46 protein-coding genes and 1 tRNA gene (1 of these 47 running past the window's edge) are annotated in these 57,671 nt (G+C 62.4%); 39 read left to right on the top strand and 8 right to left on the bottom strand.

Annotated features, from left to right (window positions below; genetic code table 11):
- On the bottom strand, nucleotides 1-424 hold the start of the coding sequence (locus AC1RRC_RS22390) for an MBL fold metallo-hydrolase (RefSeq protein WP_493057744.1). Its footprint begins 440 nt before the window's first position; only the first 424 of its 864 coding nucleotides appear in the window; its start codon is at nucleotides 422-424; the stop codon falls past the left edge of the window.
- 104 nt (nucleotides 425-528) lie between these two features.
- On the opposite strand from AC1RRC_RS22390, the gene AC1RRC_RS22385 reads away from it, so the two are divergent.
- The 6 genes from AC1RRC_RS22385 (at nucleotide 529) to AC1RRC_RS22360 (ending at nucleotide 9,432) form a co-directional block, all read left to right on the top strand.
- Nucleotides 529-1,452: a LysR family transcriptional regulator gene (locus AC1RRC_RS22385; protein ID WP_493057743.1), complete on the top strand. Its 924-nt coding sequence runs from the start codon at nucleotides 529-531 to the stop codon at nucleotides 1,450-1,452.
- Between the two features lie 226 nt (nucleotides 1,453-1,678).
- The gene (locus AC1RRC_RS22380; RefSeq protein WP_493057742.1) at nucleotides 1,679-4,534 is read left to right on the top strand and encodes a 2-oxoglutarate dehydrogenase E1 component; all 2,856 of its coding nucleotides are present in this window, start codon (nucleotides 1,679-1,681) and stop codon (nucleotides 4,532-4,534) included.
- A gap of 89 nt (nucleotides 4,535-4,623) precedes the next feature.
- Nucleotides 4,624-5,868: a 2-oxoglutarate dehydrogenase complex dihydrolipoyllysine-residue succinyltransferase gene (odhB, locus tag AC1RRC_RS22375; RefSeq protein WP_493057741.1), complete on the top strand. Its 1,245-nt coding sequence runs from the start codon at nucleotides 4,624-4,626 to the stop codon at nucleotides 5,866-5,868.
- A gap of 80 nt (nucleotides 5,869-5,948) precedes the next feature.
- A complete protein-coding gene (gene lpdA / locus AC1RRC_RS22370; RefSeq protein WP_493057740.1) occupies nucleotides 5,949-7,382 on the top strand; it encodes a dihydrolipoyl dehydrogenase in 1,434 nt (477 codons plus the stop codon).
- 224 nt (nucleotides 7,383-7,606) lie between these two features.
- A complete protein-coding gene (zapE, locus tag AC1RRC_RS22365; protein WP_493057739.1) occupies nucleotides 7,607-8,704 on the top strand; it encodes a cell division protein ZapE in 1,098 nt (365 codons plus the stop codon).
- A 47-nt stretch (nucleotides 8,705-8,751) separates the two neighbouring features.
- Nucleotides 8,752-9,432 carry a hypothetical protein gene (locus AC1RRC_RS22360; protein WP_493057738.1) on the top strand — a complete coding sequence of 227 codons (681 nt, stop codon included), beginning with the start codon at nucleotides 8,752-8,754 and terminating at the stop codon, nucleotides 9,430-9,432.
- Here AC1RRC_RS22360 and AC1RRC_RS22355 read toward each other — a convergent pair whose 3' ends face one another.
- Nucleotides 9,433-10,233, bottom strand: coding sequence for a PP2C family protein-serine/threonine phosphatase (locus AC1RRC_RS22355; protein ID WP_493057737.1), 801 nt, complete (start codon nucleotides 10,231-10,233; stop codon nucleotides 9,433-9,435).
- A 138-nt stretch (nucleotides 10,234-10,371) separates the two neighbouring features.
- Here AC1RRC_RS22355 and AC1RRC_RS22350 point away from each other — a divergent pair, with 138 nt between their 5' ends.
- From AC1RRC_RS22350 to AC1RRC_RS22340, 3 genes are all read left to right on the top strand, one after another.
- The gene (locus tag AC1RRC_RS22350) at nucleotides 10,372-10,572 is read left to right on the top strand and encodes a YdcH family protein (RefSeq protein ID WP_155441717.1); all 201 of its coding nucleotides are present in this window, start codon (nucleotides 10,372-10,374) and stop codon (nucleotides 10,570-10,572) included.
- 37 nt (nucleotides 10,573-10,609) lie between these two features.
- The gene (gene yoaA, locus AC1RRC_RS22345) at nucleotides 10,610-12,652 is read left to right on the top strand and encodes a DNA repair helicase YoaA (protein ID WP_493057736.1); all 2,043 of its coding nucleotides are present in this window, start codon (nucleotides 10,610-10,612) and stop codon (nucleotides 12,650-12,652) included.
- 79 nt (nucleotides 12,653-12,731) lie between these two features.
- Entirely contained in the window at nucleotides 12,732-13,406 is a 675-nt protein-coding gene (locus AC1RRC_RS22340) for a DUF6683 family protein (RefSeq protein WP_493057735.1), read from the top strand.
- A 49-nt stretch (nucleotides 13,407-13,455) separates the two neighbouring features.
- On the opposite strand, the gene AC1RRC_RS22335 is transcribed toward AC1RRC_RS22340, so the two are convergent.
- Entirely contained in the window at nucleotides 13,456-14,436 is a 981-nt protein-coding gene (locus AC1RRC_RS22335) for an NADPH:quinone oxidoreductase family protein (protein WP_493057734.1), read from the bottom strand.
- Between the two features lie 152 nt (nucleotides 14,437-14,588).
- On the opposite strand from AC1RRC_RS22335, the gene AC1RRC_RS22330 reads away from it, so the two are divergent.
- From AC1RRC_RS22330 to rlmD, 7 genes are all read left to right on the top strand, one after another.
- Nucleotides 14,589-15,194 carry a toll/interleukin-1 receptor domain-containing protein gene (locus AC1RRC_RS22330; protein WP_493057733.1) on the top strand — a complete coding sequence of 202 codons (606 nt, stop codon included), beginning with the start codon at nucleotides 14,589-14,591 and terminating at the stop codon, nucleotides 15,192-15,194.
- Between the two features lie 12 nt (nucleotides 15,195-15,206).
- Nucleotides 15,207-16,952: a tetratricopeptide repeat protein gene (locus AC1RRC_RS22325; RefSeq protein WP_493057732.1), complete on the top strand. Its 1,746-nt coding sequence runs from the start codon at nucleotides 15,207-15,209 to the stop codon at nucleotides 16,950-16,952.
- Between the two features lie 78 nt (nucleotides 16,953-17,030).
- On the top strand, nucleotides 17,031-17,768 hold the full coding sequence (gene surE / locus AC1RRC_RS22320) for a 5'/3'-nucleotidase SurE (protein WP_493057731.1): 738 nt from the start codon (nucleotides 17,031-17,033) through the stop codon (nucleotides 17,766-17,768).
- A complete protein-coding gene (locus AC1RRC_RS22315) occupies nucleotides 17,765-18,643 on the top strand; it encodes a protein-L-isoaspartate(D-aspartate) O-methyltransferase (protein WP_493057730.1) in 879 nt (292 codons plus the stop codon). Before surE ends, AC1RRC_RS22315 begins: the two co-directional genes overlap by 4 nt.
- 34 nt (nucleotides 18,644-18,677) lie before the next feature.
- Nucleotides 18,678-19,616, top strand: a complete 939-nt coding sequence (locus AC1RRC_RS22310; RefSeq protein WP_493058013.1) for a peptidoglycan DD-metalloendopeptidase family protein — start codon at nucleotides 18,678-18,680, stop codon at nucleotides 19,614-19,616.
- A 9-nt stretch (nucleotides 19,617-19,625) separates the two neighbouring features.
- Nucleotides 19,626-20,657: an RNA polymerase sigma factor RpoS gene (gene rpoS, locus AC1RRC_RS22305; RefSeq protein ID WP_493057729.1), complete on the top strand. Its 1,032-nt coding sequence runs from the start codon at nucleotides 19,626-19,628 to the stop codon at nucleotides 20,655-20,657.
- A 223-nt stretch (nucleotides 20,658-20,880) separates the two neighbouring features.
- Nucleotides 20,881-22,278, top strand: coding sequence for a 23S rRNA (uracil(1939)-C(5))-methyltransferase RlmD (gene rlmD / locus AC1RRC_RS22300; RefSeq protein WP_493057728.1), 1,398 nt, complete (start codon nucleotides 20,881-20,883; stop codon nucleotides 22,276-22,278).
- Between the two features lie 218 nt (nucleotides 22,279-22,496).
- On the opposite strand, the gene AC1RRC_RS22295 is transcribed toward rlmD, so the two are convergent.
- Entirely contained in the window at nucleotides 22,497-25,208 is a 2,712-nt protein-coding gene (locus tag AC1RRC_RS22295; protein WP_493057727.1) for a TonB-dependent receptor plug domain-containing protein, read from the bottom strand.
- Between the two features lie 149 nt (nucleotides 25,209-25,357).
- Nucleotides 25,358-26,038 carry a Bax inhibitor-1/YccA family protein gene (locus tag AC1RRC_RS22290; RefSeq protein ID WP_493057726.1) on the bottom strand — a complete coding sequence of 227 codons (681 nt, stop codon included), beginning with the start codon at nucleotides 26,036-26,038 and terminating at the stop codon, nucleotides 25,358-25,360.
- 250 nt (nucleotides 26,039-26,288) lie between these two features.
- Here AC1RRC_RS22290 and ndk point away from each other — a divergent pair, with 250 nt between their 5' ends.
- The 21 genes from ndk (at nucleotide 26,289) to AC1RRC_RS22185 (ending at nucleotide 47,617) form a co-directional block, all read left to right on the top strand.
- Complete coding sequence (gene ndk, locus AC1RRC_RS22285) at nucleotides 26,289-26,714, top strand: nucleoside-diphosphate kinase (RefSeq protein WP_493057725.1); 426 nt, start codon at nucleotides 26,289-26,291, stop codon at nucleotides 26,712-26,714.
- Nucleotides 26,715-26,843: 129 nt separating this feature from the next.
- The gene (rlmN, locus tag AC1RRC_RS22280) at nucleotides 26,844-28,016 is read left to right on the top strand and encodes a dual-specificity RNA methyltransferase RlmN (RefSeq protein ID WP_493057724.1); all 1,173 of its coding nucleotides are present in this window, start codon (nucleotides 26,844-26,846) and stop codon (nucleotides 28,014-28,016) included.
- A gap of 29 nt (nucleotides 28,017-28,045) precedes the next feature.
- Nucleotides 28,046-28,837, top strand: a complete 792-nt coding sequence (pilW, locus tag AC1RRC_RS22275; RefSeq protein ID WP_493057723.1) for a type IV pilus biogenesis/stability protein PilW — start codon at nucleotides 28,046-28,048, stop codon at nucleotides 28,835-28,837.
- A 13-nt stretch (nucleotides 28,838-28,850) separates the two neighbouring features.
- Complete coding sequence (locus AC1RRC_RS22270) at nucleotides 28,851-29,879, top strand: helix-turn-helix domain-containing protein (RefSeq protein WP_493057722.1); 1,029 nt, start codon at nucleotides 28,851-28,853, stop codon at nucleotides 29,877-29,879.
- Nucleotides 29,880-29,910: 31 nt separating this feature from the next.
- Complete coding sequence (ispG, locus tag AC1RRC_RS22265) at nucleotides 29,911-31,179, top strand: flavodoxin-dependent (E)-4-hydroxy-3-methylbut-2-enyl-diphosphate synthase (RefSeq protein WP_493057721.1); 1,269 nt, start codon at nucleotides 29,911-29,913, stop codon at nucleotides 31,177-31,179.
- Nucleotides 31,172-32,530, top strand: a complete 1,359-nt coding sequence (hisS, locus tag AC1RRC_RS22260; RefSeq protein WP_493057720.1) for a histidine--tRNA ligase — start codon at nucleotides 31,172-31,174, stop codon at nucleotides 32,528-32,530. The genes ispG and hisS overlap by 8 nt, the downstream gene beginning before the upstream one ends.
- 48 nt (nucleotides 32,531-32,578) lie before the next feature.
- Nucleotides 32,579-33,235 (top strand): YfgM family protein, encoded by a 657-nt coding sequence (locus tag AC1RRC_RS22255; RefSeq protein WP_493057719.1) that lies wholly within the window; start codon nucleotides 32,579-32,581, stop codon nucleotides 33,233-33,235.
- Nucleotides 33,236-33,410: 175 nt separating this feature from the next.
- Entirely contained in the window at nucleotides 33,411-34,580 is a 1,170-nt protein-coding gene (gene bamB, locus AC1RRC_RS22250) for an outer membrane protein assembly factor BamB (protein WP_493057718.1), read from the top strand.
- 7 nt (nucleotides 34,581-34,587) lie between these two features.
- The gene (gene der / locus AC1RRC_RS22245) at nucleotides 34,588-35,931 is read left to right on the top strand and encodes a ribosome biogenesis GTPase Der (protein ID WP_493057717.1); all 1,344 of its coding nucleotides are present in this window, start codon (nucleotides 34,588-34,590) and stop codon (nucleotides 35,929-35,931) included.
- A gap of 163 nt (nucleotides 35,932-36,094) precedes the next feature.
- A complete protein-coding gene (gene hfq, locus AC1RRC_RS22240; protein WP_154381312.1) occupies nucleotides 36,095-36,331 on the top strand; it encodes an RNA chaperone Hfq in 237 nt (78 codons plus the stop codon).
- A gap of 44 nt (nucleotides 36,332-36,375) precedes the next feature.
- The gene (gene hflX, locus AC1RRC_RS22235) at nucleotides 36,376-37,551 is read left to right on the top strand and encodes a GTPase HflX (protein WP_493057716.1); all 1,176 of its coding nucleotides are present in this window, start codon (nucleotides 36,376-36,378) and stop codon (nucleotides 37,549-37,551) included.
- A 1-nt stretch (nucleotide 37,552) separates the two neighbouring features.
- Complete coding sequence (gene hflK / locus AC1RRC_RS22230) at nucleotides 37,553-38,848, top strand: FtsH protease activity modulator HflK (protein WP_493057715.1); 1,296 nt, start codon at nucleotides 37,553-37,555, stop codon at nucleotides 38,846-38,848.
- Nucleotides 38,848-39,726: a protease modulator HflC gene (hflC, locus tag AC1RRC_RS22225; RefSeq protein WP_493057714.1), complete on the top strand. Its 879-nt coding sequence runs from the start codon at nucleotides 38,848-38,850 to the stop codon at nucleotides 39,724-39,726. Before hflK ends, hflC begins: the two co-directional genes overlap by 1 nt.
- A 170-nt stretch (nucleotides 39,727-39,896) precedes the next feature.
- On the top strand, nucleotides 39,897-41,057 hold the full coding sequence (locus AC1RRC_RS22220; protein ID WP_493057713.1) for an ATP phosphoribosyltransferase regulatory subunit: 1,161 nt from the start codon (nucleotides 39,897-39,899) through the stop codon (nucleotides 41,055-41,057).
- Nucleotides 41,058-41,061: 4 nt separating this feature from the next.
- Nucleotides 41,062-42,375, top strand: coding sequence for an adenylosuccinate synthase (locus tag AC1RRC_RS22215; RefSeq protein ID WP_493057712.1), 1,314 nt, complete (start codon nucleotides 41,062-41,064; stop codon nucleotides 42,373-42,375).
- Nucleotides 42,376-42,388: 13 nt separating this feature from the next.
- Entirely contained in the window at nucleotides 42,389-42,934 is a 546-nt protein-coding gene (locus tag AC1RRC_RS22210) for a phosphoribosyltransferase (RefSeq protein WP_493057711.1), read from the top strand.
- Nucleotides 42,935-43,067: 133 nt separating this feature from the next.
- Entirely contained in the window at nucleotides 43,068-44,141 is a 1,074-nt protein-coding gene (locus AC1RRC_RS22205; protein ID WP_493057710.1) for a DUF4034 domain-containing protein, read from the top strand.
- Between the two features lie 119 nt (nucleotides 44,142-44,260).
- Nucleotides 44,261-44,857: a MarC family protein gene (locus tag AC1RRC_RS22200; RefSeq protein ID WP_493057709.1), complete on the top strand. Its 597-nt coding sequence runs from the start codon at nucleotides 44,261-44,263 to the stop codon at nucleotides 44,855-44,857.
- A gap of 3 nt (nucleotides 44,858-44,860) precedes the next feature.
- Complete coding sequence (locus tag AC1RRC_RS22195) at nucleotides 44,861-45,214, top strand: hypothetical protein (RefSeq protein WP_493057708.1); 354 nt, start codon at nucleotides 44,861-44,863, stop codon at nucleotides 45,212-45,214.
- 89 nt (nucleotides 45,215-45,303) lie between these two features.
- Entirely contained in the window at nucleotides 45,304-45,858 is a 555-nt protein-coding gene (locus AC1RRC_RS22190) for a hypothetical protein (protein WP_493057707.1), read from the top strand.
- Nucleotides 45,859-45,946: 88 nt separating this feature from the next.
- Complete coding sequence (locus AC1RRC_RS22185; protein WP_493057706.1) at nucleotides 45,947-47,617, top strand: rhamnogalacturonan lyase B N-terminal domain-containing protein; 1,671 nt, start codon at nucleotides 45,947-45,949, stop codon at nucleotides 47,615-47,617.
- A 9-nt stretch (nucleotides 47,618-47,626) separates the two neighbouring features.
- Here the strand turns inward: AC1RRC_RS22185 and AC1RRC_RS22180 are convergent, their stop codons facing one another.
- The 3 genes from AC1RRC_RS22180 to uvrB all read right to left on the bottom strand — a co-directional run bounded on the left by AC1RRC_RS22180 (nucleotide 47,627) and on the right by uvrB (nucleotide 56,248).
- A complete protein-coding gene (locus tag AC1RRC_RS22180; protein WP_493057705.1) occupies nucleotides 47,627-49,030 on the bottom strand; it encodes a methyl-accepting chemotaxis protein in 1,404 nt (467 codons plus the stop codon).
- Between the two features lie 162 nt (nucleotides 49,031-49,192).
- A complete protein-coding gene (locus AC1RRC_RS22175; RefSeq protein WP_493057704.1) occupies nucleotides 49,193-54,067 on the bottom strand; it encodes a two-component regulator propeller domain-containing protein in 4,875 nt (1,624 codons plus the stop codon).
- A gap of 108 nt (nucleotides 54,068-54,175) precedes the next feature.
- The gene (uvrB, locus tag AC1RRC_RS22170; RefSeq protein WP_493057703.1) at nucleotides 54,176-56,248 is read right to left on the bottom strand and encodes an excinuclease ABC subunit UvrB; all 2,073 of its coding nucleotides are present in this window, start codon (nucleotides 56,246-56,248) and stop codon (nucleotides 54,176-54,178) included.
- A gap of 115 nt (nucleotides 56,249-56,363) precedes the next feature.
- Between uvrB and AC1RRC_RS22165 the strand changes: the two genes are divergently transcribed.
- Both AC1RRC_RS22165 and AC1RRC_RS22160 read left to right on the top strand, forming a co-directional pair.
- Nucleotides 56,364-57,566 (top strand): amino acid aminotransferase, encoded by a 1,203-nt coding sequence (locus AC1RRC_RS22165; RefSeq protein ID WP_493057702.1) that lies wholly within the window; start codon nucleotides 56,364-56,366, stop codon nucleotides 57,564-57,566.
- Between the two features lie 32 nt (nucleotides 57,567-57,598).
- Nucleotides 57,599-57,671, top strand: a tRNA-Asn gene (locus tag AC1RRC_RS22160).

The raw sequence follows: 57,671 nt of genomic DNA, 5'->3' as shown, positions 1-57,671 counted from the left end.
GGGTTTCCGGCATCACGATGCCCTGCGGCGCGTTGTCTTTCAGGATCGGCCCCCAGTACGCGACCTTGGCCGCCGCCTTTTTCTGCATGGCCGCCACGGTGCCCGGGGTGGCGACGATGCGGGCGGCGGGGAAGGCCGCCTTGATGACGTCCAGGCCAAAGTAGAAATCCGGGTCGCCATGGCTGACGTACACGGTGGTCAGGCGCTTGCCGCTGGCGCGGATCTGTTCCACCAGTTTTAACGCTTCGCCGCGCGAGAATTGCGCATCGATCAGCACGGCGTCTTTCTCCCCCTTCACCAGCACCGAGGCCACGGGGAAGATCGCCGCTTCACCGGGATTGAAGACTTCCAGGGTCAGCGGGGCGGCGGAGGCCAAAGCGGAGGCGGAAACAGCGGCGGCGGCAACAACGGATTTCAGCAACATGATGACTGTCCTTCATAACGTGATTGGAATGACGCCATTGTGCCGCTCAGCATTCGAACGAAAAACAGTGTAAATTGCAATGGTTAATTGCATGGATCGATCCAATGGACAGGCTCACCGCCGCGCGCGTGTTTGTGGAAATCGCCGACCGGGGCAGCATGATTGCCGCCGCCGACGCGCTCGACATGTCGCGCGCCATGGTCACGCGCTACCTGGCCGAGATGGAAGAGTGGTGCGCCGTGCGCCTGCTGCACCGGACCACGCGCCGCATCAGCCTGACGGCGGCCGGTGAAGTCACGTTGAACCGCTGCCGCGAAATGCTGGCCGTGGCCGACGACATGGTGGCGGCGGGACAGAGCGACCCCGATGCGCCGCACGGTTTGTTGCGGCTGGCCAGTTCCCATTTCCTGGCCCAGACCGCACTGGCCGCCGCCGTGGCGGCGTATTTGCTGAAATACCCGAAGGTCAGCGTGGATTTGCAGGTCGACAACCGCGCCGTCAACCTGGTCGAGCAGCGCATCGATCTCGCCATCCGCATCACCAATGAACTCGATCCGGGCCTGATCGCCCGCCGCCTTGGCGATTGCGATTCCGTCATCGTGGCGTCGCCCGCCTATATAAAACGCCGCGGCATGCCAGGCGCCCCGGAAGAGCTGACCCGGCACAACTGCCTGACGTATTCGTATTTTGGCAAGAGCTTCTGGCGCTTCGACCACCAGGGCGACGGTGTGCAAGCCGCGGTCGGCGGCAATTTATCGTCGAATGAATCGATGGCGCTGCTGGCGGCGGCGGTGGAAGGGGCGGGGATCAGTATGCAGCCGCGTTTCGCGGCCGCGCCGCTGATCGGCGCCGGCAAGTTAATCCAGCTACTCCCGGGATATCGGCCCCAACAGCTGGGAATATATGGCGTATACAGCTCGCGCGACCATATGCCGCCAGCCCTGCGCGCGATGCTCGACCACTTGCTGGACTGGTTTGCCAGCGACCCGGAATGGCAAGTGGCGGGCATACCACTTATTGAAAAATAGACATTGACATCGCCCGCAGGCCGCAATCTTTCTACTGGTTTTGCTACTTTTCTGGTTGTTTTGTCTCAAGACAGCATGCTATTCTACGGGACCGTTTTATAGCATTACTGAAATACCGGTCCTTCCCCCACAACTTGATATGCAATCCGCCAAACGGTCAGGCCGTGTCGCGGAAGGTTAGATTAACCCGCTAATTCCTCGCGAAGCGCGAAGAAAGGTGAGCAAGATGATGCAACAAAGCCAGTCCAACTCCTATCTGTTCGGTGGGAATGCACCGTACGTCGAAGAACTGTACGAAGCGTACCTCGATAACCCCGGTTCCGTGCCAGACAATTGGCGCGCCTATTTCGACGCCATGCAGCACGTGCCTGCCGTCGACGGTTCCAACAAGCCTGACGTGGTTCACTCGTCCGTGATCGCCTCCTTCGCCGAACGCGCGAAAGCCGGCCCGATCCGCACCGTGATCGCCTCGACCGACCCGGACATGGGCCGCAAGCGCGTGGCAGCCACCCAGCTGATCGCCGCTTACCGCTACCTGGGTTCGCGCTGGGCCAACCTGGACCCGCTGCAGCGCCAGGAACGTCCGAACATCCCGGAACTGGAACCATCCTTCTACGGCTTCACCGACGCGGACCAGGATACGGTTTTCAACATCTCCAACACCTACTTTGGCCCGGAAACCGCTTCGCTGCGCGACCTGACCCAATTCCTGCGTGACACCTATACCCGCTCGATCGGCGCGGAATACATGTACATTTCCGATCCGGCGGAAAAGCGCTGGCTGCAGGAACGCCTGGAATCGATCCGCTCGACCCCGAATTTCACGGCTGAAAAGAAAAAGCATATCCTGGAACGCCTGACGGCCGCCGAAGGCCTCGAGCGCTACCTGCATACCAAGTACGTCGGCCAGAAGCGCTTCTCGCTGGAAGGCGGCGAAACCTTCATCGCGTCGATCGATGAAATCATCCAGCGCGCCGGCGAAAAAGGCGTGCAGGAAATCGTGATCGGCATGGCCCACCGTGGCCGCCTGAACGTGCTGGTCAATACCCTGGGCAAAGCCCCGAAAGACCTGTTCGAAGAATTCGAAGGCAAGCACGCCGAAGACTTGCCTGCCGGCGACGTGAAATACCACCAGGGCTTCTCGTCCGACATCTCCACCGCGGGCGGCCCGGTCCACCTGTCGCTGGCGTTCAACCCGTCGCACCTGGAAATCGTCAATCCAGTGGTGGAAGGTTCCGTGAAGGCCCGTATGGACCGCCGCGGCGATGCGCAAGGCGCGCAAGTGCTGCCGATCCTGGTGCACGGCGACGCGGCATTCGCCGGCCAGGGCGTTGTGATGGAAACCCTGAACCTGGCGCAGACCCGCGGCTACGGCACGGGCGGCACGGTGCACATCGTCATCAACAACCAGATCGGTTTCACCACGTCCGACCCGCGCGACGCGCGTTCGACCATCTATTGCTCCGACGTCGTGAAAATGATCGAGGCGCCGGTGCTGCACGTGAACGCCGATGATCCGGAAGCGTGCGTGCTGGCCTCGCAAATCGCGCTGGACTACCGCCTGGAATTCAAGAAAGACATCGTTGTCGACATCATTTGCTACCGCAAACTGGGCCACAACGAGCAAGATACCCCGGCACTGACCCAGCCGCTGATGTACAAGCGCATCGCGACCCATCCAGGCACCCGCAAGCTGTTCGCGGACAAGCTGGCAACCCAGGGCGTGATCGCTGCCGACGGCGGCGACACCATGGTGGCCGCCTACCGCGCCGCGATGGATGCCGGCAAGCACACCGTGGATCCAGTGATCTCGAACTTCAAGAACAAGTACGCCGTTGACTGGCTGCCGTTCCTGAACCGCAAATGGACCGATTCCGCCGACACCGCCGTGCCGATGACGGAACTGAAACGCCTGGCCGGCCGCATCACCACCGTGCCGGAAGGTTTCAAAGTCCACTCGCTGGTGGAAAAAGTGCTGGCAGACCGCGCCAACATGGGCAAGGGCGACATGAACCTGGACTGGGGCATGGGCGAACACCTGGCGTTTGCAACGCTGGTCTCGTCCGGCTACGCCGTGCGCCTGACCGGCCAGGACGCCGGCCGTGGCACCTTCACCCACCGTCACGCCGTGCTGCACGACCAGAACCGCGAGCGTTGGGATGCCGGTTCGTACGTGCCGCTGCAAAACATCGCTGACGGCCAGGCGCCATTCACCGTGATCGACTCCGTGCTGTCCGAAGAAGCCGTGCTGGCCTTCGAATACGGCTACTCGACCGCTGAACCGAACACCCTGACGATCTGGGAAGCCCAGTTCGGCGACTTCGTCAACGGCGCGCAAGTGGTGATCGACCAGTTCATCAGCTCCGGCGAAGTGAAGTGGGGCCGCGCTTCCGGCCTGGTCATGATGCTGCCGCACGGTTACGAAGGCCAGGGTCCTGAGCACTCGTCGTGCCGTCCAGAGCGTTTCCTGCAACTGTGCGCTGACAACAACATGCAAGTGGTGCAGCCAACCACCGCATCGCAGATCTTCCATGTGCTGCGCCGCCAGATGGTGCGCCAGTTCCGTAAGCCACTGGTGATCCTGACGCCGAAATCGCTGCTGCGTAACAAGGATGCGGGTTCGCCGCTGACCGAACTGGCCAAGGGCGCGTTCCAGACCGTGATCGGTGAAGTGGACGACAAGATCGACGCCAAGAAAGTCAAGCGCGTGGTGGCCTGCTCGGGCAAGGTGTACTACGACATCGTCAATGCGCGCAAGGCACGCGGCCAGGCTGACACCGCCATTATCCGTGTTGAACAACTGTATCCGTTCCCGCACAAGTCGTTCGCAGCGGAACTGAAGAAGTTCCCGAACGCGACCGAAGTGGTGTGGACCCAGGATGAGCCGCAAAACCAGGGCCCATGGTTCCAGATCCAGCACAACATCTTTGAGAGCCTGGAACCTGGCCAGCGCCTGGCGTATGCCGGCCGCCCAGCATCGGCCTCGCCGGCTGTCGGCTACTACGACAAGCACTACGCCCAGCAAAAAGAGCTGCTGGAAACGGCGTTCTCGAAGCTGAAGGGCTTCATCCTGACCAAGTAATGTAATACGTGCCGCGCCGCGCCTGACAAAAGGCCGCGGCGCGCCGCTGCACATAACAATAGATACGAAAAGAATACGGAGTTTTTCAAATGGCACAAATCGAAGTTAAAGTTCCCCAGCTGTCCGAGTCCGTCGCTGAAGCGACCCTGCTGTCCTGGCACAAGAAAGTCGGCGAAGCCGTTGCGCGCGACGAAAACATGATCGACATCGAAACCGACAAAGTCGTGCTGGAACTGCCAGCACCGAACGCCGGTGTGATCGTGCAGCTGCTGAAGGACAACGGCGCGACCGTGGTCGCTGGTGAAGTGATCGCCATTATTGATACCGAAGCAACCGCCGGCGCCACTGCGCCTGCCGCCGCCGCGCCTGCTGCTGCCGCTGCTCCAGCCGCCGTAGCACCAGCCGCCAACAAAGGCGACGTGGCCATGCCGGCCGCCGCCAAGATCCTGTCCGAAGCCGGCCTGTCCGCTTCCAGCGTGGCTGGCACCGGCAAAGACGGCCGCGTGACCAAGGGCGACGCCCTGGCCGCCGCTTCCGCGCCAAAAGCCGCGCCAGCCCCGGCCGCCGCGCCAGCCGCCGCCAAGCCTGCGCTGCAAAAAGTCGCCGCGCCAATCGGCAACCTGAACCTGGGCGACCGTCCTGAAGAGCGCGTGCCGATGTCGCGCCTGCGCGCACGTATCGCCGAGCGCCTGGTGGAATCGCAATCGACCAACGCCATCCTGACCACCTTCAATGAAGTCAACATGAAGCCGGTCATGGATCTGCGTAACAAGTACAAAGACAAGTTCGAGAAAGAGCACGGCGTCAAGCTGGGCTTCATGTCGTTCTTCGTCAAAGCCGCTGTTGCCGCGCTGAAGAAATACCCGATCCTGAACGCATCGGTTGATGCCAACGACATCGTCTACCACGGCTACTTCGACATCGGTATCGCGGTGGGTTCGCCACGCGGCCTGGTGGTGCCGATCCTGCGCAACGCCGACCAGATGTCGATCGCCGACATCGAAAAGAAAATCGGTGAATTCGGCCAGAAAGCCAAGGACGGCAAGCTGACCCTGGACGACCTGACCGGCGGCACCTTCTCGATCTCGAACGGCGGCACCTTCGGCTCCATGCTGTCGACCCCGATCATCAACCCGCCACAATCGGCGATCCTGGGCGTGCACGCGACCAAGGACCGCGCCGTGGTGGAAAACGGTGAAATCGTCATCCGTCCAATGAACTACCTGGCCATGTCGTATGACCACCGCATCATCGACGGCCGCGAAGCAGTGCTGGGCCTGGTGGCAATGAAAGACGCGCTGGAAGATCCATCGCGCCTGCTGCTGGACCTGTAATTCACGCTAGCGCGCAGCACCCTGTCTCTGCAGAGAGGCGGGTTGCTGCCTGTCGTTCAAACTGATTGGGAATTTAAGACATGAGCAACAAACAATTTGACGTCGTCGTGATCGGCGCAGGTCCTGGCGGTTACATCGCCGCCATCCGCGCAGCGCAGCTGGGTTTCCAGGTGGCCTGTATCGATGAATGGACCAACGAAAAAGGCGGTCCCGCGCCAGGCGGCACTTGCACCAACGTCGGCTGCATTCCATCGAAAGCGCTGTTGCAATCGTCGGAACACTACGAGCACGCCGGCCATGCGTTCAAGGAGCACGGCATCGATGTCGCCGGCCTGTCGCTGAACCTGGGCCAGATGGTCAAGCGCAAGGACAACGTCGTCAAGCAAAACAATGACGGCATCCTGTACCTGTTCAAGAAAAACAAGGTGACCTTCTTCCACGGCCGCGGCGCGTTCGCCGGCGCCGCTGGCGCGGAAGGCTATCCGATCGCCATCACCGGCAAGACCGAAGAAACCATCACCGCCAAGCAAGTCATCGTGGCAACCGGTTCCAACGCCCGTGCACTGCCGGGCGCCGAGTTCGATGAGCAACTGATCCTGTCGAACACGGGCGCGCTGGCGATTAATGAAGTGCCGGCCAATCTGGGCGTGATCGGCGCCGGTGTGATCGGCCTGGAAATGGGTTCCGTATGGCGCCGCCTGGGCTCGAAAGTCACCGTGCTGGAAGGCCTGCCGACCTTCCTGGGCGCCGTGGACGAGCAAATCGCCAAGGAAGCGCACAAGCTGTTCACCAAGCAGGGCCTGGCCATCTCCCTGGGCTGCAAGATCAACAGCGTCACCAAGGGCGACAACAACGTCACCGTGCAGTATGACGACGCCAAAGGCGAAGCCGTGACCGCCGTGTTCGACAAGCTGATCGTGTCGATCGGCCGTACGCCGAACACGAACGGCCTGGGCTTTGAGAAGGCCGGCCTGGCGCTGGACGAGCGCGGCTTCATCGCCGTCGATGGCGACTGCAAGACCAACCTGCCGAACGTCTGGGCGGTGGGCGACGTGGTGCGCGGCCCGATGCTGGCGCACAAGGCCGAGGAAGAAGGCGTTGCCGTGGCCGAGCGTATCGCCGGCCAGCATGGCCACACCAACTTCGACACGATTCCTTGGGTGATCTACACCTCGCCGGAAATCGCGTGGGTCGGCAAGACCGAGCAGCAGCTGAAAGCCGAAGGCATCCAGTACAAGGCCGGCACCTTCCCGTTCCTGGCCAACGGCCGCGCACGCGCGCTGGGCGACACCTCGGGCATGGTGAAATTCCTGGCCCACGCGGTCACCGATGAAATCCTGGGCGTGCACATCGTCGGCCCAATGGCATCGGAACTGATTTCCGAAGCCGTGGTGGCAATGGAGTTCAAGGCATCGGCGGAAGACATCGCCCGCATTTGCCACGCCCACCCATCGCTGTCGGAAGCGACCAAGGAAGCCGCACTGGCAGTCGACAAGCGCACGCTGAACTTCTAAGCTGAGCTGTCATGAAGCCGGACGTGGGCTGCGCACAAGCAACCCCGTCCGGCTTTTGTTTTTAGGCGGCCCGAAATGCGTAGGGCGGTTCGCACAGCGAGCCGCCATTGCATGCACCTCGGCGGCGCCAGCATGGCGGCTTCCGCTGCGCGGAAACCGCCCTACGGGAGTTACGGCGCCGGCACGGGTTTTAGCGTGCGGCCTGCATAGATTGCGACACAAACATGAATGTCCAAGAGTTCTACCAACACGCGCTGACCCAGCGCGATTTCAAGTCCGATGCCGCGCAACAGCGCGCCGTCGACAGGCTGCAAGCCTGCTACGACGAGTGGGCGGCCTATAAGGCGCTGCGCTCCAACAGTTTCAAGCGCTTCATCAACCGTCCCACGCCGCCGAAAGGCGTGTATATGTGGGGGGGCGTGGGCCGTGGCAAGTCGTTCCTGATGGACAGCTTTTATTCCGTGGTGCCGCTGGTGCGCAAGACGCGCCTGCACTTCCATGAATTCATGCGCGACGTGCACCGCCAGCTCGATGAATTGCGCGGCGTGGCCGATCCGCTGCAGGAGGTGGCGCGCCGCATCGCGAAAAAATACCGCCTGATCTGCTTCGACGAATTCCACATCTCCGACGTGGCCGATGCGATGATCATGTACAACCTGCTGTCGGCGCTGTTCGACAATGGCGTGTCGTTCATCATGACGTCGAACTATGAGCCATCGACCCTGTATCCGGACGGCTTGCACCGCGACCGCATCTTGCCGACCATCGCGCTGTTGAAAGACAAGCTTGACGTGCTCAATGTCGATGCCGGGGTTGACTACCGGGGCAGGGCGCTGGAACAGGTGGAATCGTTCTACACGCCGCTCAACGCCGCCACCGACGAGGCGCTGCGCCAGGCCTATGCCCGTATTGCCGAAACCGCCGATGAAAACCCCATGGTGTCGATTGAAAACCGCGATATCCGTGCACTGCGGCGCGCCGGCTCGATCATCTGGTTCGATTTCGCGACCCTGTGCGGCGGTCCGCGCTCGCAAAACGATTACCTGGAAATTGCCAGCCGCTTCCATACCGTTATACTGTCCGGCATACCGATGATGTCCGCCGCCATGTCGTCCGAGGCGCGCCGCTTCACCTGGCTGATTGACGTGTTTTATGACCAGAAGGTCAAATTGCTGATGTCGGCCGAAGTGGAGCCGGAAGAGCTGTACACGACAGGCACGCTGGCCAACGAATTTCATCGGACCGTGTCGCGCATTGTGGAGATGCAATCGCGCGATTATATGGACAAGGAGCAGCGCAAGGCCGCAGAGGCGCTGTCCTGATCAACAGGATAACGATGTCGAAGTACAGCTTCCGCATAGCCTCCGCTATGCTTATTTCCCTGTCCTGCGCCGTATCGGCGCAGGATATTGGCCGCCCGGTGCTGCACGCGCCGGAAGTGCCACTGACGCACTCAGTCGAGCAGGCCGATGCGAAGCTGGCCGAAGTGGCCGCCGCGCGCGCCAAGGTCAACCAGGCCTATGCCGCGGACGAACAGGTGTGCAACGCCAGGTTCTTTGTCAATCATTGCCTCGATGAAGCCAAGGAAAAGCGCCGTCTGGCGCTGTCGGGCTTGCGCGCGGTCGAAGTGGAAGCCAGCCGCTACAAGCGCCAGGCCGCGGTCGACAAGCGTGATGCGGAACTGGCCGACCGCCTGAAAAAAGACGTGGAAGAAGAGACGCGCCGCGCCGCCGCGCCGCCGGCTGCCCATGTTGAACGTGGCGCGGCGCCGCCGAGCGCCAAGCCGGGGCCGTCGGCGGAGCAGCGCCAGGCCGAGCATGACGCGAAAGAGCGCCGCCGCCAGGAAAAGGAAGCGGCCGACGCGCCGAAGCGCGCGGAAAATGTCGCGGCTTTTGAAAAGAAACAGGCGGAGTCGGAACAGCGCCGCGCCCGCATCGCCGAACGCATGGCGGAACGGGCGGAAAAAGCCCGCAAGCGGGCCGAAGCCGCCGCCGCGAAAGCCGAAGCGGCCGCCGTGAAGGCAAAGGCCGCCGCCAAGGACGGCAAATAACTACACCGCTTTCCCCATCCTCTGCACGGTATAAGACGGCGCTTCCGTGGGCGGCGCCGCCAGCTTGATGATGGCCATGGTGCAGTTGTCGCCCTTGCCCTTGGCCCGTTCGATGGCTTTATTAATGAGCTTTTCAGACGCCTGGCGCGGTGTCGCGCGGCTGATCACCATGGCCAGTTCCGCATCCGTGAAGTATTGCCACAGGCCGTCCGACGCCAGCAAAAACGCATCGCCCGCCTGCAGGCCCTGCTGTTCCCCCACGGTGACGAACGGCGGCTTTTGCCGGTTGCCCAGCGCATTCATCAGCATACGCGTGCTGCGGTGTTTTTTTGCCGCGTCCAGCGGCAGCTTGTCGTGATCGACCAGGTGCTGGACATATTCCTGGTCGTTGGTGCGTCCGACGCACTGTTCCCCGGAGAAACGGTACAGCCGTGAATCGCCCACATGGGCCCAGACCGCCTGGCCCTGCGGCGTCAGCATCAGCACCAGCATGGTGGCCTGTGGTTCGCCAGTGGTGGCGGGGCTCATGACGATAATATCGTGCGCTTCCTGCGCCACCGTGCGCAGCAAATCCTGCAGGCGCGGCACGTTGGCTTTTTCTCCGGCGCGGTATTCATCGAGCAGTTGTTTGCTAGTATGCAACACCTGCTCGGCCGCCGCCGCCGTGCCCAGGCCGTCGGCCAGCACCGCCATCACATAGCCGGGCGCCCGCGCCGCTGTATACAGGGCGGCGCGGTCGGTTTGCAGGGACCGGCTGCCAATATGCTGGGCGGTGCCGGCTTCGATTTTATATGCGCTCATGGGCGGGCTTGCTAGAGAGATACTGGCTTGAGTCGATGCACTGAGTTAAACTATGCACCGGTAAACAGTTCCGTTGCAAGCGTGCAGTTGTTTCTGTAACGAAACTGTTGGCAAAATTCACAACATCCCCGGAAACCAATGACTGATGTAGAAGAAATCAAGCGCCGCATCGTCGAACTCGATGTGGAACACCGCGACCTGGACGCCGTCATCGAAATGCTGACCCGGGACGGCCACTCCGACCAGTTACAATTGCGCCGTTTAAAGAAACGAAAATTGCAGCTGAAAGACTATATCACCCTGCTGAAAATGCAGCTCGTTCCGGACGTGCCTGCCTGAAACTCTCGCGGCGCCCCCGCTTTCTTCCTGACGCATTTTGACCAGCCCCCACCATACTCCCGCCGTCCCGCAAGCTGACGGCGGTGAACTGCTTCCCCCTCCTGGTACCCATGACGCCGAGATCGAACGGCTGTTCGGTCCGGGCGGCCCGCTGAGCCCGGCGGTCGGCGGTTTTCGTCCACGCCAGTCGCAAACGGAAATGGCCAAGGCCGTGGCCGATGCCATCGCCACCCAGACCACCTTGCTGGCGGAAGCGGGGACCGGTACCGGCAAGACCTTTGCCTACCTGGTGCCAGCCTTGCTGTGGGGCGGCAAGACCATCGTCTCGACCGGCACCAAGAACTTGCAAGACCAGCTGTTCCTGAGGGACATTCCGACGGTGCGCGCCGCACTGAAGACACCGGTGTCGGTCGCGTTGCTGAAAGGGCGCGGCAATTACCTGTGCCACTACCACCTCGAGCGTACCCAGCAAAACGGCCGCATGACGTCGCGTGAAGATGTTGGTTACCTGCGTGAAATTTCCCGCTTCCTGAAAATGACCAATTCCGGCGATAAGGCGGAGCTGGCGCAAGTGCCGGAAAACGCCCTGATCTGGAACCTGGTGACGTCCACGCGGGAAAACTGCATGGGCGCGGAGTGCCAGTATTACCAGGATTGCTTCGTCATGAAGGCGCGCAAGGAAGCACAGCAGGCCGATGTCGTGGTGGTCAACCACCACCTGTTCTTTGCCGACGTGGCGCTGAAAGATACCGGCGTGGCGGAATTGCTGCCGTCGGCCAACACCATCATCTTCGATGAAGCGCACCAGCTGCCCGACACCGCCACCCTGTTCTTTGGCGACACGGTTTCGACGTCGCACGTGCTGGAACTGTGCCGCGACGTGCTGGCAGAAGGCCTGGCCCACGCGCGCGATGGCGCCGACTGGGCCAAGACCGTGGTGCCGGTGGAAAAGGCCGCGCGCGATTTACGGCTGACGTTCCCGCAAGACATCGTGCGCCTGTCCTTGCCGCAAATTGCCCCGTCCAGTGATTTTTTCCCCGCGCTGGACAAGCTCAAGGAAGAGTTGGGCAACATGAACGACGTGCTGGAAACCACGGCGGAGCGGGCGGAAACGCTGGAACAGTGCCGCGTGCGCGGCTTTGAGCTGGCCGAGCGGCTGGCGGCCTGGAAGTTCGACCCGAAAGCCAAGGTCAAGGCCGGCGAAGAAGCCGTGTACTGGGTGGAAGCGTTCACCAGTTCCCTGCAATTGCACAAGACGCCGCTGTCGATCGCGCCGATCTTCAACGGCCAGCGCGAAGGCATCCCGCGCAGCTGGATTTTTACGTCGGCGACCCTGGCCGTGAAAAACAATTTCGACCACTTTGCCGAGCAAATGGGCTTGACCGGCGAACCGTCGCGCACCTGGCCCAGCCCGTTCAATTACGAGCAGCAAGGCTTGCTGTATGTGCCGACCGGGTTGCCGGATCCGAATTCGATCGGCTATACCGACGCGGTGCTGGACATGGCGTTGCCGGTGATCGAGGCGGCGGGCGGCCGTACCTTCCTGCTGTGCACCACCTTGCGCGCGGTAAAACGCGCGGCGGAACGCTTGCGCAATGAATTTGAACAGCGCGGCTTGCCGTTCCCCCTGTTCGTACAGGGCGACAAGGGCCGGACCGAATTGCTGGACCAGTTCCGCAAAGCGGGCAATGGCGTGCTGATCGGCAGCCAGAGTTTCTGGGAAGGGGTCGATGTGCGCGGCGAAGCGCTGTCGCTGGTCATCATCGACAAGCTGCCGTTTGCGCCGCCCGACGATCCGGTGCTGGCGGCCCGCATCGAAGTGATGGAAAAGAAGGGGCTCAATGGCTTCATGCATCACACTTTGCCGGAAGCCATCATCAACCTGAAGCAGGGCGCCGGTCGCCTGATCCGCGACGAGGGCGACCGGGGCGTGCTGATGCTGTGCGACCCCCGCGTGATCTCGAAACCGTATGGCCGCCGCATCTGGCAGAGCTTGCCGTCGTTCCGGCGCACGCGCGAGCGCGACGTGGCCATCGAATTCTTCACCAACCCGGCCCAGCCGGAAGACGCCGCGGAGTAACTTGCACGCGGCAGCCACTGCTGTATCGTGCGCGGCTTTTGTGTTTCACTAATCCTCCTCAAAATAAGTGGAGGCCGAGATGCGAATTCACCTGTTACTGGCTGCGCCGCTGGCCGCGCTGTTGGCCGGAGTATCGCCGCTGGGTTACGCCCAGTGCTGCGGGTATGGCATGAGTTATGACAATGTGGTGGTGTGGCCGCAGCCGGACTTGCGGATACCGGTGCCATCGGCCAGGGAAGCAAAGAAAGCGCCGCCGCCGGGACTGGCCAAGGCCAAACCTGCCGTGCAAGCCAATGCCCGCAAATTGTCACTGCATTTCCCGGCGGATAAACGCGCGGAAATGGAAAAGATCTATGTGCAAAGCATGGATATTTACCTGAAGGTGGAAAAGAAAATGGGCTGGACGCCGCGCGACCTGGCGGGCGGCATGGCGGCCTTCGTGGTGGGCAATTACATGGTGCTGAAAAACACCGAGGTGACCGACGAAGCCTTTGCCGCCGTGGCACGGCAATTCCGCGCGCAGGACAAGCTGCGGGAACTCGGCAACAACCCCGATCCGGACAAGGTGCGCGACGTGTTCGAACAAAGCGCCATGGTCGGCGCGTTCATGGCGCTGGCGTATAAATCCCACCAGCAGCAACCGCAGCCGCCGGCCGTGTATGAAAACCTGCGCAATGCCGCGATTGAAAACCTGAAGCTGGTGATGCGCTCCGATCCCAATACCTTGCTGATTGATGACAAGGGGATCCATTGAGCAGGATGGCGCCCGCGCAATGCCCCGGGCGCCGCCTGCCTGCCGCGCCTTACTGCTGCGGCAAAATCACCACTTTGCCCGTCACCTTGCGCGCCGCCATGTCGTTCAAGGCTTGCGGCGTCTCGGCCAGCGCATAGCGGGCGGAAATGTGCGGGCGGATTTTGCCTTCCTTCATCCAGCCCAGTAACTGCATCATGCCCGCCAGGTTGGCTTTCGGTTCGCGCTTGGCGAATTCGCCCCAGAACACGCCCACCAGCGATGCGCCTTTCAACAAGGCCAGGTTGAGCGGCAGTTTCGGGATTTCGCCATTGGCAAAGCCCACCACCAGGTAGCGCCCGCGCCAGGCAATGGCGCGGAACGCCGCTTCCGCGAAATCGCCGCCAACCGGGTCATACACCACATCCGGCCCTTTGCCGCCGGTGGCCGCCTTGACGGCTTCGCGCAAGTCTTCGCGGCTGTAATTGATCAGGACATCGGCGCCATGGTCCTTGCACACGGCGAGTTTTTCATCGGACGAGGCCGCCGCGATCACGCGCGCGCCCAGCGCCTTGCCGATTTCCACCGCCGCCAGCCCGACACCGCCCGCCGCGCCCAGCACCAGCATGGTTTCCCCGGCCTTCAGCGCGGCGCGGTCCACCACCGCGTGGTGCGAGGTGCCGTAGGTCAGCGTGATGGAGGCCGCCGTCTCGAAGTCCATGCCCGGCGGCATCGGCATCAGGGCGTGCGCCGGCGCGGTCAATTGCTGGGCAAAGCCGCCATGGGCGGAAAACGCGATCACCCGGTCGCCCGGCTTGAAACCGGCCACGCCATCGCCGACCGCGCGCACGATGCCCGCCACTTCATTGCCGGGTGTGAACGGCAATTCCGGCTTGTACTGGTATTTACCCTGGATGATCAGCACATCCGGGAAGTTGACGCCGGCCGCCTGCACGTCCAGCACGACATGGCCGGGCGCGGGCTGCAAATCCGGCAGTTCTTCGACGGTGAGGGTGTCCGGCAAGCCCCACGCTTTGCATACGATGGCTTTCATAAGTCTCCGTTAAAATAGTACGACCGTTCCATTTTGACCGCATCCCGCGCGGTTGTCCATGGTTTGCGTTACCGCAAACGCCGGGGGAGGCTGCCGCATACAGTGTAAACATGAGCTGGCGGGGCAGTACAGCCAGCGCAGTGGAGGCTGCCATGGGCATCCGTTACGGTTGTTTCTTCAGTTATGCGCACGGGCAACACGCCTACATGAGCAAGTTCAAGAATGATCTTGCCGATGCGCTCAAATGCTACCTCGAGCCGCATTTCGACACGGAACGCGAACTGTTCATCGACACCGAACAGCTGGGTGGCGGCGATGACCTGGACCGCCGCATCGCCACCGCGCTGTGCGAGAGCGTGTGCATGATCATGATTTATACGCCGAAATATGAGGCGCATCCGTATACCCGGCGCGAATTCGCCGCGATGCAGCTGATCGAGTCGGAGCGGCGCGCCTGGTATGCGCTGCCCAGTCACCTGATCATCCCCGTCATCATGACACGCCACCCGGTCAGCCTGCCGCCGCAAATCACGGAACCGGGCATGTACGTGGACTTTTCCCGCTACACGCTGGCGACGGGCGATTTGAAAACCAACCCGGACTACCTGCCTGACATTGAAAAAATCGTTGAGCGCATCGCCGCCCATTACCACTACCTGAAGCGCTGCATTCCGCCGGAGCACGATTGCAGCCGCTTCCTGTTGCCGCCGATTCCAGACCCATGGCGGGTCTCGCCGCCGCCGCATTTCCCGCGCTGAAAAGGAACCATCATGGACCATCCACCGCTGTCCGCCGCAGAATACGGCGCCGTCACGACTTTTTATGCGTACCGGGGCGGCGCGGGCTGCACCACGGCGCTGGCCCATATCGCGGCCTTGCTGGCCGACCGGGGGCCGGACGGCACGCCCGTGCTGATGGTGGACTGGGACTTGCAGGCGCCTGGCTTGCACCATTACTTCCCCTGCGGCCATGACGCGCCCGGCGTGGTGGAACTGTTCACGGCGTGCCGCGACCAGTTGCTGCTGCACGGCAGTGGCGCCGCGCCGGACGACGACGCCGGCGAAGCGCTGGCGCACACCGTGCTGGCCGCCGTCGGCTGGCAACGCCACGTGGTGCGCGCCGACCCGCGCCGTCCGCTGTTTTTGATGCGCGCCGGCCGGCTTGACGATGGTTACGCGGAGCGGCTGGCGGGGCTGGACTGGGAAGCGTTGTTCCACGCCTGTCCGGCGCTGTTCCGCTGTTTCGGTGCGATGCTGGCGCGCCATTTCAGCCACGTGCTGGTCGATGCGCCGCATGGCCGCAGCGACGGCGCCGGCATTTGCACCGCGTTGCTGCCGCAGCGGCTGGTGCTGTTGTTCAATGCCAACCGGCCCGGCCTGGACGGACTGGAATCGCTGGTGCAGCGGGTCGCCACTTACCGCCTCAGCCATGACGCCGAACCGCGCGCGCTGATGATGTATCCGGCGCCGGCGCGCATGGCGGCCGATGACGGCGCGCAGCGCGCCCGGGTGCGCCACGGCGATCCCGCCGCCGGCCTGCAGGGCTACCAGTCGCTGTTCGAACGCGCGCTGGGCGCCGCCTATGGCGTGGCGGACCTGTCGCTGGACAGCTATTTCAATGAAGTGCTGTTGGCGCATTCGCGCGAGCTGGCCAGTGGCGAAGCGCTGGCGCTGGACCACGCCGGCCCGGGGGACCGCTGCGCGCCGGTCCGCGCCTATGACGCGTTGCTGGCGTGGCTGGAGCCCGGCCATCCGCCCTGGTGCGCGCAGTGCGAACTGGCGCCGCTGGCCGGCGTGGCGCAGGCGCGCGCGGCACGCGATGGCAGCGCCGCGCGGGAAATCACGCTGGCGCAGGGCTTGTTGCGCCTGGGCGAGGCCTATCGCGACGGCGGCCGGGATGCCTTGGCGGCGCTGGCGTTCCGCGAATGCGCCCAGCTGTATGCGGCCGCTGCCGGCGAAGCGCACCTGGACACGGCGGCGGCCCGCGCCCACCTGGCGGCCTTGCTGCTGCGCCGCCAGCACTACGATGAAGCGCGCCTGTTGCTGCGCCAGGCGGGCGAGGCGCGCACCGCGGCGCTGGGGCCGCAGCATCCGGATACGCTGGCGGTGTGCGCGATGCAGGCGCAGGCGCTGGCGGGGCAGGGCTATGTCACGGCCGCGCTGGCGCGGCTGCAGGAAGTGCTGGACGTGCAGGTGCGCACGGCCGGCGCAACGCACCCCGCCACGCTCGATACGCTGGCGCGGCGCGCCGTACTGCTGTCGCAGGCGGGCGACCTCGAACAGGCGCGCCAGTTGCTGGAACAGGTGCTGGCGGCGCGCACGCAACTGTCCGGCGCGCTGCATCCCGCCACGCTGCGCATCGCCGGCCTGCTGACCCATACCGTCGCGCAGGCGCAAACAGCGCCGCCACTGCCGCCGGAAGCCGTGCGCCAGCCCGATAACGTGTATGCGCTGCGTGAGTCCCGGGCCACCCATGGTGAACCGGAAAACGGAGCCGGCCGCGCAGAATTGTCGTAATGACATGCCGGAAATTTATCTGTTGCAACGGCTGCAGGCATGCGCTTCGCGGGCGTTGCTTCAGGTAAAATTCCTCACATGCGTATCCTTATCAGTAACGACGATGGCTATCTGGCGCCGGGCATTACCGCCCTGGCCAATGCGCTTGCCTCCATCGCAGACATCACCGTGGTGGCGCCGGACAACAACCGGTCCGGCGCATCGAATTCCCTGACCCTGGACCGTCCGCTGTCCGTGCAGCGGGCCGCCAATGGTTTTTATTTTGTCAACGGCACGCCGACCGATTGCGTGCACGTGGCCCTGACCGCGCTGATGCCGGACAAGCCGGACCTGGTGGTGTCCGGCATCAACAACGGTCCGAATATGGGCGATGACACGCTGTACTCAGGCACCGTGGCCGCCGCCACCGAGGGTTACCTGTTCGGCATTCCCGCGATTGCTTTTTCCCAGGGCGAATATGGCTGGCTGCACGTGGATGACGCGGCCCGCGTGGCGCGCGACATCATCGAACGCCACATCGAAGCGCTGGCCAAACCATTCCTGCTGAACGTGAATATCCCCAACCGCGCCTATGCCGACATGGGGCCGCTGGCGGCCACGCGCCTGGGCAAGCGCCACCAGTCCGAGCCGGTGATCCGCGCGCATGACCCGCGGGGCCGTGAAATATACTGGATCGGCCCGCCCGGCGCCTGCAAGGATGCGGGCGAGGGCACCGACTTCCATGCGGTGTCGCATGGACTGGTGTCGCTGACGCCGCTGCAAATCGACCTGACCCACCGTACCCAGCTCGCATCCCTGGCCAACGCTTTGCTATGACCGACAAACCCCGTTCCTTCCCGTTGCCGCTGTCGTCCGTGGTGGACCAGAAACCATCGTACGCGTCCGTGCGGGGTCCGGTGGCGACACCGCAAACGGCCACGCAAAATGCCACGCAAAACGCCCGCAGCGCCCAGCCCTATGTGGGCCGGCCATCGCCGGCAGCGGCGCCGGCGCCGCTGCGCGGCGCGCAGGCGGAACGGGAATTGATCGCGGCGGCGGCCGCGCCGCGCCAGAATCCGCTGGTGTCGGACGCCGTGCGGCGCGCCATGGTGGCGCGTGTGGCCAAGCAGGGCGTCAAGGATGCCGTGGTGCTGGGCGCGCTGGAGCGGGTGCCGCGCCACCATTTCATCGATGAAGCGCTGGCGGCGCAGGCGTATATCGACGCGTCGCTGCCGATCGGCCATCACCAGACCATTTCCCAGCCCTATATCGTGGCGCGCATGATCGAGGTGATGCGCAACGGCGGCCAGTTGAAGCGGGTGCTGGAAATCGGCACCGGCTGCGGCTACCAGGCGGCGGTGCTGGCCTGCCTGGCGCAAGACGTGTATTCGATCGAACGCATCAAGCCGTTGCATGAGCTGGCCAAGACCAACCTGCGCCCGATGCGGGTGCCGAACCTGCGTTTGCACTACGGAGATGGTATGCTTGGGTTGCCGCAGGCGGCCCCGTTTGATGGCATCATCCTGGCCGCGGCGGGGATGGACGTGCCGCAAGCGCTGCTGGAGCAGCTGGCCATCGGTGGCCGGCTGGTGGCGCCCGTCGGCGGCCGCTCCCAGCATTTGCACCTGGTTACCCGCGTAGCCAAGGCCGAGTGGACCAGTGAAGCGCTGGAAGATTGCCACTTCGTGCCATTGCGTCCCGGCACGGTCTGAACCGGCCCCCGGGTTGAAACAATTTAGAATGAATATGATTAACAAGAGTTCCCTGTTATTGCTGAGTATTACCCTGGGTGCGCTCAGCGCCTGTACCACCACGCCGCAGCAGGCGCCGGTGGTGGACCGCCATTTGACGCCCACTTCGCCGCATCCCACCGTCAAACCACCGGCCCCCAGTGAAGACGCCAGCAAGGCCCGCGACGAGCGCGGGCTGTACACGGTGAAAAAAGGCGACACGCTGATCAAGATCGCGCTGGAACACGGCCAAAGCTATACCGACATCGCGGCCTGGAACAACCTGGCCAATCCGAACGACATCAAGGTGGACCAGGTGCTGCGCGTGCTGCCGCCGGAAAACGGCGTGGTGATCGGCAAGGTTGAGCCACCCGGTGTGACCACGCCGGTGCCGGTGCCGGTGGTGCCGCGCAAGACGTCGCCGCGCGGCGACAAGAAGCCGTATACCGAAGGCGCGCTGGCCGACTTGCAAAAGCCGGACAGCGACAAGCCGGAGCGGCCTGAAAAGGCGCCGGTGGTGGCGTCGGTGGCGCCGTCCACCGTGCCCGCGCCGGCCGCGCCGGCCATGCAACTGAGCGCGGAAGACCGTGATTTGACGTGGATCTGGCCCTCCGATGGCCGCGTGGTGGCCACCTTCGATGAAGGCAAGAACAAAGGTATCGACATTGCCGGCAAGCCGGGGCAACATGTCATGGCTGCCGGCGCAGGAAAAGTCATGTATGCAGGCAGCGGCATCCGTGGTTATGGTAATCTCGTCATTGTGAAGCACAGTAATAGTCTGCTATCCGCGTATGCCCACAACCGGGCCATCCTCGTCAAGGAAGGCGAGAGTGTCAGGAAGGGGCAGCTGATCGCAGAAATGGGGGATTCCGATACCGATGCCGTCAAGCTGCACTTTGAAATCAGGCAGCAGGGCAAACCAGTGGATCCATCGAAGTTCTTGCCTAACCGCTAGCTACCGCCCATGACACACTCGCCGCACGACCGACTGGATGACGATTCGCTGCCGGAAGACTTTTCGGAAGAGCAGCTCGACGATGTCGCAATCGATGCGGGCGATGGTGTGGATGGCGCCGATGGCGCCGACGGCGGCACGGTCCCGGAAGCCGGCGCCGTACTCGAGAGTGTCGATGAACTCAAGAAGGTGCTGGCGGCGGAGCTCTCGACCGACACCACCCAGCATTACCTGAACCAGATCGGCACCCGGCCGCTGCTGACGGCGCAGCAGGAAGTGCACTACGCGACATTGGCCAAGCAGGGCGAGTTCAGCGCCCGGCAAACCATGATCGAGCATAACCTGCGCCTGGTGGTGTCGATCGCCAAGCACTACATCAATCGTGGCGTGGTGCTGCTCGACATGATCGAAGAAGGCAACATCGGCCTGATGCGCGCCATCGATAAATTCGAGCCGGAGCGGGGCTTCCGCTTTTCCACCTACGCCACCTGGTGGATCCGCCAGAGCATCGAGCGCGCCATCATGAACCAGGCCCGCACCGTGCGCCTGCCGGTGCACATGGTGCGGGAGCTGAACCAGATCCTGCGCGGCAAATACCACCTGGAAGCGCAGCACCACAACGGCAAGGACGCCACCGCCGAAGATATCGCGGAGCTGGTGGGGCGCCCGGTGGAAGAGGTGCAGGATATCCTGGCCCTGTCCGAACACGCGACATCGCTCGATGCGCCGCTCGACAACGATCCGCAATCGTCGCTGATGGACATGCTGCCCGGCGATGCCGAAGACAGTCCCGACGCGCGCGCCGAACACCATGAAATGACGGTGCTGGTGCGCGACTGGCTGACCAAGCTGCCGGACAAGCAGCGTATCGTCATCATGCGCCGCTTCGGCCTCGATAACGACGATCCCGCCACCCTGGAAACCCTGGCCGAGGAAATGGGCGTGACGCGCGAACGGGTGCGGCAAATCCAGCAGGAAGCTCTGGTCAAACTGAAACGCGCCATGGCGGCGCGCGGCGTGGTGCGCGATTCGCTGCTGTAGCGATCCAGGCCGCCACGCCCATCCTTGTCACTGCCATCATTCCGTAGGGCGGGTTCCACGAACCCGCCATGCGTGCGCGGCGTTGACGCCAGCAGGCGGCTTTGTAAAAGCCGCCCTACGCATTCCACGTCCCGGGGCAGTGATGTTCATCAGGCGTTCTGCTATCATTACGCCCTTCCGCAAGCCGCCCAGCCGGCCCATCCCCCTTGAAACGTTGACCACTATGCAAGACAAAATCATCGAAATCAAATCGCTCGACATGGACGCCCGTGGCATCGGCCACCTGGAAAACGAAGACGGATCGCCAGGCAAGGTGGTGTTTGTTGAAGGTGCGCTGCCCGGTGAGCGAGTCAGCTTTGAAACGTTCCGCAAGAAGAAAAACTGGGAAGCCGCGCGCATGACGGCGCTGCACAAGGAATCCTCGATGCGCGTGAAACCGAAGTGCGTGCACTTCGACTATTGCGGCGGCTGCTCGATGCAGCATCTGGAGCCGAGCGCGCAGGTCGCCATCAAGCAGCGCGTGCTGGAAGATAACTTGTGGCACCTGTCGAAGGTCAAGGCCGGCAACATGATGCGTCCGCTGTATGGCCCGACCTGGGGCTACCGCTACCGCGCGCGCCTGTCGGCGCGCTATGTGGCCAAGAAGGGCACGGTGCTGGTGGGCTTCCATGAAAAAAAATCGGTGTACGTGGCCGACATTCAAAGCTGCCAGATCCTGCCGCCGCACGTGTCCGACATGTTGATGCCGCTGCGCGCACTGATCGGCTCGCTGTCGATTTTCTCCAAGGTGCCGCAACTCGAACTGGCCATCGGCGAGGAAACCACGGTGCTGGTGATGCGCAATATGGAAGCGCTGACGGCGGACGATGAAACCAAGCTGAAGGCGTTTGCCGACCAGTACCAGATTCAATGGTGGCTGCAGCCGAAGGGCCCGGACACCGTGTACCCGTTCTACCCGCTGGACAAGGAACTGTATTACCTGTTGCCGGAATTCGGCGTGAAAATGCCGTTCAAGCCGACCGACTTTACGCAGGTCAACCATCACATCAACCGCGTGCTGGTGGCGAAAGCCTTGCGTTTGCTGGAGGTGCAAAAGGACGACCGCGTGGCCGACCTGTTCTGCGGCCTGGGCAACTTCACCTTGCCGCTGGCGACGCAGGCGCGCGAAGTGGTCGGCATCGAAGGCTCGACCGCGCTGACCGAGCGCGCGCTGGCCAATGCGCAAGTCAATGGCGTGGCCGCCAAGACCACGTTCCAGACCCGCAACCTGTTCGAAGTCACAAAGGATGATTTGATCGCGCTGGGCAAGTTCGACCGCATGCTGATCGACCCGCCGCGCGACGGCGCGATGGCGCTGTCGCTGGCGCTGGCGGAACTGAAAAAAGATGCGCCGGAATACCTGCCCAAGCGCATCGTGTACGTCTCGTGCAGCCCGTCCACCCTGGCGCGCGACGCCGGCGTGCTGACCCACCTGTGCGGCTACAAGCTGGACCTGGCCGGCGTGGTCAACATGTTCCCGCACACGTCGCACGTGGAATCGATGGCGGTGTTCAACCTCGACCCCGATGCGGAAATCCGCGAATTGCCGATGGCGCGCGTGACCGAAACTGTCGGCGAATAACAGCCCCCGCGCCATTTGCGGTACTTCAGGCGCTAAATGTGTAGGGCGGTTTTGCGGAGCAAAGCCGCCATGCTTGCACTGCCGCCAACGTGGACAGTACCTTGTGCGAGCATGGCGGCTTCCTTCGGAAACCGCCCTACGCAATCCCGCCCGCGATTCATTCGCAACCTCCACGGATTCGCATCCCGTCACGAAGAACGCATGCCCGCCCAGCGAAATCAGTTGAAGCGGTAATTCGCCTCGACCCACACGGCCCGTCCCGCCGGGCTGTAGTTACCCACCGGGTAGTACGGCCAGCCGCCCGTGTCGTCGCGCTTGATCGTATCGAGTACGTTGTTGACGATCACCGAGACCGTCAACCGGTCGTTATGGCGGTACACCGTTGACCAGTTCGCCAGGGTGGTGGGCGTCAGGTAGGCGGTGCCGGCGCCGTTCGGCAGCTTGCCGTAGCGCGTGGCGGACAAGGTATGGGTCCACCGGCCCGCCGTCCACGCCAGGCTGGCGCCAAGTTTCTCCGGCCAGTCCGTGTTGTCCAGTGCGTGCAGGCGGTCTTCCACCGGGTCGCCGTTGAATTGCTGGTAACGCTGTGCCAGGGTTTTCGAATAATTCGCCCGTGCCGTGAAGTCGCCCCAGGCGGTGCCACGCAAGCTATAGCGCACGGTGGCGTCGATGCCGCTGGTTTCCTGTTTGGCCGCATTGATCGGGTTGACGCGGATGTTCTGGATTTCCCCCGGTTTGTTCAGCGCGGTCAGTGGGTGGCGCGTGATGCGGTCCAGGGTGTCGACGCAGGACGGCGACCTGATGTCGTCCTGGCCCAGCCGGCAGCGGGCTTCGTCGCGCAGCAACTGGTCCGCCGACAGGTTGGTCACCAGGCTGTCGATCTTGAAGCGCCAGTAATCGAGCGACGTGTCAAATGCCGCCGACGGCGACCACACCATGCCCAGTCCCGACGATTTGCCCTTTTCCGATTTCAGGTCGCGGCTGCCGATCTGCACATAATCGGCTCCCGGCGACACGTTCGCGAATTCGCATTGATTGATGGCCTGGCCGGCCAGCGCACACCGGTAGTAATCCGTGGTGGACGAGTAATAGCCGGTGCCGCGCGCTTTATAAATGTAATTCATGTCCGGCGCGCGGAAGCTGGTGGCGCTCGTGGCGCGCACCAGCAAGGCCGGGGCGGGGCGCCATTCCAGGCCCGCGTTGTACGTGAAGCGGCCATCGCTGCGGCCGGCGAACTGGTAGTGGTCATAGCGGCCGGCCGTGGTGGCCGACAGTTGCGCCAGCAGCGGGATATTCGCTTCCACGCCCAGCGCGGCGCGCGAGCGGGTGCCGCCGGCATCGGCGGTTGGCACGCTGGTGTTGAAATAGCCCTGGTTGATGCGGGCGTCGGCCTGGTTGGTATAGCCCTGGCGGCCCGCTTCGGCCACTGCCGCCAGCCGCACCGGGCCGGCCGGCAGTTGCCACAGCTCGCCATTGACCGACAGGCTCAAGGTATTGGTCCAGGATTCGTCGCGGCTGTCCGCCCGGCCGGTGATGCTGTCGAATTCGGCCGGCGTCAGGCGCCGGCTCAAACGGGCCGGATCGGGCGCGTAAATCGGAATGCCTGCGCTGTCGACGCCGAGTTTCGGCCCCAGGAAAAAGCTGTCGATGTTGGCCAGCGCGCGCGGCACGTGGTTGCTGCTGCGGTACTGCGACGCGCTGTAGGCCGCTTCGTAATCCCACCGCGTGCCGGGCAGGCGTCCGCGTGCGCCGAGCGTGATGGCGGCCACCTGGTCGTCCCATTGGCGGTCATAGCGCTCCACGCCGCCATATTCTTCCGGCGCGACATAGCGGGTCCACGCTTCATAGGCGCCGCGATTGCGGTTATAAAAATAACTGCCGCCGGTCGATGACGAGGTCCAGTTCGGGCCGCGCGTATTGTTCCTGCTGTCATTGTGCGACAGCAGGAAGTCGGCAAACAGCGTGTGGCTGTCGCTGGCTGTGTAAGTCGCGCTGCCGTAGGCATTGGCGCTGCGGTTGCCGGTCTGGACCGTCCAGTGGGTCGGCGCGGCCGCAGGCGACGCGCAATAGCTGCCGCGCTTGCCGGCGGTATAGCTGACGGTGGTGCCGCCAAACAAGTCGGCCAGGCTGGCGCACGTGTTGCCGAGGTCGAGGTAGGTATTGCTCTTGATGTCGCGGCGCGACAGGATATTGGTCGGTGCGCCGGAGCGCTTCGCCATGAAGTCGCGCTCCAGGCTCGATAAGGGATCGCGTTCCGACAGTTCGAGCGCGAACACGGTGGCGAGCCGGTCGCCGTGCGCGCCGCCCGATACCTGCACGCGGCGGTCGCCGCCACCGCCGCGCGTCGTGGCGCCGGCCTTGGCGTTGACTTCGATGCCGCCGGCGCGTTTTTTCAAGACCACGTTGACCACGCCGGCAATCGCATCGGAGCCATAAATCGCCGATGCGCCGCCATTGAGGATTTCAATGCGCTCGATCACGGCGGCCGGGATATTGGCGAGGTTGGTGAAGTTCACCGTGCCTTCGTAGGCGATCGGGAAATCGGCCAGCCGGCGGCCATTGAGCAGCACCAGCGTGTGATTCGGGCCCAGGCCGCGCAGGCTGATGGCGTTGGCGGACGGGGTGAACGTGTTGCCGAAGTCGGCGCCCTGCACGAAGCCGTTGTTTTGCGTCAGGCTGTTGAGCGCATCAAACACGTTCTTGTAGCCGTGGCGGGTGATGTCTTCCGCACTGATGACGGTCACCGGGGACGGGCCTTCGAGGCTGGCGCGGGGAATGCGGGAACCGGTGACGATGACGGCGGCGGTGGCCGCGTCAGCCTGGCCTGCAACAAGCGCCTGCGTTTGGGCGGACGCTTGCCAGGAAGAACCGCACAGCGCTGCCAGCAGGCAGGCGTGCAGCGGTTTCAATTGGACGGGGATAAAGGTCATTGACGTGCTCAGGTGTTAAGGAGGGTGCAACCTTAACAAATGAGCATGGCGGTGCGGAACGAATGGATTCGCGCTACCTTATACAGGATTTGTATATACAAAAAAGCCGGCGCGAGGCCGGCTTTTTCCACTTTCGTCGAGGGACGTGGTTAGTCGCGGTCGCCGCCCAGGCCCAGCAGGGCCAGCAGGTTGCTGAAGATGTTGTACACGTTCAGGTATAGCGACAGGGTGGCGCTGATGTAGTTGGTTTCGCCGCCGTTGATGATCTGCTGCACGTCATACAGAATGAACGCGGAGAAGATACCGATCGCCAGCACGGAAATCACGATGTACAGCGCCGACAGCTGGAAGAAGATGTTCAGCAGCGAGGCGGCCAGCAGCACCAGCACGCCGGCGAACAGCCATTTGCCCATGCCGGAGAAATCGCGCTTGGACACGGTCGCCACGGTCGCCATCACGCCGAACACCGCGGAGGTGCCGCCGAACGCCATCATGATCAACTGGCCGCCGTTGGAGAAGCCCAGGGTGCGGGTCAGCAGCGGCGTCAGCATCAGGCCCATGAAGAACGTGAAGCCCAGCAGCAGGGCCACGCCCATGCCGCTGTTCTTGTTCTTTTCAATGGCCCAGATGAAGCCCCAGGCCACGCCCAGGAACAGGATCGCGCCCATGAAGCCGCGTGGAATCGGGACCTGCATCATCACGCCCAGCGCGGCGCCCAGCACGGTCGGGATCATCGACAGCGCCAGCAGCCAGTAGGTGTTGCGCAGCACATTGTGGCGCACCACCGCACTGCTGCGGCCCCACTCGTAAGTGTTCTGCATGTTGTTCATATTGCCTCCAAAGTAAAATGTGCGGATAACCGCTTGCCAAAAGCATAGCACGCCGCCATGACGTGGCGCAAAATTTGACTTAAACGCGGCTTAAACTTGCCGGAAGCACAGCCCCGGCACAGCCAAACAGCATAAAACTTGCATGGCTGATATAGCCGATATTCGTAACCGGCTTTGATCTATGGTAAAATCAAGGGTTGATTGAATCATCAATTTTGTTTTAAACCATTCTTTTTATTGGAGTTTTTCAATGGCAATCGAACGCACCCTGTCGATCATCAAACCTGACGCAGTTGCTAAAAACGTAATCGGCCAGATCTACAGCCGTTTCGAAGGCGCTGGCCTGAAAGTGATCGCTGCGCGTATGGCCCAGCTGTCGCAAGCTGAAGCCGAAGGCTTCTACGCTGTGCACAGCGAGCGTCCATTCTTCAAAGACCTGGTGAACTTCATGATCTCCGGTCCAGTCATGATTCAAGTACTGGAAGGCGAAGGCGCGATCCTGAAAAACCGCGACCTGATGGGCGCCACCGATCCGAAGAAAGCAGAAAAAGGCACCATCCGTGCTGACTTCGCCGACTCCATCGACGCCAACGCCGTGCACGGTTCCGACGCTGCTGAAACCGCAGCTGTTGAAATCGCTTACTACTTCCCAGCGCTGAACGTTTACTCGCGTTAATCGCATTGCCGCCACCCTCAGGGTGGGGCAGGTAGTAAATTGTACTAAGCTGTATTAAGTAATACCCCCGCGCCCCGGCCATTGGCCGGGGTATGGGCTTTTCTGGACTGATTTTCTTTGAGCATGAATATGGACACGACCCTCACCAATTTGCTGGATTTCGATCCGGCGCAACTGGTCGCCTACTGTGCGGAGTTGGGTGAGAAGCCGTTCCGCGCGAAACAGTTGCAACGCTGGATTCACCAGTTCGGCGCATCTGATTTCGATGAAATGACGGACCTGGCCAAATCGCTGCGCGAAAAGCTGAAGACCCGCGCCCGCATTGTGGCGCCGGCCATCATCAGCGACCACACCTCGTCGGACGGCACCCGCAAGTGGCTGGTGGACGTCGGCAATGGCAACGCGGTGGAAACCGTGTTCATTCCTGAAGAAAATCGCGGCACCTTGTGTATTTCCACCCAGGCCGGCTGTGCCGTGAACTGCCGTTTTTGCTCAACCGGCAAACAGGGCTTTTCGCGCAACCTGTCGGTGGGGGAAATCATCGGCCAACTGTGGATGGCGGAATTCGAGTTGCGCCGCACCAAGGGCATCGAACCGGGCCCGAAAGGCGAGCGCCAGATCACCAACGTGGTCATGATGGGCATGGGCGAGCCGCTGCTGAATTTCGAGCCGACCGCCACCGCCCTGAAACTCATGCTGGACGACAACGCTTATGGCTTGTCGCGCCGCCGCGTGACCCTGTCGACGTCCGGCGTGGTGCCAATGATGGACAAGCTGTCGCAGGAAGTGCCGGTGGCGCTGGCCGTGTCGCTGCACGCGTCGAACGACGAGTTGCGCAATGGCCTGGTGCCGCTGAACAAGAAGTACCCGCTGGCGGACTTGATGGCGGCCTGCAAACGGTATCTGGAGTTCGCCCCACGGGACTTCATTACCTTTGAATATTGCATGCTGGACGGCGTCAACGACACCGACGAACATGCGCGCGAACTGGTGGCGCTGGTCAAGCACCGCGACTATGGCGTCAACTGCAAGTTCAACCTGATTCCCTTCAATCCGTTCCCGGAATCGGGTTTGCTGCGCTCGAAAAATCCGCGCATCAAGGAATTCGCGCAAGTGCTGATGGACGCGGGCATTGTCACCACCATCCGCAAGACGCGCGGCGACGATATCGACGCGGCCTGCGGCCAGTTGGCTGGCGAAGTGCAGGACCGCACCCGGGTGCAGGAGCGCATGGGCAAGATGGCTGAATACCAGCAAAAGTTCGGCGCTGATTTCGGCAAGATCGTGGAGATCCGTTCCTGATGACCCTGCCGGCCCGCAGCCGATCCTCCATGGCAACCGCGTTGAACGCGGCGTGCCTGGGCATGGCCATGTTGCTGGGCGGTTGCGTGACGCAAACTTCCGGCCGGCCTGAACTGACCACGGCGTCGGACCAGACCGCGGCGCAAAAGCGCTCGGAAATCCGCATGCAACTGGCGGTCGGCTATTTCCAGCAGGGCCAGTACACGGTGGCGCTCGATGAAGTCAAGCTGGCGCTGGCGGCCGAGCCGGACCTGGCCGAAGGCTATGGCATGCGGGCGCTGATTTACATGGCGATGGGTGAGCGGGAGTTGGCGGAAGATAATTTCCAGCGCGCATTGAAGCTCGCGCCCCGCAATCCGGACATCAGCAATAATTACGGCTCCTTCCTGTGCGGCGCGGGCCGCGACACGGAAGCGTTCAAGTTTTTTGACGCGGCGCTGGCGAATCCGGCTTACCAGTCGCCCGCGACCGCCTATAACAATGCCGGCGCCTGTGCGCTGAAACGCAAAGACTACGACGCGGCCGAAAAGTATTTGCTTCCGGCCCTGAAAACTGCGCCGGACGTGGCTGCGACCAATGCCGGCCTGGCGCGTATTTACTTCGAGCGGCGCGATTATGCGCGCGCCGGTTTTTTCATTACCCGGCTGAGCAAGGTAGCCAGGATGGATGGCCTGTCCGCCGACATCCTCTGGCTCGCGATCAGGGTGCAGCATCGTTTGGGCGATGCGGGCGCGGAATCCGCGTGGGCGACGCAATTGCGCCGTCACCATGCCGGTTCGCCCGAATATGCTGCCTATCAACGTGGGGCGTTTGATGAGTGACACGAGTACCAATATGAATCCTGAATGGACGGAACAGCCTAAATCGAAGGCGCTGCCCGGTGCGCAATTGGCGGCCCAGCGCGAAGCGATGGGCTTGTCGGTGGACCAGATCGCAGACCAGCTGAAACTGGCGCCGCGCCAGGTGGTGGCGCTGGAAGCCGACGATTACGATTCGCTGCCGAACATGGCGGTGACGCGCGGCTTTGTGCGCGCCTATGCCAAGGTGGTGAAGCTCGACGCGGCCCCGCTGGTGGCCATGATCGAAGTCAATCCGGTGGCCGGCCATGAACATCCGCAGCCGGTGCGGCGCGAAATTTCCGCCTCGTTTACCGAATCGCGTTTCCCGACCATGACCGAACGTTCCGGCAAGCCGAGTGGCTGGCTGCTGGGCGCCGCCGGCGTGGCGGTGGTGGCCGCGGCGGTGGGCGCGTATTACGTGGGCCTGTTCCCGAACCTGGCGCCGGGCCAGAAAGACGCCGCGCCGGCGCCGGTCGCCAGCGCACCGGCCGCCGCGCCCGCGATCCCTGTGGCGCCAGCCGGCACGGCGTCGGCGCCGCTGCAATCGCCGAATGTGCCGCTGATTTCCGTGGCGCCGCCGGCCGATCCGAATGCGCCGGCAACCGCGCCAGCCGCCCAGCCGGCGCCGCAAGGCGTTGCGCCTGCGGCGTCCGCGCCCGCCGCCCCGGCCGCTGCCGTGACGCCGCCGCTGGCTACGCCACCGGCCGCGACCGGTACGCCGCCAGGCGCCGCTGCCAAGCCGGGTACGCCGGCCGCCGCGGTCCCGGCCGCCGCGCCCGCCCCGGCGGGCAGCACCCTGGTGCTGACGGCCACTGAAGATTCGTGGATCACGATCCAGCCGCCGGGCAAGAAAGCCCTGGTGTCGCGCATGCTCAAAGCCGGCAGCACGGAATCGTTTGACGTGCCGGAACCCGCGCTGCTGATCGTTGGCAAGCCGACCCACGTGAAGGCGACCCTGCAAGGCGCCGCGCTGGCTTTGCCGCCGGTGCCAGGCGGCACGATTTCGCGCGTCAATATCAAGTAATCCGTCAAGTAACCGAGTTAAGTCACTGAGCATGTCCGATACGAATATTGCCATCCCTTCCGGCCCACTGGGCCGCCGCGACAGCCGCCGCGTGCTGGTCCAGCATGGCGACCGCAAGATCTGGGTCGGCGGCGATGCACCCGTCGTGGTGCAGTCGATGACCAATACCGATACCGCCGATGCGGTCGGTACCGCGATCCAGATCAAGGAACTGGCGCGCGCCGGTTCGGAACTGGTGCGCCTGACGGTGGACCGTCCGGAAGCCGCGCAAGCCGTGCCCTACATCCGCGACCAGCTCGACAAGATGGGCGTCGATGTGCCGCTGGTGGGCGACTTCCACTACAACGGCCACACCTTGCTGACCGATTATCCGGACTGCGCGCAGGCGCTGTCGAAGTACCGCATCAACCCGGGCAATGTGGGCAAGGGCGCTAAGCGCGACACCCAGTTTGCCCAGATGATCGAAGTGGCCGTGAAATATGACAAGCCGGTGCGCATCGGCGTCAACTGGGGCAGCCTGGACCAGGCGCTGCTGGCCCGCATCATGGATGAGAACGCCGGCCGTGCGAATCCATGGAGCGCGCAGGCCGTCATGTATGAAGCCTTGATCACGTCGGCGATTGAAAACGCCGTGCGCGCCGAGGAACTGGGCATGGGCCGCGACAAGATCATCTTGTCGTGTAAAGTGTCCGGCGTGCAAGACCTGATCGCGGTCTACCGCGAACTGGCCAAGCGCTGCGATTACCCGCTGCACCTGGGCCTGACCGAGGCCGGTATGGGCAGCAAGGGCATTGTCGCCTCGACGGCGGCCTTGTCCGTCCTGCTGCAGGAAGGCATTGGCGACACCATCCGTGTCTCGCTGACGCCGGAACCGGGCGGCGACCGCACCAAGGAAGTGGTGGTCAGCCAGGAAATCCTGCAAACCATGGGCTTGCGCAAATTCACCCCGATGGTGATTGCCTGCCCGGGTTGCGGCCGCACCACGTCCACCGTGTTCCAGGAACTGGCGGACGATATCCAGACCTTCCTGCGCGAGCAGATGCCGGAATGGAAAAAAACCTACCAGGGCGTGGAAAACATGAATGTGGCCGTGATGGGCTGCATCGTCAACGGCCCCGGCGAATCGAAACACGCGAACATCGGCATCAGCCTGCCGGGCACGGGCGAATCGCCCGCCGCCCCGGTGTTTGTCGATGGCGAAAAAGTAGCGACCCTGCGCGGCGACAACATCGTCGGCGAATTCCAGGCCATCGTGCTGAACTACGTTAAAACGAATTACGGTAACAATACAAATGTCTGAAAATAAAAAAGCGGAAAAAATCGTCGGTATCAAGGGTATGAACGACTTGCTGCCGGCGGATGCGCACCTGTGGGAATTGTTTGAAAACACGGCGCAATCGGTGGTGCAAAGCTATGGCTTCCAGCAAATCCGCACGCCGATCGTGGAAGAGACCCGGCTGTTCGCGCGCGCCATCGGCGCCGTGACCGACATCGTTGAAAAAGAAATGTATTCGTTCACCGATGCGATGAACGGCGACCAGCTGACCCTGCGTCCGGAAGGCACCGCCAGCGTGGTGCGTTCCGTGCTGGAGCACAACCTGGTGTACAACGGCCCCGCGCGCCTGTGGTACAAGGGCCCGATGTTCCGCCACGAAAAGCCGCAGCGCGGCCGCTACCGCCAGTTCCACCAGTTCGGTTGCGAAGCGGTCGGCTTCACCGGCCCGGACATCGATGCGGAAATGATCATGCTGTGCCGCCGCCTGTGGGATGACCTGGGCCTGGACAAGATCCGCCTGGAACTGAACTCGATCGGCGACGCCGCCGAGCGCGCCGCGCACCGCGTCGAACTGATCAAGTACTTCGAAGCCAATATCGACGTGCTGGACGAGGAAGCCAAGCGCCGCCTGCACACCAACCCGCTGCGCATCCTGGATACGAAAAATCCCGCCATGCAGGAACTGGTCAACAACGCGCCGAAACTGATGGCCCACCTGGGCGAGGCGTCGCTGGCGCACTTCGACGGCGTGCAAGCGATCCTGAAGGCAAACAACATTCCGTTCACCATCAACACCCGCCTGGTGCGCGGCCTGGATTACTACAACCGCACCGTGTTTGAATGGGTCACCGATGAACTGGGCGCGCAGGGCACCGTGTGCGCCGGCGGCCGCTATGACCCGCTGATCGAATCGTTCGGCGGCAAGCCAACCCCGGCGGTCGGCTTTGCGATGGGCATCGAGCGCCTGATCGAACTGATGAAAACCGCAGGCGAACCGGCTGCCGGCAACCAGTGCGACGTATACCTGGTGCACCAGGGGACCGCCGCGCAAATGCAGGCGTTCATCCTGGGCGAGCGCCTGCGCGATGCGGGCCTGGATGTGATCCTGCACTGCGCCGCGCTGACCGGCGCTGGCAGCTTCAAGTCGCAGATGAAGAAAGCCGATGGCAGCGGCGCCTCGTTCGCCGTCATCATTGGCGACGATGAAGTGGCCAACAACACGGCCGCCGTGAAAGCCATGCGCGCCGAAGAAGGCGGGCAACAGCAAGCCACGGTGGCGTTTGACGAAGTGGTCGATTACATTGTCGACCAGATCACCGGCAGCGAGGAAGAGCACCACCACTTCCACGTGCATGACGAGAACTGCAAGCACTGATCCGGTGCGCGCGGCGGTATTAACCTTTAACCCTCAAGACGAAGAATCATGGCATACGATCTCGAAGAACAAGAACAGATAGCCACCCTGAAAGCATGGTGGAACCAGTACGGCAACCTCACGTCGTGGATCCTGATCGCAGGCCTGGCCGCGTATTCGGGCTGGAATGGCTGGAACTGGTACCAGCGCGACCAGGCTTCGTCGGCCTCGAACCTGTACTACGAACAGCAGGACGCACTGCAAGCCAAAGACGCCAAGAAAATCGAGCGCGCCACGGCCGACATCGAGAGCAAATTCGCCGGCACCGCGTACGCGCCAATGGCCGCGCTGGCCGCCGCCAAATACGCGTTCGACGCCAATGACCTGAAAACCGCGAAAACCCAGCTGCAATGGGTGGTGGACCATGGCAACGACGAGTACAAGGCGCTGGCGCGCGTGCGCCTGGCCGGTGTGCTGCTGGATGAAAAAGCCTATGACGAAGCGCTGAAAGTGCTGACGGCGGAAGTGCCGGCGCAATTCGCCGCTGCCGTGGCCGACCGCAAGGGCGATATCCTGGCCGCGCAAAACAAGCTGGCCGAAGCGCGCACCGCGTACACCGCCGCGCTGGCCGCCACCGACAAGAAAAACCCGGGCCGCGCCCTGATCCAGATCAAACTGGAATCGGTGGGTGGCACCGCGCCGGCTGAACCGAAAGCTGCTGCTTAATAGCATTGCTGCGGCGCCGGCATGGCGGCTTCGGCCAAGGCCGCAACCGCCCTACGGAGACAGGCCAACGGCCGAATCAACTGCCAGCGGCCTGATCCCGTAGGGCGGTTTCCGCAGGAAGCCGCCAATGCGTGCATCGCCGCAGTCAGAAAATACAAGTAAGGATTTGATTTATATGCGCATCACCGGAAAAGTCATCACCGTGAGCCTGCTGGCAGCCATGGCCTCGGGCTGCAGCACGTTGAGCTCGATCAGCTCGTGGAACCCGTTCGCCAGCGAACCGAAGGATAAACCAGCCGCCCTGGTGGAGATCAAAGGCGCCGCAGCCGTAAAAACCGCATGGAAATACTCGCTGGGCAAAGCCGGCGCCTACACGTTCAATCCGGCCTTTGCCGCCGGCAGCGTGTTTGTCGCCGATGCCGACGGCGCCCTGGTGCGCCTCGATGCAGCCAGCGGCCGCGAGCAGTGGAAAGTCAAGGCCGGTTCCGACCTGACCGCCGGTGTCGGCGTCAGTCCGAATGGCAACCTGGTGGTGGTCGGTGGCGCCAAGGGCAGCGTGATCGCGTTTGACGGTTCCGGCAAGCAGCTGTGGAAAGTCCAGGCGTCCAGTGAAATCCTGTCGTCGCCGGTGGCGGCCAATGATGTGGTGGTGGTGCGCAGCGGAGATAACCGCGTGACGGCCTATGAAGCCGCAACGGGCGCCAAGCGCTGGTCGGTGCTGCGCACCACGCCGGCGCTGACCCTGCGCAATGCGCCGGGCATCGTGATTGCCGGCGCCAACGTGTATATCGGCCAGCCCGGCGGCAAACTGATGGCGCTGACCCTGGCCACCGGTGTGCCACGCTTTGAAGTGCTGGTGGCGGAGCCGCGTGGCGCGACGGAACTGGAACGCGTGTCCGACGTGTCCGGCACCCCGTTCGTGTATGAAAACGATATCTGCGCCGTGACGTACCAGGGCAAGGTCGGTTGCTTCGACCTGGCGGCCGGCACGGCGCGCTGGGCCAAGCCGGCTTCGTCGGATGTGGGCGTGGGCGTGGACCAGCGTTTTGTGTTCGTGGCTGACGCCGCGGGCGCCGTCAACGCCTTTGGCCGTGAAGGCGGCCAGAGCGCGTGGAAGAATGACAAACTCGGCAACCGCCGCCTGTCGACGCCAGCGTCGTTCGGCCGCGCCGTCGCGGTCGGCGACCTGGAGGGCTATGTCCACCTGCTGTCGCGTGAAGACGGCGCCATGTTAGGTCGGGTCGCCACCGACGGTTCGGCCATCCGGTCGACTCCCGTCGTGGCAGGCTCGAATTTGATTTTCCAAACCCAGAATGGGACTGTGGCCGCCATCGCGGCCGAGTAAAAAAATAATGAAGCCGGTAATTGCACTTGTAGGTCGACCCAATGTCGGGAAATCGACCCTTTTTAACCGTCTGACCCGCTCGCGCGATGCGCTGGTGGCGGACATGCCTGGCCTGACGCGCGACCGCCACTATGGTGAAGGCCGCGTTGGCGAACGGCCGTTCCTGGTGGTCGATACGGGTGGTTTTGAACCCGTTGCCAAGGAAGGCATCATGTTCCAGATGGCCTTGCAGACCAAACAGGCGGTGGCGGAAGCCGATGTCGTCGTGTTCCTGGTCGACGGCCGCCAGGGCTTGACCCCGCACGATAAAACCATCGTCGACTTCCTGCGCAAGGCCAACCGCCCCGTGATGCTGGTGGTAAACAAGGCCGAAGGCATGCGCTACACCTCGGTGGTGGCGGACTTCTACGAGCTGGGCATGGGCGATCCGTATGTGATCTCCGCCGCGCACGGCGATGGCGTGACCGACCTGGTCACCGAATCGCTCGATATCGCGTTCCAGCAGCGTCCGGCCGACGAACAAGAGTTGCTGCCGGAAGACAAGGGCGCCAAGATCGCGCTGGTGGGCCGTCCGAACGTGGGCAAGTCGACCCTGATCAATACCTTGCTGGGTGAAGACCGCGTGATTGCGTTCGACATGCCGGGCACCACGCGCGATTCGATTGAAATCCCGTTTGAACGGGATGGCAAACAATATACGCTGATCGATACGGCAGGTATTCGCCGCCGTGGCAAAGTGTTTGAAGCCATCGAGAAATTCTCGGTGATTAAAACCCTGCAATCGATCTCGGAAGCCAACGTCGTGATCCTGATGCTGGACGCCCAGCAAGATATTTCCGAACAGGATGCGCACATTGCCGGCTTTATCCTGGAATCGGGCCGCGCGCTGGTGGTGGCCGTGAATAAATGGGATGGCTTGCAGTCGGATGACCGCGATGAAATCAAGATCGACCTGGATCGCAAACTGAGCTTCCTCAGCTTCGCGAAGATGCACTATATTTCCGCGCTGCGTGCGCAGGGTATCGGTCCACTGATGAAATCCGTCGACCAGGCCTATGCCGCCGCCATGGCCAAGCTGCCGACGCCGAAGCTGACCCGCGCACTGGAAGAAGCCGTGGAGAAGCAGGAGCCGAAACGCAAGGGTGGGTTGCGTCCGAAGATGCGCTATGCGCACCAGGGCGGCATGAACCCGCCGATTATCGTGATCCACGGCAATTCCTTGGATGCGATCGCGGAACCATACAAGCGCTACCTCGAAAAACATTTCCGCGATACGTTTAACCTGGTCGGCACGCCATTGCGCATCGAATTCCGTACCGGTAAGAATCCGTTCGATACCCGCGAGAAATAATCACTTGCTTATCCAGTAATTCCGCGTAGTGTGCGCTGCACAAAACGCAAAAACAGGTTACAGTAGCTTGGCAGCATTAGTCCCCAGGCAGGGATTAATGCTTGGCACTTGAAATATAGCGAGTCGCCTCCAAATCTTACACAACAACATCAATGGAGCTGTTATGAGCAATAAAGGGCAATTGTTACAAGACCCATTCCTGAATGCGCTGCGCAAGGAACACGTTCCCGTCTCGATCTACCTGGTCAACGGCATTAAGCTGCAAGGCCACATCGAATCTTTCGACCAATACGTCGTACTGCTGCGTAACACCGTGACGCAAATGGTGTACAAGCACGCGATTTCCACCGTGGTGCCAGCCCGCGCGGTTAACCTGAACATCGACAACGATTCGGAATAAGCATTGCGCCTGGCTTTACCCCTCCAACATTACCTGGCCGTCGTATGCGCGCAGCACTAGTCGGTGTGGATTTCGGTCAGGGCGATTTCGCCGCCAGCATCGAGGAATTGATGCTGCTTGCCCGCTCGGCCGGCGTTGAGCCGGTCACGACCATTACGGCCAAACGTTCCAGCCCGGATGCCGCGTATTTCGTCGGCAGCGGCAAAGCCGATGAAATCGGTTTTGCCGTGCAAGACCACAAGCTGGAAATCGTCATCTTCAACCATGCGCTGTCGCCAGCGCAGCAGCGTAACCTGGAAAAGCGCCTGAACATCCGCGTGCTGGACCGCACCAGCCTGATCCTTGACATCTTTGCGCAGCGCGCGCAAAGCCACGAGGGCAAGCTGCAAGTGGAACTGGCGCAGTTGCAGCATCTGGCGACCCGGCTGATTCGCGGCTGGACCCACCTGGAGCGGCAAAAGGGTGGTATCGGTTTGCGCGGCCCGGGTGAAACCCAGCTGGAAACCGACCGCCGCCTGATCGGCGAGCGGGTCAAGGCATTGCGCGCGCGGCTGGCCAAGCTGCGCAAGCAGCATGAGACCCAGCGCCGTTCGCGTGGCCGCAGCCATACTTTTTCCGTGTCGCTGGTCGGCTATACCAATGCCGGCAAGTCCACCCTGTTCAATGCCATGACCAAGGCTGGTGTGTATGTGGCGGACCAGTTGTTCGCCACCCTGGACACCACCTCGCGTCGCGTGTATATGGGGCAAGAGGTCGGCAATGTGGTGATCTCGGACACGGTGGGATTCGTGCGCGAACTGCCGCACCAGCTGGTGGCGGCTTTCCGCGCCACCCTGGAAGAAACCATCCATGCGGACTTGCTGCTGCACGTGGTGGACGCGGCCAGTCCGGTGCGGATGGAGCAGATCGAACAAGTTAACCTGGTGCTGAAAGAAATCGGCGCCGACCACATCCCGCAAATTCTGGTGTGGAACAAGATCGATGCGGCCGGCCTGGAGCCGGCGGTCGAGCGGGATGAATATGATAAGATTTCCCGCGTTTTCACAAGCGCCCGCACGGGCGCAGGTCTGGACTTGCTGCGCGGTGCCATCACCGAAGCCGCCAAGTCCGCACCGGGCATGGCATATCTGTACGAGGAGGCCGACGGCGATTCCTCACTAGACACATCTGAGGACGAGCAGGAAAGCCATTCCACTTTCACCCAAGCCGGATCACATTAGTATGCCTTTTTCCTCCTTAAAAAAAAGAATAGGCTTGAAGCTGAATTTGAACGATCCCCGCTGGGGCTCGGATAACAAGGACGGCAACAAGCAGGCCCAAGAAGGCAAGAAGCCCGACGGTCCTCCCGACCTCGATCAATTGTGGCGTGATTTCAACCAGCGCCTGAACAGCCTGTTCGGCAACCGCAACCGCGGTGGCGGAACCGGTGGCGGCGGCAATGGCGGCGGTGGCGACATGCGCGGCGCCGGTATTACCGCCGGCGCGGTGGGCGCCGTGGCCGGCCTGATCTGGCTGGCCAGCGGCGCGTTCATCGTGCAGGAAGGCCAGACCGGCGTGGTGTTCACGTTCGGTCAATACAGCCATTCGACCGGCCCCGGCTTCAACTGGCGCTGGCCGTATCCATTCCAGAGCGATGAAATCGTCAACCTGTCGCAAGTGCGGACGGTGGAAGTGGGCTATCGCGGCAATATCCGCAACAAGCAGGCGCGCGAATCGCTGATGCTGACGGACGATGAAAACATCATCGATATCCAGTTTGCCGTGCAATACAAATTGAAGGATGCGGTGCAGTGGCTGACCATCAATTCGGCGCCGGAGGAAACCGTGCGCCAGGTGGCGGAAACCGCGATCCGCGAAACCGTCGGCCGCAGCAAGATGGACTTCGTGCTGTATGAAGGGCGCGAAAAAGTCGCGTACGACACCCAGCGCCTGATGCAGGCCATCCTCGACAGCTACAAGGTCGGCGCCACCATCACCAACGTGACGATGCAGGGCGTGCAGCCTCCGGAACAGGTACAGGCCGCGTTTGACGATGCCGTCAAGGCGGGTCAGGACAAGGAGCGCCTGAAGAACGAAGGCCAGGCTTACGCCAACGACGTGATCCCGAAAGCGCGCGGCTATGCGTCGCGCCTGACGCAGGAAGCCGAAGCATACCGTTCCAGCGTGGTCGAGAACGCGGAAGGTAACGCATCGCGCTTCAAGTCCGTGTTGACGGAATACCAGAAGGCGCCGGGCGTGACGCGCGACCGCCTGTACCTGGAAACCATGCAGCAGATCTTCTCGTCCACCAGCAAGGTGATGGTGGATTCGCGCAGTGGCAGCAACCTGCTGTACCTGCCGATGGACAAGCTGATTGCCCAGGCTGCGGCAATCGATGCGGCGAAAGCCAATGCGACACCGCCGCCACCGCAGGCCATCATGCTGCCGCCATCGGAAACCATACCGCAGGTTGAGATTACCAGCCGTGCGCGCGACGGCCGTTCGCGCGACACTTCGCGTGATCGGGAGGGACGTTAATGAATCGTTTGATTACCATCCTGGTGACAGGGTTTATCGCATTGATGCTGCTGTCGTCCACCGTGTTCGTGGTGGACCAGCGCCGCTATGCCATTGTGTTTGCACTGGGCAGCGTGAAGGAAGTGATTTCCACGCCGGGCCTGCACTTCAAGTTGCCGCCGCCGTTCCAGAACGTGATTTACCTGGACAAGCGCATCATGACCATCGATTCGCCGGACGCCGACCGTTTCATCACGGCGGAAAAGATGAATATCCTGGTCGACGCGTTTGTGAAATGGCGCATTTCCGAGCCCAAGCTGTATTTCGTCAGCTTTGGCGGCGATGAAAGCCGGGCCCGCGACCGCATGTCGCAAATCGTCAAGGCGGCCATGAACGATGAAATCACCAAGCGCTCGGTGCGCGAAGTGATTTCCGGCCAGCGCGGCGCCGTGATGGAAGCGATCCGTGGCAAGGTTGTCAAGGAAGCCAAGCAGATCGGCGTCGACATCGTCGACGTGCGCCTGAAGCGCGTGGATTATGTCGAGCAGATCAACAATTCCGTGTACGAGCGCATGAAAGCGGAGCGCACGCGCGTGGCCAATGAATTGCGTTCGACCGGCGCCGCCGAGTCCGAAAAAATCCGTGCCGATGCCGACAAGCAGCGCACCGTGATTTTGGCGGAAGCGTATCGCGAAGCGGAGGGCGCGCGCGGCGAGGGCGATGCGAAAGCCAGCCAGATTTACGCCGAAGCCTTTGGCCGCAACCCGGAGTTCTACAAGTTCTACCGTTCGCTGGAAGCGTACCGTGGTTCGTTCAAGAACCGCAGCGATGTGCTGGTGGTTGATCCGAACTCGGAATTCTTCAAGTACTTCAAGGGAAACGCGCCGACCGGCAAGTAACATAGTGGCCGTGCTCTAAAAACGCCGCCTGCGGGCGGCGTTGCCTTTCCGGCTTTCATTTCCAAAAACAGTCTTTTTCGCGTACAATATGCGGTTCGGTCTTCCGTTCACCGAGCAGCGCCAGCTGGCGCATTGACGATATTTCAACAACACCGTTTCCGGTTTTCTCCATGCCAAATTGGCTATTGCCTGAACATATTGCGGACGTATTGCCGTCCGAAGCGCGCAAGATCGAAGAATTGCGCCGCCTGATGCTGGACAACTTCCGCCGCTATGGCTACGAACTGGTCATGCCGCCGCTGCTCGAGTATGTCGAGTCGCTGATGACCGGCGCCGGCCAGGATGTTGAACTGCGTACCTTTAAACTGGTCGACCAGATTTCCGGCCGCATGCTGGGCCTGCGCGCCGATATGACGACCCAGGTCGCCCGGATCGATGCGCACTTGCTGAACCGTCATTCGGTGACGCGCCTGTGCTACGCGGGCAGTGTGCTGCATACCCGTCCGTCGGGCTTGCATACCACCCGCGAGCCGCTGCAGATCGGCGCCGAGATTTACGGTCATGCCGGCCTGGAAGCCGATGCGGAAATCCAGGAACTGGCGCTGGCGTCGCTGGCGCTGGCCAATTTCACGGACGTGCGCCTGGATTTGTCGCACGTGGGCGTGCTGCGCGCCATCCTTGCGGAATGCCCGCAGGCATCGAAAGATGAAGCGGCCCTGTCCGCGCTGCTGCGCTGCAAGGACGTGCCGGGCCTGGAAGTGTTGACGGCTGATTATTCCCCGGTGGTGCGCGATGCATTGCGCGCGCTGCCGAACCTGTACGGTGACGTTGACGTGCTCAAGCGGGCGCGTGAAGTGTTGCCGGACGTGCCTGGCGTTGCCAAGGCGCTGGCCGAACTGGCTGCGCTGGCAGGTTCCGCCATCGGCCGTGCCGAAGTCGCCATTGACCTGGCCGACTTGCGCGGCTACCAGTACGAAAGCGGTGCGATGTTTGCGCTGTACGTACCTGGCTTGCCAAACGCGGTGGCGCGTGGCGGCCGGTATGACCATGTCGGTGAAGCGTTTGGCCGGGCCCGTCCCGCCACCGGCTTCTCGATGGACTTGCGCGAATTGGCGCGCCTGCTGCCGACCGCGGAACGCAAGCATTCGATCCGCGCCCCTTGGGGCAATGCGCCGGAATTGAAAGATAAAATTGCCGAGCTGCGCAAGGCCGGCGAAGTGGTGATCCAGAGCTTGCCGGGTCACAGCGAAGAACAGGACGAGTTCGAGTGCGACCGCGCGCTGGTGCTCGACGATAGTGGTAGCAACTGGATTCTTAAAAACTTAGGTTGATGTGATGTCGAAAAAAAATATGGCAAAGAACGTTGTTGTCATCGGCACCCAATGGGGCGATGAGGGTAAGGGCAAAATCGTTGATTGGCTGACCGATCACGCCCAAGGCGTGGTGCGCTTCCAGGGCGGCCACAATGCCGGCCATACCTTGGTGATCGGTGGCGTCAAGACCGCGCTGCAACTGATCCCTTCGGGCATCATGCGCCCGGGCGTGGCGTGCTACATCGGTAACGGCGTGGTGCTGTCGGTACCGGACGTGCTGCGTGAAATCGACAAACTGGAAGCGGCCGGCGTGGAAGTGGCGAATCGCCTGCGTATTTCCGAAGCCTGCCCGGTCATCCTGCCATACCACACCGCGCTGGACGCGGCCCGTGAAGCGGCCCGTGGCGCCGCCAAGATCGGCACCACCGGCAAGGGCATCGGCCCTGCATACGAAGACAAGGTTGCCCGCCGCGCGATCCGCGTGGCCGACCTGCTGAACGCCGAGCGTTTCGCCGAGAAGCTGAAAGAAAACCTGGATTACCACAACTACGTGCTGGAACACTATCTGAAAGCACCGAAAGTGGATTACCAGAAGACCCTGGACGATGCGCTGGCCTACGTGCCGCGCCTGCGCCCAATGGTGACCGACGTGTCGTCCGAGCTGCACGCCGCCTTCAAGGCCGGCGGCAACCTGCTGTTCGAAGGCGCGCAAGGTTCGCTGCTGGACATCGACCACGGCACCTATCCGTTCGTGACGTCGTCGAACTGCGTGGCCGGCAATGCCGCCGCGGGCGCCGGCGTGGGTCCGGGCATGCTGCATTACATCCTGGGCATCACCAAAGCCTACACCACCCGTGTTGGTTCCGGTCCGTTCCCGTCGGAACTGCCGACCGACGCCGGCGTGGGCCACCACCTGTCGTCCGTGGGCCATGAATTCGGCACCGTGACGGGCCGTGCCCGCCGCTGCGGCTGGTTCGACGCCGCGCTGCTGCGCCGCTCGGTCCAGATCAACGGCGTGTCCGGCATGTGCATCACCAAGCTGGACGTGATGGACGGCCTGGAAACCATCAAAATCTGCACCGGCTACACGCTGGACGGCCGCACCGTGGACATCTTCCCGGTCGGCGCAGAAGACGCAGCTCGCTGCCAGCCTATCTACGAAGAGATGCCAGGCTGGACCGAGAGCACCGTTGGCGCCAAATCGCTGGCGGCGCTGCCTGCAACCGCGCGCGCTTACATCAAGCGCATCGAAGAACTGGTTGGCGTACCAGTCGACATGGTTTCGACCGGCCCGGACCGCGAAGAAACCATCGTGCTGCGCCATCCTTACGAATAAGGACCGAAACACAATGAGCACACCTCCCTCCGACGACAAGCACCTGTGGGTGTCCTGGGACGAATACAACCGCCTGGTCGAGCGCCTCGCTCTGAAGGTGCATGAATCTGGTTGGAAATTCGATATGGTTCTGTGCCTGGCGCGCGGCGGCGTGCGTCCGGGCGATGTGTTCTCGCGCATCTTCGATGTACCGCTGGCTATCTTGTCGACCAGCTCGTACCGCGCCGACAAAGGCACCGTGCAGGGTGACCTGGACATCGCCAAGTACATGACGATGACCCGTGGCCCGCTGTCGGGCAAGATCCTGCTGGTCGATGACTTGGCCGATTCCGGCGTGACCCTGATGAAGGTGATCGACCACGTCAAGGCCAACTTCGACGGCGTGACGGAAGTGAAAACCGCCGTGATCTGGACCAAAGGCTCGTCGGCCTTCAAGCCGGATTACCAGATGCAGGAATTGCCGCACAACCCATGGATCCACCAGCCGTTCGAAGACTACGACGGCCTGCGCCCGCACCAGCTGGCGGCATGGATCAAGAAGGGCGAAGCCGCGAAGTAATGTTGCGGATGCGCATACAGAAGCGGGCTACGGCCCGCTTTTTTTTCGCCTTGTGACAATTGGAGATATTGCCGTACGGCATTGATTCGCATAATGGTGGCAGCACCTTCCACAGTTTTTCAGGAGAACCGCCGTGCGAATTTCAAACACATTGCTGATCGCCGCCATGTTGAGCGCCGCCGCGCATGCCATCGCGGCGCCTGCGGCGCCGCTGCCATCCGCCTTGCCGGCGGTCAGTGCCAGCCTGCCCTGCGCCGATGGCATGACCAGCAAGGAGTGCGATATCCGGACCATGATTTCCGTGCGCAGCCTGGCCTTGCAAGACATGTGGTGGAACAAGCGCTATGCGGAGCTGGATCAGGCCTTGCTGTCGCTGTGCGGCGCCGGCACGCATCTGCCGGATGGCCAGCCCGAGTTGCTGGTCTTCGAATACACGTTTGATATCCTGTTCCGCGAGTGGAAACAGTGGGATGCCGCCGAAGCGAAGCTGGCGGCATGGCGCGCGCAGTCACCGGGTTCGGTGGCGCAAGCCCTGGCTGAAACCATGTTCTGGAGCGCCTATGCGTGGCACGGCCGTGGCAGCGGCTACGCCAGCAAGGTGCCGCCCGAAGCGTGGGAATTGTTCCGCGAGCGGATGGGCAAGGCTGCGGCGCTGCTGGCCAACAGCAAGGCGAAGGCCGATACATGCCCGCTTTGGCACAGCTTGAATATTGCCACGCTGATCCATACCAGCAAGCCACGCGCCATGGTGGATGCCGCCTATGCCGAAGCGGTACGTGCTTTCCCTGCCTCGCAGCAGATCCACTTTGCCATGAGCCAGGCCATGCAGCCGAAGTGGGGCGCCGCCGAAGGCGACTTCGACCGCTTTGCCCGCCGCGCCATCGGCTATACGCGGAAGACGGAGGGCTCAGCCATCTATGCGCGTCTGTACTGGTCCGAGGATTGCAACTGCGACGATGCGCTGGCGTTCGGCGGGAAGGGGGATCCGGACTGGAGGCTGTTGAAGGTCGGGTTTGAGGAGTTGCTGACGCGCTATCCGGATGAAATCTACAACCGCAACAAATACGCTTCCTTCGCCTGCCGTGCCAACGACCGCACCACCTACCTGAAATTGAGGCGCGAGCTGGGCGGCAATATCGTCGATGCTTTATGGCCGAGTTCGTGGAAGGTCGACGTGTGCGACCGCAGGATGACGGAGAAAACTTGAAGAGGAGGGGGGCAGCGGGCACCCGCTGCTTACCCCTTCAACGACATTGTCGAGTGCAATTGATTCCTCTGGGACATACCCGTGGTGTAGACTGTATCATTCGTTGAAAGCCACCCTTCATGACCCAAGATTTCTTCCAGACCTTCATCCTGTTGTTGCTGGTGACCGATCCGTTCGGGAATGTGCCCCTATTTGCGACAGCACTGGCCACAGTGCCGCCGGCGCGCCGCCCCAAGATCGTGGTGCGCGAATGCCTGATCGCCTTCTTCGTGCTGCTGGTGTTCATGTTCTTCGGCAGCCATTTCCTGAAAGCGTTGAGCCTGTCGGAAGCGTCGCTGCGGATTGCCGGCGCGGTGATCCTGATGCTGATTGCGATCCGCATGATCTTCCCGCACCCGGATGGGGTGCTGGGCCGCAATGAAGGCGGTGAACCGTTCATCGTGCCGCTGGCGATTCCCGCCTTGGCCGGCCCGTCCGCATTGGCTACGGTGCTGCTGTTCTCCCGCGAAAGCACGGGCGAAGTGGTGATTCACGTGGCGGCGCTGGGCGCCGTCGTGGTCGTGTGGCTGGCCGTATTCCTCGGCGCCGAGCGCTTGCAGAAAGTGCTGGGGCCGCAAGTGATGACGGCGTTTGAGCGCCTGATGGGCTTGATCCTGGCGGCGATGTCGATCGAGATGCTGCTCGGTGGTGTCCGGGAATTTGTGAAGACTCTGTGATCCGTGGCCAAGCTGCTGCTGTTCCTGCTCGCGATATTTCTGCTCCCCATGGCGTTGATTTACCCTGGATGGTGCAAAGCCGACCAGCATAAAAAGCAAGGCGTCTCGGTTTTATTCTTGCCGCTTGCCGGCATGGCGCTGTGGGGCGCGCTCGTCTTTGCCGGACTGGGGGCGCAGAGTCTGTCGAATCTGGTTGAGGTCTACGTCGTTTGCGCGATGGCCGTCGTCGTCGCCTATCTCAAATTTCATATGCTTGACCGTGTTAAACGTGCCGGGAAAAGTACCGTGGTGGCCTGGGGATTGCTGGCAATCGCGGTGATTGCGCTCAGGCTGTTGATGCCGGTGTTGCCGGAGTAATCCAGTTCAGGGAATCGGCTGAAGCGTGCGGACGCGGTTCCATGAATTGCTTAAAATCCCCCGGTCTCCACTTCCTGGCCAGGTCCTCCATGACGCTATTCAAACGCATGATCGCGGCCTGGGCCGTGTTGGGTTGCTGTGCAACCACGGCAGCGCAAACGCCACTCCAGCAACTCGAAGGCGAATACACACTGGAATCGTCCACCACCGCGCCAGCCGGCAACTGGATCTATACCCAAGCCCACATCTCCATCCGCCAGCTCGATGAGCGGCATGCGCTGATCCTGCTGGCCTGTGAGTGGAAACGCGAGCCGAAAGCCGCCTGCAGCGATTACTACTATGCGCAGGCGCGCGACGGCGGCGTGTACCTGCAAGACATGAACACCGATGCGCTGCGCCTGTATTTCGATCCGGCCAGCCGCACCTTGACCTTGATTGCCCGTGGCGCCGATGCCCACGCCAGCGTGCGGCGCGACGTGTTCCTGCCCACCGGCCGGCTGCCGGACGATCCGGCGCTGGGGCGCCGCCTGAAACGTGCGCAATCGAATGCGGACAACAAGGAAAACCTGCGCGTGTTCGGCCACCACAGCAAACGGCCCTACGAAAAAAACCGCATCGCCTTCCAGAACCCGCCATTGCAATAATCACAAAGTCGAGTCCAACCCGAATCGCGTCCCCTCTATGCTGGTTTGCCGCCCGGGTAAATGGCGGTGATCACTACATGGAGACGCGATGCATAAGAAAACCCTCGTCACGCTGGCCGGTTTTGCACTGTCGGCCTTATCCCTCAACGTCCAGGCCGCCTTCGGCCTGAGCACCACCACCAACGATTACACGGTCGACACCGGCGCCGGGCTGGTCTTCAAAGTCCAGCGCGTGAAGATCAGCCGCGCCGGTATCGGCGACATTTCCAGCCTCAATTACAACGGCGTCGAACTGCAAGGCCAGACCAAGGGCAGCCATATCGCCAGCGGCTTCAGCGGCCTGTACTCCGGCGTCACCGCCGTCACGGTCGATGCCCAGCAGGTGGACACCGACACGATCAAGATCACCGTGCAAACGGGTTCCTGCACCCATTACTACCTGGCGCGCCGTAACCAGAACAATATCGTGATGGGCACCTACATCATGGCCGAACCGTCGGTCGGCGAGTTCCGCTGGATTACGCGCATGAAGGCGGCGGTGTTGACCAATGTGCCGCCGGAATCGAACCTGTCCAACACCACCGGCGCGATTGAAAGTTCCGACGTGTTTGGCCTGGCCAATGGCGAAACCCGCTCCAAGTATTACGGCAACCAGCGCTCGATTGAATATGGCTTGCGCGGTATCTCTGGCAGCAATGTCGGCGTCTTCATGGCGTTCGATAACCGCGAAGGCAGTTCCGGCGGCCCGTTCTTCCGCGATATCCAGAACCAGAGCGCCAGCACCACCAACGATGGCGACACGGAGCTGTACAACTACCTGAATTCGGGCCATGAGCAAACCGAAGCGTTCCGCATGGGCTTCCATGGTCCGTATGCGCTGGTGTTCACCAATGGCGCCACGCCCTCCATGCCGAACATGGACTGGGTGGCGAACCTGGGCCTGACCGGCTATGTCGGAGCGGCAGGGCGGGGCGGTGTGGCACTGGTCGGCCTCGGCGGGCGCGACACGGCTTATCCGTACACGGTGGGATTTGCCAATAGCACCGCGCAATACTGGGCCGCCGCCGATGCCGCCACCGGTTACATCAACAAGACCGGCATGCTGCCCGGCACGTACACGATGACGGTCTACAAGAATGAACTGGCGGTCGATTCCCGCAGCGTGACCGTCAGCGCGGGTAATACCCTGGCGTTGAACACCATCACGATCGCCAACGACCCGTCCGCGAAAACCGCGTTGTGGCGTATCGGGAACTGGGATGGCACGCCGAAGGAATTCCTCAATGGCGACAAGCTCAACGCCATGCATCCATCCGATGTGCGCATGGCCTATTGGACCCCGGCTGACTACATCGTCGGCACCTCGTCGCCCGCGACCGGTTTTCCCGCCTATCAATGGAAGAATGTGAATGGCAGCGTGAATGTGCGATTCAATCTCACCAAGTCACAAATCTCCGCCAGTTCCACTTATACATTGCGGGTCGGCATCACCGCCGCTTATGCCAGCGCGCGGCCGCAAGTGACGGTCAATGGCTGGACCTCCGCCGTGCCGGCCGCTTCATCGCAGCCCAACAGCCGCAGCCTGACCGTGGGCACCTATCGCGGCAACAACGCGATGTTCTCGTACACGATTCCGGTCGAGCAACTGGTGGTGGGGCAGAACATCCTGACCCTGGCGCCGGCCAGCGGCAGTTCCGGCACCCTGTACCTGAGCCCGGGGTATGCGTATGACGCAGTGGATCTGATCAAAAACCCATGACCCAAACGCTCAGCTCGCCAGGCTGAGGTGCCGGTCCGCAGTGTGGCGGAGGCGGCGCCCCTCGCCACGCTCATGACCCTGCGGTTCCTGGCTTAAGGATGCCAGCAGCGTTACCAGCTGTGCCGTATGTTCGCGCATGCTTTCCGCCGCGGCCGCCGCCTGCTCCACCAGCGCGGCGTTTTGCTGCGTGGTCTCATCCATCGTATGGATGGCCTGGTTGACTTGCGCGATGCCGGCGCTTTGCGTCTGGCTGGCTTCATTGATCTCGTTCATGATGACGGCCGCTTGCTGCACCGATGTCACCAGTTGCGCCATGGTTTCGCCGGTCGCATCGACCAGCTTGCCGCCGGTTTCAATTTTATCGACCGAGTCCTTGATCAAGTCCTTGATCTCTTTAGCCGCCGTCGCACTGCGCTGGGCCAGGTTGCGCACTTCGCTGGCCACCACTGCAAATCCGCGACCCTGTTCGCCGGCCCGTGCGGCTTCGACGGCGGCGTTCAGCGCCAGGATATTGGTCTGGAACGCGATGCCGTCGATGACGCCAATGATGTCGACGATGCGGCGTGAACTTTCCCGGATTGACCCCATGGTGCTGACCACCTCCGACACCATCTGGCCGCCGCTGTCGGCAATGGCCGAGGCCGACGTCACCAGCTGGTTGGCTTCACGCGAACGCATGGAATTTTGCTGCACGGTGGCCGTCAGATCTGCCATCGTGCTGAGGGTTTCTTCCAGGCTGGCCGCCTGGGATTCGGTGCGCGCGGACAGGTCGGCATTGCCATTGGCGATTTCAATCGCGGCGTCATTGATGGCGCTGATGCCTTGCTGCGACTGCTCCACCGTCGTGCTCATATGGTTGACGTTGCTCTGCAGGCGCCATTGACTCAGGGTGGCGGCAGCGCTTTCATTGCGCAGCAACATCGCCAGGTAAGACAACGCGGCGCACTCCACCACCACGTACACCGCGTGCACGAGGGTGATGCCTATGCCGGGCTCCGTGAAGCAGATGTCGCCATATCCCGCTTGTTGCAGAAAGTTGAACAACAGGTGGTGTACCGCAATCACCGCGCCGCCGGTGACGATGACGCGCCAGTCCTGGTAAAACAGCAGCAGCGATAACATGACAAAGACGCCGAAGTGGGTCTCCGTCATGCCGCGGGCCTGGAAGATCGTCAGGGCGACCAGCAGCATCAATGCGGCGCTAACGCACAGGCGCGTCGCCAGCGCGTACGGCAGCCGGGCCATCATCATGGTGGGGATCAGTGCACAGGGAAGGCCGACCCACAGTGCTGCGCTCCATGTCTGGTGCCATTGGGCCAGGCACAGGGAGAGCGCCAGCATCAGCCAGAGGACTATCCGCAGGAAAGTATTCGCTTTGCTGATGTGCAAATGCCGCATCACTTCGTCGTTCATGGTGTGCTTTCACATGGAAGTAAAAAACATCAGCCGCAGGGACGGGGAGGCAAATAAAGGTGGCGGGGACTGGGCCAGGAGCTTGCTATCTTAACCGTATTTTTTTACTCACAGGATATTGCCGCTGGTTTTTGGTCGACTATTTTCCCTTGGCGTTGTCCCTCATTCCTGTGCCAGGTCCAGCGCGTATTTGCCGGCAACCGATGACAGGGCCGCGTATGCGCCGTCGAAGTCATATTTGTCCAGGAAGCGTTGTATCGTCCTGGTGTCATCGACGCCAAAGCTCGCCGTGAATTCATCGCGGTGGCTGGCGAAGCAATCGACGGCGTCGCTATCCATGCCAAGCATCAGCGCTGCCAGCTCTTGCAGGTCGGCTTGCCAGGCCATGTGCGGCCGGCCGGGGCTGTTTGCCATGGCCGCCTGTTCTGGCGGGATCCACGCGGCGATACCGTCGCACACCCTTGCCAGTTCCCGGCCTAGCCCATCCAGGTATCCCGCCACCGCCGCCATCGTCGCCGGGCTTTGCATCGCTGTTTCAATATCGTCGGCCAGCTCTTCTGTCCGCAGCGCGCCCAGGCTGCCGGCCAAGCCGCGCAAGGTATGGGCGTGGCGTTCCGCGCTGGCGACATCCTGCTGCTTCAGCGCCGTGTCGATGCGGTGTGCCGTATCGCGCTGGCCTTCGGCGAAACTCCGCAGCAGCTTGAACAGCAAGGCTTCGTTGCCGTCGACACTGGCGCGCGCGCGGAACAGGTCTATGCCCGGCAGTACCGCCGGCAAACCCGGAGCATGGCCGGCGCCACCCGGCAACGGCTGGTCCTCGCTCAGGAAAGCGGACAGGCGCTGCGCCAGCATGCGGTAGAGATCGGCCGGAATCAGCGGCTTGCTGATATGGTCGTTAAACCCTTCATCCTTGCAGCGCTGGCGCTCTTCATACATGGCGCTGGCCGTCATGGCGATGACCGGTAGGGCGGCGTAGCTGGCATCGGTGCGGATGCGCATGGTGGCGGCGTGACCATCCATTTCCGGCATCTGCAAATCCATGAAGACCAGCTGGTAATAATCGGGCGCGTGCGCGTACAAACATTCCAGGGCCAGCCGTCCATTGGCCGCCACGTCGACTTCGATGTTGCAGCGGGTCAGCAATTCAATGGCGATTTGCTGGTTGATGTCGTTGTCTTCGGTCAGCAAGATGCGGACGCCCTCGAAGCGGGGGATGTGTCCCGCGGCGTGCTGCTGCTGCGCGACGCGCCGGGATGACGTTGCTTGCGACGCCTGCGGTGCAGAATCGAACGACTGCGTGAGCGACAGGCCGAACCACAGGTCGAACACAAAGACGCTGCCGACGCCTGGTGTGCTTTCGGCGCGGATGGCGCCGCCCATCAGTTCGACCAGGTTTTTCGAGATGCTCAACCCCAGGCCGGTGCCGCCGAATTTGCGCGTGGTGGAACCATCGGCCTGCGTGAATGCCTGGAACAGTTTGCCCAGCTGTTCCGCCGTCATGCCGATGCCCGTGTCACGCACGGTGAACTGCAAGCGCGTACGGCGCGGCGTCGGGGCCGATATCGGATCCGATTCCAGCACGCGGACCGCCAGCGCGACTTCACCATGGGCGGTGAACTTGATCGCGTTGTTGAGCAGGTTGATCAAGACCTGCCCCAGCCGCAGCGCATCGCCGTGCAAGCCGCGCGGCACCTCGGCGGGCACGTCAACATGGCAGGTCAACCCCTTGTCCACGGCGCGCCCGCCGGTGATGGCGGCCACGTGGGCCAGCGCGTCGTCCAGGTCGAAGTCGGCGAGGTTGATATCGAGCTTGCCGGCTTCGATTTTTGACGAATCCAGGATGTCGTTGATGATGCCCAGCAGCGAATTGCCGGCGTTATGAATCTTTTGCACATAGTCGCGCTGCTTGGGCGACAGGTCCGTGTCCAGCGCCAGGTGCGACAAGCCGATCACCGCATTCATCGGCGTACGGATTTCGTGGCTCATATTGGCCAGGAACATGGATTTGGCCTGGGTCGCTTCCTCGGCCTTGCCGCGCGCCGCTTGCGCTTCCTTGAACAGCAAGGCATTTTGCAGCGCCACGCCGATATGGGCGGCGATGGTTTCCAGCAAGCGCTGGTCGTTGGCGTGATAGGCGCGGTCTTGCCGGATGCTTTGCACCGACACGACCCCCTGGGCGACGCCGCCAGCCATGATGGGGACGCCAAGGTAAGAGCACACTTCGCGTCCCACCATCGCGGCGCCGGGGCCACTGCGGCGCGCTTCGCCATTGCCGGCAACGAGCAGGCTTTGTTCGCTGTCGATGATGGCGCTGGTGACGCCGTCGCCGTGGCGCAGCGGTGTTTCATCCTCGGCATGCACGTAGGGGAAGTGGATCCAGCCGCTGGCGCGGTCGAGCAGGGCGACATAGGCAATGTCGGCATCGAAGACGTCGCGCACTTGGTTGCCCACCGCCGCGATCAAGCCATCGAAGTCCAGCTTGCTGGCCAAGTGCTGCGCCACCTGGTTGACGGTGGCCAGTTCGGCGCTGCGCTCATCGGCCGCCACTTTTTGCTGGACCACTTCCGCCGTACGGGCCGCGATTTCCGTTTCGAAGGCTTCATGCAGCGCGGCCACCTGGCGCATGCGCCAGCGGTAGGCGCCGTACAGGGTGCCGCCGAACAGCAGCGCCATGGCGCCGCGGAACCACCAGGTTTGGTACCAGGCGGGCAAGACGTCGACCTCGATGGCCAGCACCTGTTCTGTCCAGACGCCGGCGCGGTTGCTGCCCCGTACCTGCAAGGTGTAATGACCCGGCGCCAAGTTGGTGTACGAGGCCAGGCGCCGGCTGGCGTCCGTGACGATCCAGTCCTTGTCAAAACCTTCCAGGCGGTAGGCGTAACGGTTCAGTTCCGGCGCACTGAAGTCGAGCGCCGAGAATTCGACGGCGAAGCTGTTGGCGTCGGGCGTGACGGTCAGCGGCCCGTTGGCCGGCACCGGCTTGCCGCCCACCCGTACATCGGCCGCCACCACGGGCGGACGCTGGCGCCACGGCTGCAAGCGTTCCGGCGCGATGATCGTCAAACCGGCGGTACCGCCAAACAGCAGTTCGCCCTCGGGCGTGACCGCGCCTGAATTGTTCCAGTAGCCAGGATAGGCCACACCGTCGGCACGCTTGAGCGCGTCGATGGCGAAGGTGGCGGGATCGATGCGGGCGATGCCGTCATCGGTGCTGGCCCAGATATACCCCTGGCGGTCGGGCAGCAGTTTGCTGATGTTGAGGTTGGGTAAGCCCTGGGCCGCGCCCAGCCGGTGGAAGCGTGGCGTGCCATCGTTTGAGCGGCCCAGCAAGATGTCGATGCCGCCGAAGCTGCCGATCCACAGCCGCCCCTGGCCATCCAGCGCCAGTGCCGTTACCCAGCCATTGGCCAAGGCCTTGATCGTTTCCACCACCGCGCCGCTGCGGCTATCGATGCGATGCAAACCGTTATTCGTCCCCGCCCACAACGAGTCGCCCATGCCATGCATGACGACCGTGACGTAGGAACTCGCCAGGCCCTGTATGCGCACAGACTTGGCGCTGGTCACGGAGCGGGATGCGGGGAGGGAAACCGCATGCAAGCCATTGTTCTTGGTGCCGACCCACAGCGTCTCGCCGATCAGGTCCAGCACCCGGATATCTTCCTTGGAACTCAGGCCCGGCACGGGGACATGCGCCACTGTTTTGCCGCTGCGATCGGTGCGGTACAGGCCGGAAGTGGTGCCCACCGCGATGTCGCCGTTGGCAAGAGGAACCATGCTGGTAATGCCGGCCTCGGGCAAGGCGGCTGCCGTCCCGTCCGGTCCGCTCGGCAAGCTGGTGATCATTCCACTGTGCGGTTCCAGGATATGGATGGCGCCGCCCAGCGTTCCCAGCCAGACTTGTCCGGTCGCGCTGGTCATGACCGAGAGCACTTCCAGTGCGGGGATGCGCTGGCTTTGCCCGACGGAGGCGGTGGCCCAGCCGGAATACTGGCGGCTGATGCCGCTGTCGGTGGCGAGCCACAATACGCCGGCGCTGTCGCGCAGCATGGCGCGCACATTATTGTTGATCAGGCTGTCTTGCGAGTAGGGATCGTGGCGGATGGTGTGCGTGCGCAGCGTGGCGGTATCGACCGCAATCAAGCCATCGGCGTAGCTGCTGAGCCAAATTTCGCCGGGGCGCGACTCTCCCAGGGCGGGAATATTGCGCGGCGCCGGGATGGTTTTGATGGCACCGGTTTTGGGATCGAGCACCATGGCGCCATGTGCATGGGTGCCGATCCAGAGCCGCCCGTCGCTGGCGCCGAACAGGCTCGACACCGTGACGGCTTCGCCGCTGGCGCCGGGGAGCGCGACCGTGGTGAAGCGTTTACCGTGCGGATCCCAGCGCGCCAGGCCATTGGTGGTGCCAACCCAGACGGTACCGGCCGCGTCGCGGTGCAGCGCGCGCACGCCGTCGGAGGGCAAGCCGTCCGCTTGCCGGTAGTGGACGATGGCGCCGCGGCCTGGTTCGGCCTTGGCGGGAAGTCGGTCCAGTCCGCCGTTGGTGCCGACCCACAGGCCGCCCTCGCCATCATCGGCCAGGGAGGTGACCCAGTCGGCGGACAGTCCCGCGCCGCCCGCGCGGAAGCTGACAAAGCGGTCGTGCGCGCGGTCGTAACGCGCCAGTCCGCCGCTGCTCATGCCGATCCACAGGTGTCCTGCGGCGTCGGCGTGGAGCGTGTTGATGGGGTTGTCCGGCAGCGAATGGGGATCGCCGGGAATATTCAGATAGTTGCGGAAGCGGTAGCCGTCCCAGCGCCCCAGGCCGCCCTGGGTGCCCACCCACACATAGCCTTCGCGATCCTGCGCCAGCGCCATGATGATGGGGTTGGGCATGCCGGCTTGCGGCAAGATATGCTGAAACAAAGGCGGCGCCAGTTGCGCCCAGCGCGCCAGCGGCGCTGCCGATGGCGCAGCGTCCGGCGCGGCCGACAGCGCCGACACGCAAGCCAGGCCGAGGATGGCCACGGCGCCCAGGCGGAGGAAGGAAGGCATTTCAAGGCAGGCCGAGAGTGGATGAGCATTTCAGTATAGTTGATTATTTGAAATCAAAAATACTCCCACTCTAATACCTTAGCTGAAACGCAACAATTTCAGGCCGGGTCAGGAAATCACATCCGCTCCCGGTGCGCCAAACAGTTGCTCCTTGAGCTTGTGCAATTGGTCGCGCACCTGCGCCGCCTTTTCGAATTCCAGGTTCTTCGCGTGATCGAGCATCAGCTTTTCCAAACGCTTGATTTCCTTGCTGATCTGTTTCTCGCTCATGGATTCGTACTTGGCCGCCGATTCCGCCACTGCACGTTCTTCGCGCGCCTCTTGCGGGCTGTACACGCCATCGATCATGTCCTTGATGATCTTGTGCACGCCGCGCGGCGTGATGCCGTTGGCCGCGTTGAATGCGATCTGCTTGGCGCGGCGCCGTTCGGTTTCACCGATGGCCCGCTCCATCGAATCCGTAATCCGGTCCGCATACAGCAGCGCCACGCCGTTCAGGTTACGCGCCGCGCGGCCGATGGTCTGGATCAGCGAACGCTCGGAACGCAGGAAGCCTTCCTTGTCCGCATCGAGGATCGCGACCAATGACACTTCCGGCAAGTCCAGGCCTTCGCGCAGCAAGTTAATCCCGACCACCACGTCGAACGTGCCGATCCGCAGATCGCGCAGGATTTCCACCCGTTCCACGGTTTCAATATCCGAGTGCAGGTAGCGCACCTTGATGCCGTGATCGGATAAATATTCCGTCAACTGCTCGGCCATGCGCTTGGTCAGCGTCGTGACCAGCGTCCGTTCATTCTTCGCGACCCGATCCTGGATTTCCGACATCAAGTCATCCACCTGGGTGCGGGCGGGGCGCACGATCACTTGCGGGTCCACCAGGCCGGTCGGACGCACCACCTGTTCCACCACATTGTCCGCGTGCTGCTTTTCATAGTCGGCAGGCGTGGCGGACACGAAAATCGTTTGCCGCATCTTGCCTTCGAATTCCTCGAATTTCAGCGGGCGGTTATCCAGCGCGGACGGCAGGCGGAAACCATAATCGACCAGGTTGGTTTTACGGGAACGGTCGCCGTTATACATGGCCGACAACTGGCCGACCAGCACGTGCGACTCGTCGAGGAACATCAGCGCATCCTTCGGCAGGTAATCGACCAGGGTCGGCGGCGGATCGCCGGCTTTCGCGCCGGACAGATGGCGCGAATAGTTTTCAATGCCTTTGGTGAAGCCGATTTCCGCCATCATTTCCAGGTCGAAACGGGTGCGCTGTTCCAGCCGCTGTTCTTCCAATAACTTGTTTTCGCGGCGGAAGAAGTCCAGCCGCTCGCGCAATTCATCCTTGATGGTTTCAATCGCGCGCAGCACGGTCGAGCGTGGCGTCACATAGTGCGAACCCGGATACACGGTGAAACGGGGAATCTTGGTTTTCACTTTGCCGGTCAGCGGATCGAACAGCTGGATGGAGTCAATTTCATCATCGAACATGTCGAGCCGCACCGCCAGGTCCGCGTGTTCGGCCGGGAAGATATCGATGGTGTCGCCGCGCACGCGGAACGTGCCCCGGCCAAAGTCGACTTCATTGCGCGTGTATTGCATCTGGATCAGGCGTGCAATCACATCGCGCTGCGCCACCTTGTCTTTCTGGCGCAGGGTGAGAATCATCTGATGGTATTCGTTGGGATTACCGATACCGTAAATCGCCGACACGGTGGCGACGATCACCACGTCGCGCCGTTCCATCAGCGACTTGGTGCACGACAGCCGCATCTGTTCGATGTGCTCGTTGATCGAGGAATCTTTCTCGATGAACAAGTCGCGCTGGGGCACATATGCCTCCGGCTGATAGTAGTCATAGTAAGAGACAAAGTATTCCACCGCGTTTTCAGGGAAAAATTCCCTGAACTCGCTGTACAGCTGGGCCGCCAGCGTCTTGTTCGGTGCGAACACGATGGCTGGCCGTCCGCTGCGCGCGATGACGTTGGCCATGGTGTACGTCTTGCCGGAGCCCGTTACCCCCAGCAATGTTTGGAACGACAAGCCATCTTCAATGCCTTGCACCAAACCGTCGATCGCAGTCGGCTGGTCGCCGGCGGGAGGGAAGGGCTGGTGCAGCTTGTAGGGGGAATCGGGGAAGGTGATGACAGTGGCCGCTGATGCTGCGGATCCATGCAAATCTTGCATAGTGGTGGGACCTCAACTTTTGATAGAATATGCGATTGTTGGCGTGCGAGACCGGATTTTGTTCGGGCGCACACCCTTCTGCAGCGAAACGCTTCCAATTGACTTCAATCTTATCATGACGACTTCTTCCGTTTTCAGCGCCATCGAGATGGCGCCGCGCGACCCCATCCTCGGTATCACCGAGGCCTTCAATGCAGACACCAATCCGGCCAAAATCAACCTGGGCGTGGGTGTCTATTATGACGACAACGGCAAAGTGCCGCTGCTCGCCTGCGTGCAGAAAGCCGAAGCCATTCTGATTGAACAAGCCGCTCCCCGTACCTACCTGCCGATCGAAGGTCTGGCGACCTACGACAAGGCGGTACAAGAGCTGGTATTTGGCGCCGACAGCGCAGTTATTCAAGAGAAGCGCGCGGTCACCGTGCAAGCCATCGGCGGCACCGGCGCCCTGAAAATCGGCGCCGACTTCCTGCAGCGTTTCGCGCCAGGCGCGCAAGTGTACATCTCCGATCCAAGCTGGGAAAACCACCGTGCCCTGTTTGAAAGCGCCGGCTTCAAAGTCAACAACTACACCTACTACGATCCAGCCACCGCGGGCGTGAACTTCGCCGGCATGCTGGCGGACCTGAAGGCCATGCCGTCCGGTTCCGTGGTGCTGCTGCACGCGTGCTGCCACAACCCGACCGGCGCCGACCTGGACGCCGACCAGTGGGGCCAGATCATTTCCGTCATCACCGCCAATGGCCTGATTCCATTCCTGGACATGGCGTACCAGGGCTTCGGCGCTGGCATCGCGGAAGACGGCGCCGTGGTGCGCCGCTTCGCGGACGCCGGCGGCCCGCTGCTGATCTCGAACTCGTTCTCGAAATCGTTCTCGCTGTACGGCGAGCGCGTGGGCGCGCTGTCGGTGGTGGCGTCGTCGGCTGAAGAAGCGGCCCGCCTGCTGTCGCAACTGAAGCGCGTGGTGCGCACCAACTACTCGAACCCGCCGGTCCATGGCGGCAAGGTGGTGGCGACCGTGCTGACCACGCCGGAACTGCGCCAGTTGTGGGAAGACGAACTGGCCGCGATGCGCGTGCGTATCAAGGAAATGCGCGGCGCCCTGGTGGCGAAACTGAAAGAAAAAGCGCCATCGCGCGATTTCGAATTCGTCAATAAGCAAGTCGGCATGTTCTCGTACTCGGGCCTGACCAAGGCGCAAGTGGACGCGCTGCGCGCCGAATCGATCTACGCCGTGGACACGGGCCGCATCTGCGTGGCGGCCCTGAACTCGAAGAACATCGACAAGGTGGTTGACGCCATCGCGAAGGTGCTCTAAAATCTCTGTCTTCGGATATTTCTGAAGACAATTCCCTGATAGCTCAGTCGGTAGAGCGACGGACTGTTAATCCGCAGGTCCCTGGTTCGAGTCCAGGTCGGGGAG

This window comes from Pseudoduganella sp. GW821-FHT12E03, assembly GCF_058807115.1.
This window is presented reverse-complemented; position numbering and strand designations above follow the sequence as displayed.

What these genes read in the sequence shown, in the direction of transcription:
- AC1RRC_RS22385 (WP_493057743.1), top strand. Translation starts at nt 529, where the DNA reads ATGGACAGGCTCACCGCCGCGCGCGTGTTTGTGGAAATCGCCGACCGG.
- AC1RRC_RS22380 (WP_493057742.1), top strand. Translation starts at nt 1,679, where the DNA reads ATGATGCAACAAAGCCAGTCCAACTCCTATCTGTTCGGTGGGAATGCA.
- odhB (WP_493057741.1), top strand. Translation starts at nt 4,624, where the DNA reads ATGGCACAAATCGAAGTTAAAGTTCCCCAGCTGTCCGAGTCCGTCGCT.
- lpdA (WP_493057740.1), top strand. Translation starts at nt 5,949, where the DNA reads ATGAGCAACAAACAATTTGACGTCGTCGTGATCGGCGCAGGTCCTGGC.
- zapE (WP_493057739.1), top strand. Translation starts at nt 7,607, where the DNA reads ATGAATGTCCAAGAGTTCTACCAACACGCGCTGACCCAGCGCGATTTC.
- AC1RRC_RS22360 (WP_493057738.1), top strand. Translation starts at nt 8,752, where the DNA reads ATGCTTATTTCCCTGTCCTGCGCCGTATCGGCGCAGGATATTGGCCGC.
- AC1RRC_RS22355 (WP_493057737.1), bottom strand. Translation starts at nt 10,233, where the DNA reads ATGAGCGCATATAAAATCGAAGCCGGCACCGCCCAGCATATTGGCAGC.
- AC1RRC_RS22350 (WP_155441717.1), top strand. Translation starts at nt 10,372, where the DNA reads ATGACTGATGTAGAAGAAATCAAGCGCCGCATCGTCGAACTCGATGTG.
- AC1RRC_RS22340 (WP_493057735.1), top strand. Translation starts at nt 12,732, where the DNA reads ATGCGAATTCACCTGTTACTGGCTGCGCCGCTGGCCGCGCTGTTGGCC.
- AC1RRC_RS22335 (WP_493057734.1), bottom strand. Translation starts at nt 14,436, where the DNA reads ATGAAAGCCATCGTATGCAAAGCGTGGGGCTTGCCGGACACCCTCACC.
- AC1RRC_RS22330 (WP_493057733.1), top strand. Translation starts at nt 14,589, where the DNA reads ATGGGCATCCGTTACGGTTGTTTCTTCAGTTATGCGCACGGGCAACAC.
- AC1RRC_RS22325 (WP_493057732.1), top strand. Translation starts at nt 15,207, where the DNA reads ATGGACCATCCACCGCTGTCCGCCGCAGAATACGGCGCCGTCACGACT.
- surE (WP_493057731.1), top strand. Translation starts at nt 17,031, where the DNA reads ATGCGTATCCTTATCAGTAACGACGATGGCTATCTGGCGCCGGGCATT.
- AC1RRC_RS22315 (WP_493057730.1), top strand. Translation starts at nt 17,765, where the DNA reads ATGACCGACAAACCCCGTTCCTTCCCGTTGCCGCTGTCGTCCGTGGTG.
- AC1RRC_RS22310 (WP_493058013.1), top strand. Translation starts at nt 18,678, where the DNA reads ATGATTAACAAGAGTTCCCTGTTATTGCTGAGTATTACCCTGGGTGCG.
- rpoS (WP_493057729.1), top strand. Translation starts at nt 19,626, where the DNA reads ATGACACACTCGCCGCACGACCGACTGGATGACGATTCGCTGCCGGAA.
- rlmD (WP_493057728.1), top strand. Translation starts at nt 20,881, where the DNA reads ATGCAAGACAAAATCATCGAAATCAAATCGCTCGACATGGACGCCCGT.
- AC1RRC_RS22295 (WP_493057727.1), bottom strand. Translation starts at nt 25,208, where the DNA reads ATGACCTTTATCCCCGTCCAATTGAAACCGCTGCACGCCTGCCTGCTG.
- AC1RRC_RS22290 (WP_493057726.1), bottom strand. Translation starts at nt 26,038, where the DNA reads ATGAACAACATGCAGAACACTTACGAGTGGGGCCGCAGCAGTGCGGTG.
- ndk (WP_493057725.1), top strand. Translation starts at nt 26,289, where the DNA reads ATGGCAATCGAACGCACCCTGTCGATCATCAAACCTGACGCAGTTGCT.
- rlmN (WP_493057724.1), top strand. Translation starts at nt 26,844, where the DNA reads ATGGACACGACCCTCACCAATTTGCTGGATTTCGATCCGGCGCAACTG.
- pilW (WP_493057723.1), top strand. Translation starts at nt 28,046, where the DNA reads ATGGCAACCGCGTTGAACGCGGCGTGCCTGGGCATGGCCATGTTGCTG.
- AC1RRC_RS22270 (WP_493057722.1), top strand. Translation starts at nt 28,851, where the DNA reads ATGAATCCTGAATGGACGGAACAGCCTAAATCGAAGGCGCTGCCCGGT.
- ispG (WP_493057721.1), top strand. Translation starts at nt 29,911, where the DNA reads ATGTCCGATACGAATATTGCCATCCCTTCCGGCCCACTGGGCCGCCGC.
- hisS (WP_493057720.1), top strand. Translation starts at nt 31,172, where the DNA reads ATGTCTGAAAATAAAAAAGCGGAAAAAATCGTCGGTATCAAGGGTATG.
- AC1RRC_RS22255 (WP_493057719.1), top strand. Translation starts at nt 32,579, where the DNA reads ATGGCATACGATCTCGAAGAACAAGAACAGATAGCCACCCTGAAAGCA.
- bamB (WP_493057718.1), top strand. Translation starts at nt 33,411, where the DNA reads ATGCGCATCACCGGAAAAGTCATCACCGTGAGCCTGCTGGCAGCCATG.
- der (WP_493057717.1), top strand. Translation starts at nt 34,588, where the DNA reads ATGAAGCCGGTAATTGCACTTGTAGGTCGACCCAATGTCGGGAAATCG.
- hfq (WP_154381312.1), top strand. Translation starts at nt 36,095, where the DNA reads ATGAGCAATAAAGGGCAATTGTTACAAGACCCATTCCTGAATGCGCTG.
- hflX (WP_493057716.1), top strand. Translation starts at nt 36,376, where the DNA reads ATGCGCGCAGCACTAGTCGGTGTGGATTTCGGTCAGGGCGATTTCGCC.
- hflK (WP_493057715.1), top strand. Translation starts at nt 37,553, where the DNA reads ATGCCTTTTTCCTCCTTAAAAAAAAGAATAGGCTTGAAGCTGAATTTG.
- hflC (WP_493057714.1), top strand. Translation starts at nt 38,848, where the DNA reads ATGAATCGTTTGATTACCATCCTGGTGACAGGGTTTATCGCATTGATG.
- AC1RRC_RS22220 (WP_493057713.1), top strand. Translation starts at nt 39,897, where the DNA reads ATGCCAAATTGGCTATTGCCTGAACATATTGCGGACGTATTGCCGTCC.
- AC1RRC_RS22215 (WP_493057712.1), top strand. Translation starts at nt 41,062, where the DNA reads ATGTCGAAAAAAAATATGGCAAAGAACGTTGTTGTCATCGGCACCCAA.
- AC1RRC_RS22210 (WP_493057711.1), top strand. Translation starts at nt 42,389, where the DNA reads ATGAGCACACCTCCCTCCGACGACAAGCACCTGTGGGTGTCCTGGGAC.
- AC1RRC_RS22200 (WP_493057709.1), top strand. Translation starts at nt 44,261, where the DNA reads ATGACCCAAGATTTCTTCCAGACCTTCATCCTGTTGTTGCTGGTGACC.
- AC1RRC_RS22190 (WP_493057707.1), top strand. Translation starts at nt 45,304, where the DNA reads ATGACGCTATTCAAACGCATGATCGCGGCCTGGGCCGTGTTGGGTTGC.
- AC1RRC_RS22185 (WP_493057706.1), top strand. Translation starts at nt 45,947, where the DNA reads ATGCATAAGAAAACCCTCGTCACGCTGGCCGGTTTTGCACTGTCGGCC.
- AC1RRC_RS22180 (WP_493057705.1), bottom strand. Translation starts at nt 49,030, where the DNA reads ATGAACGACGAAGTGATGCGGCATTTGCACATCAGCAAAGCGAATACT.
- AC1RRC_RS22175 (WP_493057704.1), bottom strand. Translation starts at nt 54,067, where the DNA reads ATGCCTTCCTTCCTCCGCCTGGGCGCCGTGGCCATCCTCGGCCTGGCT.
- uvrB (WP_493057703.1), bottom strand. Translation starts at nt 56,248, where the DNA reads ATGCAAGATTTGCATGGATCCGCAGCATCAGCGGCCACTGTCATCACC.
- AC1RRC_RS22165 (WP_493057702.1), top strand. Translation starts at nt 56,364, where the DNA reads ATGACGACTTCTTCCGTTTTCAGCGCCATCGAGATGGCGCCGCGCGAC.